This is a genomic window from Streptomyces sp. NPDC001889, from assembly GCF_053594535.1.
This window is the reverse complement of the sequence record NZ_JBSFER010000026.1, coordinates 57672-114901: the sequence shown is the minus strand read 5'-3', so window position 1 is coordinate 114901 and position 57230 is coordinate 57672. Positions and strand designations below refer to the sequence as shown.

The 57230-nt window shown below is 72.7% G+C and carries 44 protein-coding genes and 2 pseudogenes (1 of these 46 only partly in view); 15 read left to right on the top strand and 31 right to left on the bottom strand.

Going from position 1 to position 57230, the window contains the following annotated elements:
• From ACWCRA_RS28305 to ACWCRA_RS28260, 10 genes and pseudogenes are all read right to left on the bottom strand, one after another.
• Nucleotides 1–35, bottom strand: the 5' portion of a protein-coding gene (locus ACWCRA_RS28305; protein WP_451068949.1) for a methyltransferase. It extends 1015 nt beyond the left edge of the window; 35 of the gene's 1050 nt are visible here — the first part of the coding sequence; the start codon lies at nt 33–35; its stop codon lies beyond the left edge, outside the window.
• Between the two features lie 12 nt (nt 36–47).
• Nucleotides 48–518: pseudogene (locus ACWCRA_RS28300) on the bottom strand (SRPBCC family protein); the annotation flags it as partial.
• Nucleotide 519: 1 nt separating this feature from the next.
• Nucleotides 520–777 carry an acyl carrier protein gene (locus tag ACWCRA_RS28295; RefSeq protein WP_451068930.1) on the bottom strand — a complete coding sequence of 86 codons (258 nt, stop codon included), beginning with the start codon at nt 775–777 and terminating at the stop codon, nt 520–522.
• A 151-nt stretch (nt 778–928) separates the two neighbouring features.
• Nucleotides 929–2203, bottom strand: a complete 1275-nt coding sequence (locus tag ACWCRA_RS28290; protein WP_451068929.1) for a ketosynthase chain-length factor — start codon at nt 2201–2203, stop codon at nt 929–931.
• Nucleotides 2200–3546 (bottom strand): beta-ketoacyl-[acyl-carrier-protein] synthase family protein, encoded by a 1347-nt coding sequence (locus ACWCRA_RS28285; protein WP_451068928.1) that lies wholly within the window; start codon nt 3544–3546, stop codon nt 2200–2202. The genes ACWCRA_RS28290 and ACWCRA_RS28285 overlap by 4 nt, the downstream gene beginning before the upstream one ends.
• Entirely contained in the window at nt 3543–3935 is a 393-nt protein-coding gene (locus ACWCRA_RS28280) for a cupin domain-containing protein (RefSeq protein WP_451068948.1), read from the bottom strand. Before ACWCRA_RS28280 ends, ACWCRA_RS28285 begins: the two co-directional genes overlap by 4 nt.
• A 176-nt stretch (nt 3936–4111) precedes the next feature.
• Nucleotides 4112–4468, bottom strand: a complete 357-nt coding sequence (locus ACWCRA_RS28275; RefSeq protein WP_451068927.1) for a TcmI family type II polyketide cyclase — start codon at nt 4466–4468, stop codon at nt 4112–4114.
• Complete coding sequence (locus ACWCRA_RS28270; RefSeq protein ID WP_451068926.1) at nt 4465–5616, bottom strand: amidohydrolase family protein; 1152 nt, start codon at nt 5614–5616, stop codon at nt 4465–4467. The genes ACWCRA_RS28275 and ACWCRA_RS28270 overlap by 4 nt, the downstream gene beginning before the upstream one ends.
• The gene (locus ACWCRA_RS28265) at nt 5613–7028 is read right to left on the bottom strand and encodes an NAD(P)-dependent oxidoreductase (protein WP_451068925.1); all 1416 of its coding nucleotides are present in this window, start codon (nt 7026–7028) and stop codon (nt 5613–5615) included. The genes ACWCRA_RS28270 and ACWCRA_RS28265 overlap by 4 nt, the downstream gene beginning before the upstream one ends.
• Nucleotides 7021–7389, bottom strand: a complete 369-nt coding sequence (locus ACWCRA_RS28260) for a SchA/CurD-like domain-containing protein (RefSeq protein WP_451068947.1) — start codon at nt 7387–7389, stop codon at nt 7021–7023. Before ACWCRA_RS28260 ends, ACWCRA_RS28265 begins: the two co-directional genes overlap by 8 nt.
• Before the next feature lie 436 nt (nt 7390–7825).
• Here ACWCRA_RS28260 and ACWCRA_RS28255 point away from each other — a divergent pair, with 436 nt between their 5' ends.
• The 5 genes from ACWCRA_RS28255 (at nt 7826) to ACWCRA_RS28235 (ending at nt 14760) form a co-directional block, all read left to right on the top strand.
• Nucleotides 7826–9091, top strand: a complete 1266-nt coding sequence (locus tag ACWCRA_RS28255; protein WP_451068924.1) for a cytochrome P450 family protein — start codon at nt 7826–7828, stop codon at nt 9089–9091.
• Nucleotides 9092–9147: 56 nt separating this feature from the next.
• Nucleotides 9148–10431, top strand: coding sequence for a serine hydrolase domain-containing protein (locus ACWCRA_RS28250; RefSeq protein ID WP_451068923.1), 1284 nt, complete (start codon nt 9148–9150; stop codon nt 10429–10431).
• Nucleotides 10432–10622: 191 nt separating this feature from the next.
• On the top strand, nt 10623–12884 hold the full coding sequence (locus ACWCRA_RS28245) for an MMPL family transporter (RefSeq protein WP_451068922.1): 2262 nt from the start codon (nt 10623–10625) through the stop codon (nt 12882–12884).
• On the top strand, nt 12881–13915 hold the full coding sequence (locus ACWCRA_RS28240) for an ATP-binding cassette domain-containing protein (RefSeq protein ID WP_451068921.1): 1035 nt from the start codon (nt 12881–12883) through the stop codon (nt 13913–13915). Before ACWCRA_RS28245 ends, ACWCRA_RS28240 begins: the two co-directional genes overlap by 4 nt.
• Nucleotides 13912–14760: an ABC transporter permease gene (locus ACWCRA_RS28235; protein ID WP_451068920.1), complete on the top strand. Its 849-nt coding sequence runs from the start codon at nt 13912–13914 to the stop codon at nt 14758–14760. Before ACWCRA_RS28240 ends, ACWCRA_RS28235 begins: the two co-directional genes overlap by 4 nt.
• A gap of 92 nt (nt 14761–14852) precedes the next feature.
• On the opposite strand, the gene ACWCRA_RS28230 is transcribed toward ACWCRA_RS28235, so the two are convergent.
• The 9 genes from ACWCRA_RS28230 to ACWCRA_RS28190 form a co-directional block, all read right to left on the bottom strand.
• Nucleotides 14853–15743 carry an NmrA/HSCARG family protein gene (locus ACWCRA_RS28230; protein WP_451068919.1) on the bottom strand — a complete coding sequence of 297 codons (891 nt, stop codon included), beginning with the start codon at nt 15741–15743 and terminating at the stop codon, nt 14853–14855.
• Nucleotides 15744–15866: 123 nt separating this feature from the next.
• Nucleotides 15867–16352: a MarR family winged helix-turn-helix transcriptional regulator gene (locus ACWCRA_RS28225; protein ID WP_451068918.1), complete on the bottom strand. Its 486-nt coding sequence runs from the start codon at nt 16350–16352 to the stop codon at nt 15867–15869.
• Complete coding sequence (locus ACWCRA_RS28220; protein WP_451068917.1) at nt 16342–20460, bottom strand: Eco57I restriction-modification methylase domain-containing protein; 4119 nt, start codon at nt 20458–20460, stop codon at nt 16342–16344. The genes ACWCRA_RS28225 and ACWCRA_RS28220 overlap by 11 nt, the downstream gene beginning before the upstream one ends.
• The gene (locus tag ACWCRA_RS28215; RefSeq protein WP_451068916.1) at nt 20460–23399 is read right to left on the bottom strand and encodes a helicase-related protein; all 2940 of its coding nucleotides are present in this window, start codon (nt 23397–23399) and stop codon (nt 20460–20462) included. The genes ACWCRA_RS28220 and ACWCRA_RS28215 overlap by 1 nt, the downstream gene beginning before the upstream one ends.
• 98 nt (nt 23400–23497) lie before the next feature.
• Nucleotides 23498–28450: a DEAD/DEAH box helicase gene (locus ACWCRA_RS28210; protein WP_451068946.1), complete on the bottom strand. Its 4953-nt coding sequence runs from the start codon at nt 28448–28450 to the stop codon at nt 23498–23500.
• A gap of 10 nt (nt 28451–28460) precedes the next feature.
• Nucleotides 28461–29744: a serine/threonine-protein kinase gene (locus ACWCRA_RS28205; RefSeq protein WP_451068915.1), complete on the bottom strand. Its 1284-nt coding sequence runs from the start codon at nt 29742–29744 to the stop codon at nt 28461–28463.
• 154 nt (nt 29745–29898) lie between these two features.
• A complete protein-coding gene (locus ACWCRA_RS28200; RefSeq protein WP_451068945.1) occupies nt 29899–30492 on the bottom strand; it encodes a GNAT family N-acetyltransferase in 594 nt (197 codons plus the stop codon).
• A gap of 259 nt (nt 30493–30751) precedes the next feature.
• Nucleotides 30752–31138, bottom strand: a complete 387-nt coding sequence (locus ACWCRA_RS28195) for a hypothetical protein (RefSeq protein WP_351556048.1) — start codon at nt 31136–31138, stop codon at nt 30752–30754.
• A 116-nt stretch (nt 31139–31254) separates the two neighbouring features.
• On the bottom strand, nt 31255–31770 hold the full coding sequence (locus ACWCRA_RS28190) for an SET domain-containing protein-lysine N-methyltransferase (RefSeq protein WP_351556046.1): 516 nt from the start codon (nt 31768–31770) through the stop codon (nt 31255–31257).
• A gap of 446 nt (nt 31771–32216) precedes the next feature.
• On the opposite strand from ACWCRA_RS28190, the gene ACWCRA_RS28185 reads away from it, so the two are divergent.
• From ACWCRA_RS28185 to ACWCRA_RS28175, 3 genes are read left to right on the top strand one after another with little or no spacing between them, the layout of a single operon-like run.
• Nucleotides 32217–33017 carry an ABC transporter ATP-binding protein gene (locus ACWCRA_RS28185; protein WP_451068914.1) on the top strand — a complete coding sequence of 267 codons (801 nt, stop codon included), beginning with the start codon at nt 32217–32219 and terminating at the stop codon, nt 33015–33017.
• The gene (locus ACWCRA_RS28180) at nt 33014–33886 is read left to right on the top strand and encodes an ABC transporter permease (RefSeq protein ID WP_451068913.1); all 873 of its coding nucleotides are present in this window, start codon (nt 33014–33016) and stop codon (nt 33884–33886) included. Before ACWCRA_RS28185 ends, ACWCRA_RS28180 begins: the two co-directional genes overlap by 4 nt.
• Before the next feature lie 47 nt (nt 33887–33933).
• Complete coding sequence (locus tag ACWCRA_RS28175) at nt 33934–35046, top strand: ABC transporter substrate-binding protein (protein WP_351556037.1); 1113 nt, start codon at nt 33934–33936, stop codon at nt 35044–35046.
• Nucleotides 35047–35074: 28 nt separating this feature from the next.
• Here ACWCRA_RS28175 and ACWCRA_RS28170 read toward each other — a convergent pair whose 3' ends face one another.
• On the bottom strand, nt 35075–36448 hold the full coding sequence (locus ACWCRA_RS28170) for a cryptochrome/photolyase family protein (RefSeq protein ID WP_451068912.1): 1374 nt from the start codon (nt 36446–36448) through the stop codon (nt 35075–35077).
• Between the two features lie 386 nt (nt 36449–36834).
• Here ACWCRA_RS28170 and ACWCRA_RS28165 point away from each other — a divergent pair, with 386 nt between their 5' ends.
• Together ACWCRA_RS28165 and ACWCRA_RS28160 are read left to right on the top strand one after the other, a co-directional pair.
• Nucleotides 36835–37320: an Lrp/AsnC family transcriptional regulator gene (locus ACWCRA_RS28165; RefSeq protein ID WP_351556057.1), complete on the top strand. Its 486-nt coding sequence runs from the start codon at nt 36835–36837 to the stop codon at nt 37318–37320.
• A 61-nt stretch (nt 37321–37381) separates the two neighbouring features.
• Nucleotides 37382–38068, top strand: a complete 687-nt coding sequence (locus ACWCRA_RS28160) for an HAD family hydrolase (RefSeq protein WP_351556031.1) — start codon at nt 37382–37384, stop codon at nt 38066–38068.
• 237 nt (nt 38069–38305) lie between these two features.
• Here ACWCRA_RS28160 and ACWCRA_RS28155 read toward each other — a convergent pair whose 3' ends face one another.
• Together ACWCRA_RS28155 and ACWCRA_RS28150 are read right to left on the bottom strand one after the other, a co-directional pair.
• Entirely contained in the window at nt 38306–39214 is a 909-nt protein-coding gene (locus tag ACWCRA_RS28155) for a M56 family metallopeptidase (protein ID WP_451068911.1), read from the bottom strand.
• A complete protein-coding gene (locus ACWCRA_RS28150) occupies nt 39211–39579 on the bottom strand; it encodes a BlaI/MecI/CopY family transcriptional regulator (RefSeq protein ID WP_351556026.1) in 369 nt (122 codons plus the stop codon). Before ACWCRA_RS28150 ends, ACWCRA_RS28155 begins: the two co-directional genes overlap by 4 nt.
• A gap of 166 nt (nt 39580–39745) precedes the next feature.
• On the opposite strand from ACWCRA_RS28150, the gene ACWCRA_RS28145 reads away from it, so the two are divergent.
• The 3 genes from ACWCRA_RS28145 to ACWCRA_RS28135 all read left to right on the top strand — a co-directional run bounded on the left by ACWCRA_RS28145 (nt 39746) and on the right by ACWCRA_RS28135 (nt 42042).
• The gene (locus tag ACWCRA_RS28145) at nt 39746–40240 is read left to right on the top strand and encodes a hypothetical protein (RefSeq protein ID WP_451068910.1); all 495 of its coding nucleotides are present in this window, start codon (nt 39746–39748) and stop codon (nt 40238–40240) included.
• A 91-nt stretch (nt 40241–40331) separates the two neighbouring features.
• Entirely contained in the window at nt 40332–41069 is a 738-nt protein-coding gene (locus tag ACWCRA_RS28140; RefSeq protein WP_451068909.1) for a DUF305 domain-containing protein, read from the top strand.
• A 100-nt stretch (nt 41070–41169) separates the two neighbouring features.
• The gene (locus ACWCRA_RS28135; protein WP_451068908.1) at nt 41170–42042 is read left to right on the top strand and encodes a F510_1955 family glycosylhydrolase; all 873 of its coding nucleotides are present in this window, start codon (nt 41170–41172) and stop codon (nt 42040–42042) included.
• Nucleotides 42043–42106: 64 nt separating this feature from the next.
• Here ACWCRA_RS28135 and ACWCRA_RS28130 read toward each other — a convergent pair whose 3' ends face one another.
• A complete protein-coding gene (locus tag ACWCRA_RS28130) occupies nt 42107–43135 on the bottom strand; it encodes an SDR family oxidoreductase (protein ID WP_451068907.1) in 1029 nt (342 codons plus the stop codon).
• 341 nt (nt 43136–43476) lie between these two features.
• Between ACWCRA_RS28130 and ACWCRA_RS28125 the strand changes: the two genes are divergently transcribed.
• Nucleotides 43477–44544 (top strand): chitinase, encoded by a 1068-nt coding sequence (locus tag ACWCRA_RS28125; RefSeq protein WP_351556011.1) that lies wholly within the window; start codon nt 43477–43479, stop codon nt 44542–44544.
• A 41-nt stretch (nt 44545–44585) separates the two neighbouring features.
• Here the strand turns inward: ACWCRA_RS28125 and ACWCRA_RS28120 are convergent, their stop codons facing one another.
• From ACWCRA_RS28120 to ACWCRA_RS28105, 4 genes are all read right to left on the bottom strand, one after another.
• Complete coding sequence (locus ACWCRA_RS28120; RefSeq protein ID WP_451068906.1) at nt 44586–46412, bottom strand: alkyl/aryl-sulfatase; 1827 nt, start codon at nt 46410–46412, stop codon at nt 44586–44588.
• Between the two features lie 158 nt (nt 46413–46570).
• Nucleotides 46571–49783: an amidohydrolase family protein gene (locus ACWCRA_RS28115; protein ID WP_351556005.1), complete on the bottom strand. Its 3213-nt coding sequence runs from the start codon at nt 49781–49783 to the stop codon at nt 46571–46573.
• A 145-nt stretch (nt 49784–49928) separates the two neighbouring features.
• A complete protein-coding gene (locus tag ACWCRA_RS28110; protein WP_451068905.1) occupies nt 49929–51521 on the bottom strand; it encodes a DEAD/DEAH box helicase in 1593 nt (530 codons plus the stop codon).
• Nucleotides 51522–51655: 134 nt separating this feature from the next.
• Nucleotides 51656–51859, bottom strand: coding sequence for a cold-shock protein (locus ACWCRA_RS28105; protein ID WP_018536328.1), 204 nt, complete (start codon nt 51857–51859; stop codon nt 51656–51658).
• A 1193-nt stretch (nt 51860–53052) separates the two neighbouring features.
• Between ACWCRA_RS28105 and ACWCRA_RS28100 the strand changes: the two genes are divergently transcribed.
• Nucleotides 53053–53586 (top strand): DoxX family protein, encoded by a 534-nt coding sequence (locus tag ACWCRA_RS28100; protein WP_451068904.1) that lies wholly within the window; start codon nt 53053–53055, stop codon nt 53584–53586.
• A gap of 95 nt (nt 53587–53681) precedes the next feature.
• Here the strand turns inward: ACWCRA_RS28100 and ACWCRA_RS28095 are convergent, their stop codons facing one another.
• From ACWCRA_RS28095 to ACWCRA_RS28080, 4 genes and pseudogenes are all read right to left on the bottom strand, one after another.
• Nucleotides 53682–54749: a serine hydrolase domain-containing protein gene (locus tag ACWCRA_RS28095; protein WP_351555999.1), complete on the bottom strand. Its 1068-nt coding sequence runs from the start codon at nt 54747–54749 to the stop codon at nt 53682–53684.
• Nucleotides 54746–55123: a hypothetical protein gene (locus tag ACWCRA_RS28090; RefSeq protein WP_451068950.1), complete on the bottom strand. Its 378-nt coding sequence runs from the start codon at nt 55121–55123 to the stop codon at nt 54746–54748. The genes ACWCRA_RS28095 and ACWCRA_RS28090 overlap by 4 nt, the downstream gene beginning before the upstream one ends.
• Before the next feature lie 253 nt (nt 55124–55376).
• Nucleotides 55377–55811: pseudogene (locus ACWCRA_RS28085) on the bottom strand (DUF5819 family protein); the annotation flags it as partial.
• Nucleotides 55812–56019: 208 nt separating this feature from the next.
• Nucleotides 56020–57222 (bottom strand): cytochrome P450, encoded by a 1203-nt coding sequence (locus tag ACWCRA_RS28080; RefSeq protein WP_351555994.1) that lies wholly within the window; start codon nt 57220–57222, stop codon nt 56020–56022.
• Between the last annotated feature and the right edge of the window lie 8 nt (nt 57223–57230).

The following is a 57230-nucleotide window of genomic DNA, read 5'->3' as shown; positions in this document are numbered from 1 at the left end:
TCGGGTGGCGGTGGGGTGCCGTCGCCGGCCGCCACGGGCCGGTCGGCGGCGGTGGCGGTGGCCGGTGCGGTGCGGGCCGCCTGCTCGGCCAGCGCCTGGATGCGGGCCAGTTGCACGGCGGAGTTGGCGTTGATCCGCCGGGTCATCGCCTCGTCGTCCAGGGGGGCGGTGGGCCTCATCGCGAACTCCTGGCGCCAGCGCATCCGGGTGCCGCTCCCCACCTCCTCGTACGCCCAGTGGATGTCCATGTGCGCGAAGGGCCCCGGCTCCACCCGGCGGGCGCGGACGGTGCGGGTCACGGGGTCGGTGGTGCGCTCGGAGACCCAGGACCAGACCGTGCCGTCCTCGTCGGGGCGCATGGTCAGCCGGAAGCGGACGGTGTTCCCCTCGCGGTGGAGGATCTCGGCCGCCGCGTACTCGGTGAAGAGCCAGGGCCAGGACCCGATGTCGTTGGTCATCTCCCACACCAGGGCCAGCGGGGCGCGGATGACGACGGCGTTGTCGGTGCTCCCCGCCATGTCAGGCCGCCTCCGCCCGGAGCAGGGAGTCCACGGACCCGACGAGTTCGTGCGGGGTCCGGGCCAGGGTCATGTCCTCGGGGAGGTCCACGCCGTAGTGGTGCTGGATGCGGGAGACGATCTCGATGAGCGCCAGCGAGTCGTAGCCGAGGGAGGAGAAGGGGGTCAGGGCGATGTCGCCGTCGAGGTCGACGTCCTCGTCGACCCCGGCGCACGCGCGCAGGACCGCGCGCAGATCGTTGAGGGTGAAGGTCTTCATGCGGGTGCCTTTCGACTCTCCGGCCGCGGCCGGGGTGTTCCGGTGAACGGGGCGGTACGGGTGGTGTGGGTGGTGATGCCGGTGGTACGGGACGGTCCGGCGCGGGTTTCCGGATCCGGCCGGGGCCTGTGAGGGACGGCGTGCGGGGCGGTCAGGGGGCCACCTCCCGCACCACCAGCGCGGAGGTGAAGCCGCCGTATCCGCGCGCCAGGACGAGGGCCGCGCGCACCGGGTCGGGCCGGGGCGCGCCGACGACGAGGTCGATCCCGTGGGCGCGCGCGGGCAGCACCCCGGTGGTGGGCGGGATCACCCGGTCGCGGATGGCGAGCAGCGCGGTGGCGACGTCCAGCGGTGCGCCGCCCGCGTAGAGCCGGCCGGTCATGGTCTTGGGCGCGGTGACGGCCACGCCGCCCGGCTGGAAGACCTCGGCGAGCGCCGCGCACTCGTCGGCGTCGGCGTCCGGGGTGCCCGCCGCGTCCGCGAAGACCACGTCGATCTCCTCGGGCGCGAGGTCCGCATCCATCAGCGCCGCCATGACGACCCGGCGCAGCGCGGACGGGCGGCCCGAGCCCGGCGGCGGGTCGAAGCCGGTGGCGTACCCCGCGATCTCCCCGTACAGCCGGGGCGCACCCCGCTCCCGGGCCCGGTCCAGGGGCTCCACGGTGAGTATCGCGCCGCCCTCGCCCGGGACATGGCCCGTCGCGTCCTCGGCGAAGGGCCGGTACGCGGTCGCCGGGTCGGACACCCCGCTGAGGAGGCCGCCGGCGATCTGGCAGGTGAGCGCGTAGGGGCCGATGGGGGCCTCCGTACCCCCGGTGAGGACCAGCCGGGAACCGTCGCGCAGGGCACGCCGGGCCTCTTCGATGGCGTCCAGGCCACCGGCCTGCTCGGCGACCACCACACCGCAGGAGCCCTTCATGCCGTGCCGGATGGAGAGCTGGCCCGTGGTGGCCGCGTAGAACCAGGCGATGGACTGATAGGCGGTCACATGGCCGGGGCCGCGCGCCCACAGGCTCTCGATCTCCCGCTGGCCGAAGGCGTTGCCGCCCGAGGAGCTGGCCGTGATGACGGAGAGTTCGTACGGGGGCATCCCGGCCGGGTCGACGGCGGCGTCGGCGAGGGCCAGTTCGCCGGCGGTGAGCGCGAAGTGGGTCCACAGGTCGGTCTGGACCCGCAGCCGGCTCGGCACCCGGGCCGAGGAGTACGCCCGGACCTCCCCGGCGACCCGTACCGGGAACCCGGTGGTGTCGAACCGGGTGATCCGGCGGATGCCGCCGCGGCCCGCGAGGACCGAGCGCCAGTACTCCTCCAGACCGATGCCGTTGGGCGCGACGACACCGACGCCGGTGACCACGGCGCGGCGGCCGTCCGCACGGGAGACGCGCGAGGTCCTGGTGGTCCGGGCAGTCCGGGCGGGGGCGGTCATGCGCGCGCCCCGTGGCCGACGGCCCCGTTCGCTCCGTCCGCGCGCCGCCGGGCGCGGCCCGCCCCGCTGCCCCGGCGGTGCGGGCCGGCGAGCACCACCGCCGTCTGGAAGCCGCCGAAGCCGCTGCCGACGGAGAGCACGGCGTCCATCCGGTGCTCACGGGCGGTCCGTGGCACATAGTCGAGGTCGCACTCGGGGTCGGGGGTGTCGAGATTCGCGGTCGGCGGTACGACTCCGTGGTGCATCGCCAGGGCCGAGGCGGCGAGTTCGATGGAGCCGATCGCGCCGAGCGAGTGGCCGACCATCGACTTGATGGAGCTGACCGGCACCCGGCGAGCGTGCTCCCGGAGGCTCTCCTTGAAGGCCGCCGTCTCGTGGCGGTCGTTCTGGCGGGTGCCCGAGCCGTGGGCGTTGATGTAGTCGATGCGGTCGGGCGCCATGCGGGCGCGGTCCAGGGCGGCCCGGATGGCCTCGGCCATGTCCAGCCCATCCGGTTTGAGCCCGGTCATGTGGTAGGCGTTGCTGCGGGAGGCGTACCCCGCGATCTCGCAGTACACCCGGGCGCCCCGGGCGCGGGCGCGCTCGCGCTCCTCCAGGATCAGCACCGCCGCGCCCTCGCCGAGCACAAAGCCGTCGCGCCCGAGGTCGAAGGGGCGGGAGGCGTGGGCCGGGTCGTCGTTGTTGGCGGATGTGGCGCGGATGGCGTCGAAGCAGGCGGAGGTGATGGGGCTGATGGGCGCGTCGGACGCGCCGGCGAGCACCACGTCCGCGAGGCCGTCGGCGATCCGCCGGGCGCCCTGGGTGACAGCGTCGAGCCCCGAGGTGCAGCCCGTGGAGACCAGCGACACCGGGCCCTGCGCGCCCGCCGTCCACGCCACCTCGGCCGCGATCGAGCTGGGCACGAGGCTGCTGTAGAGGTGACGGGCGGCGTAGCCTGGGTCGACCTCCCAGCGCCGGCCGCCGTCGCTGACGACGACGTACTCCCGCTCCAGGCTCATGGTGCAGCCGGTCGCGCTGCCGATGGTGACGCCGAGCCGGTGCGGCGGTGTCCCGGCCAGGGCGTCCCCGGCGTCGGCGAGCGCCTCCCGGGCGCAGACCACGGCGAACTGGGCGCAGCGGTCCATGCGCCGGATCTCCTGGGGCGACAGACCGGCCGCCGCCGGGTCGAAGTCGCACTCGGCGGCGATTCTGGAGCGGAAGCCGGTGGCGTCGAAGAGGGTGATGGCGCGGGTCGCGGTGCGGCCCTCGGTGAGCATCCGCCAGAACGCGGCGGTGCCGTTGCCGCCGGGGGCGACGACCCCGATGCCGGTCACCACGGCCGTCCTGCCTGTCTCCGCGGTCACGGCCGGTTCCCGGGGGTCGCCGGCGCGGCGCCGCCGTGGGGCGCGTCGGGGTGGGGCAGTTCCTCGGTGTCGACATGGCCGAGGTCGGGGCGGGGGGCCAGCGGGCCGAGGTGGAAGATGATGAGCGCCTGGTCGCCGCCGGGGTTCTCCAGCCGGTGGCGGACTCCTACGGGGATGAACAGGGCCTCGCCCGGGTCCAGGCGGAGGCTCTCGCCGTCGAGGCGGACGCGGAGGGTGCCGCGCACCAGATGGACGAACTCCTCGGAGTAGGGGTGGTAGTGCTCGGAGATGTACGCGCCGGGCTCGATGGTGGCGGTGCCCATGAAGCCCGATGTGGCGCCGACGGAGCGCGGGGTCAGCAGGGTGCGGACGTCACCGCCGCGCCGGATGTTGGGGACGGTGTCGGCAACGGCGACCTTGGCGGCGCGGGGCGGCCGGGGCTCGGTGCCGGGGGGCCCGGCGTTGGCCGGCGCGGGCTCGGTGCGCGGTGCGGGCTCGGGTTCCGGATGGTTCGTGTGCACTGGTTTCTCTCCCCCGTTGGTGTGCGTGGTCGGTGGTACGTGGTTCAGGCGCCCTCGGGCGGCCACTGGTAGAAGCGGCGCGCCATGGCGTCCCCGGGGCCGCGCCAGGTCTTCGGGTCGTACGGCCGGATGTACCGGGCCAGTCCGGTGTTGAGCCCCGCGTAGTCGGGCCGGTCGCGGACGCTTTCGAGCCGGGCGGGCAGACCGGGCGCGGACTCGATCAGATGCAGATAGAGGCCGTGGAAGGTGAAGAGGGAGCGGGACACGACGCCGAGGTCGACGGGGAGCGGTCCCTCGTCGGAGCGGGCGAAGAGCCGGGCCGCGTCGGCGGTGTGCCGGGGGTCCATCCGCGCCACGATGAGCGTGCGGTGCGGGGCTCCGCCGGTGTCGGGGGCGTTCACGAGGTGCCTCCGGTGGGCTGGGAGGTCCGGGGGCGGGGTTCACGGGGGCCGGTGGACGGCTCGCGGGGCTCTCCTGCGCCCGGATCGGCCGGCTCACCCCGACCGGCCGGACCGGCGCTGTGGCCGTGGGGCCGGGTGCTCCGCGCTCCGGGTCCGGTGAACGGGCCGCCCGGCTCGTGGAGACCGAACAGCTCGGCCGCCGTGCGGTGGAGCACGGCCGCGCGCTGCTCCGGCGTGAGCGGCAGCGCCTCGACGGCCGCGACCTTCTCCCGGTGGTCGACGGGCACGGGCGGCGCGTCCGTGCCGAAGACGATCCGTTCGGGCCCGAACGTCTCCAGGTTGAACGCCAGCGGGAACGGGCCCTCGGCGGTGGTGTCCACATAGACACGGCGCAGCAGTTCACTGGGGGGCGCCTGGGTGCGCGGCGCCCGGTGGAGCCCTGGTGGCGGTGGCTTCGCGCCCGCCGGGCCCCCGGCGGCGTCCCAGTGGCGGGGCCGCCAGGCGAGATCGAGCCGGCCGGGCAGCAGCCCGAGCGCGCCGCCGCTGCTCGCGGCGATCAGCTTCAGTCCGGGGTGCTGTTCGAGCCGGCCGGAGAGCACGATCGCGGCGAGGCCCATGGTGACATCGCAGTGGCGGCCGACCATCTCGACGAGTCCGTAGTCCTGGACTCCGTGGGCGGCGGCCGGGCCGCTGCCCGGATGGAGCAGCACCGGCACCCCCTGCTCGGCCGCCATGGCGAAGAAGCCATCGGCCTTCGGGGAGTCGAGGTACTCGCCCCGGACGCTGGTGTTGGCGATCAGCCCCACGAAGGCGTCGTCCCGGAGGGCCTCGGCTGCGGCGGTGAGTTCGGCGTCGTCGCCGAAGGCGTTGCACCACACATAGGCGCGCAGATGCGAGCGGTGCTCCCGCACGGTCGCGGCGAGCCATGCGTGAAAGGCCCGTAACTCCCCGGGCTCCTGGGCGAAGGTGTCCAGGCCGGGTACGGGGGCCATGGCGGCGGCTCCGGTGGGGCTGCCCACGATGGTCGTGGTGATGCCCGCCGCGGCCTTGACCTCGATCAGCCGCACGATGTCCCCGAGGCTGGGCGGCATGGGGTACTTCGCCAGGAGGCGGGGGTGGGCGACATGGCTGTGGATGTCGATGATCACGACCCGGCCCTCCTCTCCCCGGCACCGGCGGTGGTGTCCGCGCGGGGCGGGGGCGGGCCGGCGGCTGCGGCGCCCCCGGCCCGTGCGGCCAGGCGGGTGGCAGCGGCATCCGGGCCGGACGGGGTGACGCCGGCTCCTCCGGTGACACTCCGGCCGGACGCAGCCCCACCAGCACCGGCCGTGGTCGTCCGGCCGGGCACGGCCCCACCAGCGCCGGCCGTGCCGGTCCGGTCGAGCGCGGGCCCGCCGGCGCCGGCCGTGCTGTCAGCTCCTCCCGTGACACCGGCATCGACAAAGGTGGAGCCCTCGCCGGGCACGACCGCCCCGACAGCGGCTCCTCCGGCGGCACCCGCGCCGGGCACGGCCCCACCAGCGCCGGCCGTGCCGGTCCGGTCGAGCGCGGGCCCGCCGGCATCCGCCGGATGCCGCGCTCCTGTCGGACCCGGGCGCTCCTCCGTCGGGCCGACAGCCTCCGCCCGTGGTGACTCCCCCTCCTGGAAGGCGAGAACGGCCGCCGCGTCGAGATCGCCGAACCCGGCCCCGACCGCCCCGGAGAAACGTTCCAGCGTCTGTGCGGTGACGGGCAGCTCCAGCCCCAGCGCCTGCGCCTCCCCCAGGCTGAGCCGCAGATCCTTGGCCATCAGGCGCAGCCGGAACGAGGGCGGGGCGTACCGGCGGTCGCGCATCGCGGGGCAGCGGAAGGACATCACGGGCGAGCTGAATCCGCTCCCGCCGATGAGGTCGATCAGCGCCTCCCGGTCGATACCGGCGGCGGTGCCGAGCGAGACGGCCTCGGCGAGTGCCGCGAGCTGACTGCCGAGCAGCAGATTGAGCGCGAGCTTGAGGGTGGCCGCGGCTCCCGGTTCTCCGACGTGGACGACCTGGCGGCCGAGCGCGTCCAGCACCGGGCGCACCGTGTCGACGTCCTCGGGCGGGCCGGCCGCGAACACCCTCAGCTCCCCCTTGCGGGCGTGCGCCGGGTTGCCGACCACACAGGCCTCCACCCGACGCAGCCCCAGGTCGCCGAGCCGCTGAGCGGCGCGGCGGGCATAGGCCGGGGAGACGGTGGAGGTGTCGATCACGGTCGCACCGGTGGCCAGCGCGCCGGCCACCCCGCCCGCGCCGAACACCACCTCCTCCACGGCGTTCTCGTCGGCGAGGCTGAGCAGTACCGTCCGCGCGCCGGTGACGGCGGCGGCGGGCGAGGCGGCCGCCCGGGCTCCGCCGGCCGTGAGCGGCTCCGCCCTCGACGGCCTGCGGTTCCAGACGGTGAGGGCGTACCGCCGCTCCAGCAGCCGGGCCGCCATCGCGGCACCCATTCCGCCCAGTCCAAGGAAGGCCATACTCCGGTCGTGCATGGTGTCCTCGTTCCCTTCCCGGCCGCCGGCCGGATTCAGCAGCGGATCACTCATCGCTCCACCGGGCGACCAGGCATCGCATGCTGTTGGCGATGAAGAAGTCACGGAATCCCGTCGGTGATGAGGTGTCACGAGGGTGTTCGACGAACTCCGCGAGCTTTTGCTCCAGTTCACGGACGGTCGGCTGACCCGCCATGTGACGCATCACGTCCGGCAGCGCACCCTCGTACTCGATGACCCGGACAACACGGTTCTCCTTCAGGAAGACCGCGGTCGCCAGGAGCTTTCCTGTCGTGTTCCCCCCGGTATCGGTGATGGCAAAGGATTCGGGGCGCCGGTAGCCGGCGAACAGCTCGGCCACCCGCTCCTCCGTCCCCGGTCTCACGGTCCATGTGACCGCTGCGAATTCAGGCACTGTCGCGACCCCCGTCGCTGGTGGGGCACCCGGGGCACGGTGATTGAGGGCCACCGTCGGGCGCTGTTTCGACCATGGTCGATGCACTGCTGGGCCCCGGAGACCAGAGCTGGTCCGGAGCGGGATGCGCCGGCCGGACGGGACTTCGGTCCGCGTGTCCGAGCCGGGGACGGGGAATGTCCCCGTCGGTCCTGCGGGCCCTGTCCCCAGAGGATTCGATCGGGCCGATGCACATCGTGCAATCACCCGGCGAGAGGTGTCAAGCAAAATAATAATGGGCTCACCAGGTAACAATTATCAGTGCTTCCTATATCGCTGCCCCTCTCTTTCCTTTTACCCGGACCGGGTTGGGCAAAGAAATTAAAGAACACTTGACGAATACGCAGGAAGCACCGGCAGAATCCGGGTGACCGCGTTTCCGGCAGTGGGGGATGCCATGACGGCAGAAGATGTCAGTGAAACATTCGATCTCTACAGTCCGGCTTTCGCCGCCGACCCTCACGCGATGTACACGGCGATGCGCGAGCGGGCCCCGGCCCATCTCGCCCACTACCCCGGCGGCCTGGACCTCTGGCTGGTCACCCGGTACGAGGATGTGCGCACGGTCCTGTCCGACCACCGCTTCAGCATGAGCTCGGAGAACTCCGCCTCACCGCTCTTCGCGGACGACCCCGAGGAGCACGGCACCCGGGGCCTGGAGCACAATCTCACCAATCTCGATCCGCCGGACCACACCCGGCTGCGCCGACTGGTGACACGGGAGTTCTCGGCGGCCCGGGTGGAGGCGCTCCGCTCTCGGGTGGCCGCCCATGTCGACGCGCTGATCGACGCGTTCGCCGGGGACGGCACCGCGGATCTCGTCGCCCAGTTCGCCGTGCCCCTGCCGACCGGTGTGGCGGCCCAGCTGCTCGGGGTGGAGCCGGAGGACTGGGAGCGGTTCCGGGTGTTCTCCCGCCGGCTGGTCATGCCCGACTACGACATGACACCCGAGGACTTCACCCGTAACAAACAGCACATCCGGGCATTCATCGGCGAACTGATCGACCGCAAGCGGGCCCGGCCGGGGAACGACCTCGCCGGCTCTCTCACCCGGGCGTGCGACGCGGAGGGGGCCATCACCGAGGACGAACTCGTCGGAACTCTCTTCACCCTGCTGGTCGGCAGCCATGAGACGACCACCAACTTCATCGGGAACGCGGTCCTGGCGCTGCTGCGCCACCCCGATCAGCTGGAGCTGCTGCGCACTTCCCCCGAACTGCTGCCGGCGGCGGTGGAGGAACTGCTGCGCTACGACGGGCCCTTCGAGGCGTCGTCGCTGCGGTTCGCCGTCGAGGACGTGGAGATGGGCGGGGTGACCGTACCCGCGGGCTCGACCGTGGTCGCCGTGCTGGCCTCGGCCAACCGCGACCCGGAGCGCTTCTTCGACCCCGACCGGCTGGAGATCCGCCGGCCGGACAACGCCCATGTCGCCTTCGGCCACGGCATCCACTTCTGCCCCGGCCGCTCGCTCTCGCTGCTGGAGGCGGAGGTCGCGCTGGAGCGTCTGATCAGCCGGCTGCCGGGGCTCCGGCACGCGGGCGGCGCGCCGCTCCGCTGGCACGAGGGGCTGTTCTTCCGGGGGCTGCACGAACTCCCGGTGGCCTTCGAGCCCGAGCCCGCGCCCCGCACCCCGCCATCCTCCCCGGCACCGGCCGGCCGGTGAACACCCCGGAGCGCCGCACCCCGCGACGCCCTCCCCGATCCCACGAAGGGACACCCGTGCGGAACTCGAACCAGGTCACCAGAATCCCGGCCCGCGCCACCGCGCTCGCCCTCCTCACCGCGGTCTGCGCCGCCCTCGCCCCGCCGACCGCCGGCGCGCATACCGGTGTGCCCGCCGGAGTGAGCGCCGGCGCGGGCACCGTGGCGAACGAGCCCGCGCCGCCGGCGCTGGACAAGGGCGTGGTCGAGCGCACCGTCGACGAGATGGTGAGCTGGACCGGAACCCCGGGCGCCATGGCGCAGGTCTGGGACCGTCCCACCGGCGTCCACCCGATGGCCGCCGGAGTGGCGGACCGCAGAACCGGCCGCCCGGCCCGCGCCGATCTGGCGGGCCGGGCCGGCGGCTCCAGCATGACCTTCGTCACCGCCGTGGTACTCCAGTTGGCGGAGGAGGGCAGGCTCGGCCTGGACGACGGCATCGAGACCTACGTCCCCGGTCTCCTCCCCTGGGGCGAGAAGGTCACCGTGCGCATGCTGCTCAACCACACAAGCGGCCTCCACGACCACCTCCAACTGCCCCTGTTCGCGGACGAGGAGCGGTATCTGACGGTCCGCTGGAAGACCTATCAGCCCCGTGAACTGGTACGGATGGCGGTGGACCAGGGCAAGGCCGCCGAGCCGGGCGAGTGGTACTTCTCGTACACCAATTTCACCGTGATAGGCATGATCATCGAGAAGGTCACGGGCAGATCCCCGCAGGAGCAGGTGACGCGCCGGGTGATCGAGCCGCTGAAGCTGCGCGGCACCTCCTTCCCGACGTACTTCCCCTTCCTGTCGAAGCCCCACGCCCGGGGCTACTTCCGGCTGGACGACGGGAGCTGGAAGGACGTCACCGAGCTGAACCCGACCGCCGCCGGGGCCGCGCGCGGGGTGGTCTCCACCGCCCCCGACCTGATCGCCTTCTGGCGGGCGCTGCTCACCACGGACAAGCTCATCGGCGCGAAGTCGCGCGAGGAGCTGCTGACGTTCAAGCCGGTTCACGACCCCGGACCGGGGCCGGCTCCGATTCCCACGATCCGCCGTGTCCATCAGGGGCTGGGCATCATCAGGATCGACTGGGCCTGCGGGGTGTCGTCCTACGGCAGCCACGGCGCGGCCATGCACGGCTTCGACACCACCGTCCATGTCTCCTCGGACGGCGGCCGGGCGGCGTCGGCGATGACCAACGAGTACACCAACGACGAGACCCAGGGGCCGGTGCTGGTGCCCTTCCTCGCCGCCGCGATGTGCGGTGAGCACTCGTACCCGATCCCGCCGGGGAGCACGGCGGACCGGAGCTGAGGACCGGTTCCGGGCGGCCGGAACCGGTGTGCGGTCCGGGCCGGGGACCGCCCGGACCGCACCGGGGCCGTCGGGGCCAGCGCGCGACCGGCGGACCCGGCGGGCCCATTGACAGCGGCCAACTCCCGTACCCATACTGCGACTCAGAGTTACTTAGACGGCTAAGTGAATTAGGAACAGGGGAACTCCTCATGGCCGAAGCAGTGTTCCGCTGGTGCTACCGGCATCGCTGGAAGGCGGTCGTGGCCTGGACCCTGATCGTCGTCGGACTCTCCACCGCGGTCTCCACCGCCTCGTACAGCCGGGAGTTCGAGACCCCGGGCGAGTCCCAGCGGGCCCTGGACCTGCTCGACAGCCGCTTTCCCCGAGGGGAGTCCACCGAGGGCATCGACCTCGTCCTGCGCGCCGCGAACGGGGTGCGCGAACCCGCCGTGCGGAACAAGGTCACCGCGCTGCTGAAGCGGGCCGAACGGCTCCCCCATGTCGCGGGGACCGTCAGCCCCTACGGCGCCGACGGAGCCGACCGGATATCCGACGACGGCAGGACGGCCTTCGCCACCCTCCGTCTGGACGTCGGCGGCTTCGACGTGCCCGACTCGCTCGTCGACGACGTCAAAGAACTGGCGGCCGGGGCCGGTTCGGAGGGGCTGCGGATCGAGGCGGGCGGCCAGGCCGTCCGCAACGCGGAGTCCAACAGCGGCGGACAGGCCGAACTGATCGGGTTCGCCGCGGCCGCCCTCATCCTGCTCATCGTCTTCGGCTCCGTGGTCGCCGCCGGGCTGCCGCTGCTCACCGCGGTCGTGGCCCTGGGCGCGGGCATGGGCGGGATCGCCCTGCTGACCGCGGTGACCGACATCCCCGAGTTCGCGCCCCAGCTCGCCGCCATGGTCGGGATCGGCGTCGGAATCGACTACGCGCTCTTCATCATCACCCGCTACCGCGAGGCGCGGACCCGGGGCCTGGCCGGCGAGGAGGCGGTGCTGGACGCGATGAACACGGCCGGCCGCGCCGTCCTGGTGGCGGGCACCACCGTGGTGCTCTCCCTCCTCGGCGTGCTCATCATCGGCGACCGGGCGCTGCGCGGGCTCGGCATCGCCGCCTCCGTCGCCGTGCTCTTCACGATGCTCGCCTCCGTGACCCTGCTGCCCGCGCTGCTCGCCCTGCTCGGCCCCCGGATCGACGCCCTTCCGCTGCTGCGGGGGCGCCGCGCCCGGGCCGCCGAGGCCGCGGCCCGCGGTCAGGGCTGGACCTTCCGCTGGGTGCGCGGGGTGCAGCGGCGCCCAGTGCTCTGGGGCATCGTCTCGACGGCCGCTCTGGTGGTGCTGGCCATGCCCGCGTTCTCGCTGCGGCTCGGCAGCGCCGACGCCGGGAACATGCCGGAGAGCACCTCCAGCCGCCAGGCCCACGAACTGCTCGCCGAGGGCTTCGGGCCCGGTTTCAACGGGCCGCTGCTGATTGTCGCCGACCTCCGCGGCCTGCCCGCGGCCGAGCGCGCCCCGGTGCTCGGCGCCCTGCGCGAGAGGGTGGCAGGCGACGGGGGCGTCGCGGGGGTGAGCGCTCCGCGCCTCAACGAGGCGGGGGACACCGCCGTCCTCACCGTCCGCGCCACCACCGGCCCACAGGAGCGGGCCACCGAGTCCCTGGTGGAACGCATCCGCGAGGAGGCCGTCCCGGCGGCCGGGGACGGCGTGCGGGCCCATGTCGGCGGCCGGGTGGCCGGCGAGATGGACAGCGCCCGCCAGATCGGCGACCGGCTCGCGCTGCTGATCGCCCTGGTCATCGCCCTGGCCCTGGTCCTGCTGCTGCTCGCGTTCCGCAGCCTGCTGCTGCCGGTCAAGGCGGCGCTGATGAATCTGCTCGTCATCGCCGCCTCGTACGGGACAGTGGTCGCCGTCTTCCAGTGGGGCTGGGGCGCGGGTCTGATCGGGCTCCCGGGCGGTGCTCCCGTCGAATCGGTCATGCCCCTGCTGATGTTCGCCATCGCCTTCGGCCTCTCCATGGACTACGAGGTGTTTCTGCTCTCCCGGGTGCGCGAGCACTGGCTGCGGACCGGCGACAACAGCGAGGCGGTCGCCCAGGGGGTCGGTGCGACGGCCCGGGTGGTCACCGCGGCGGGCGTCATCATGCTGGCGGTCTTCGGCTCGTTCATGCTCGGTGAGGACCGGCTGATCAAGCTGTTCGGCTTCGCGCTGGCGGTGCCGATCCTGCTGGACATCCTGGTCGTCCGGCTGGTGCTGGTGCCCGCCACGATGGAGCTGCTGGGGCGGGCGAACTGGTATCTGCCTCCGGTACTCGACCGGGTGCTCCCCCGCTTCGATGTGGAGGCACCCGGAGTGCCCGGCGGCCCACCCGGCGCGGCCGGCGCACCCGGAACAGCGGTTCACACCGGTGGCGAGCGGGCCGGTGACCCGGTCCGGCCCGCGCCCGCCGCCGCTTCCGAGGAGGGGCGATGAGCCCCCGCACGGCGGCCGCCCCCGCCGTCCGGGTCACCGGACTGCGCAAGCGGTACGGGCGGACCGAGGCGCTCCGGGGCATCGATCTGGTGGTGGAGCGCGGCTCGGTGGCCGGTGTCCTGGGACCCAACGGCGCCGGGAAGACCACCCTGGTCCGCGTCCTCGCCACCCTGGTGCGCCCCGACGCGGGCACCGCCGAGGTCTTCGGCCACGATGTGGTGCGCAGACCGCACGAGGTGCGCCGGCGGATCGGTCTCACCGGCCAGTTCGCCGCCGTGGACGAACTGCTCACCGGGGCGGAGAACCTGACGCTGATCGGCCGTCTCGCCGGGATGGGGCACCAGCGGGCCCGGCGGCGGGCGGACGACCTGCTGGACCGTTTCGACCTGAGCGGGGCCGGGGGCCGTACCGCACAGGGGTACTCCGGCGGGATGCGCCGGAGGCTGGACCTGGCGGCGTGCCTGATGACCGCGCCGCCGCTGGTCGTCCTGGACGAGCCCACCACGGGTCTGGACCCGCGCAGCCGGCTGGGCCTGTGGGAAGTGATCGAGGAACTGGCGGCACGAGGGTCCACGGTGCTGCTGACAACGCAGTATCTGGAGGAGGTGGACCGCTTGGCGCGGCAGGTCGTCCTGGTGGACGCGGGCGAGGTGGCCGCGAGCGGCAGCCCGGAGCAGCTCAAGGACCGCCTCGGCGCGCCCCGGCTCGTCCTGACGCTGGGCCCGCCGGGAGCGGCCGGGCTCGGCGGCCGGCTGCGGATCGCGGCGCGGGTGCTGGCCCGGTACGGCGACGGCGACGGCGGGGTCCGTGTGGACGAGACGCTCGGCGAGGTCTCCGGGCGGGTGCCGGCCGGGGCGCGGGTGATGCCCGCCGTCGTGCGCGAACTCGACGAGGCCGGGGTCGTACCGGACGACATGGTGATCAGGCGCGCCACGCTGGACGATGTCTTTCTGGCGCTCACCGGCCAGGGGCCGGCCACCCCGGGGCCGGAGCCCGCCCGGGCCCCGGCGGTCCGGGGCGGTGGCCGATGAGCGCCGTCGCGGCGGTCACCGAGGCGCAGCCGCTGCCCGGTTCGGAGAACGGTGCGCGGCGGCTGGTACGGGACGGGCTGCTGGTCGCCCAGCGCAATCTGCGCCATGTGCTCAGAGTCCCGGAGTTGCTGATCCAGGCCACCGTCCAGCCCGTCATGTTCGTCCTGCTCTTCGCCATCGTCTTCGGCGGCTCGATCCAGCTGCCGGGCGGGGGGAGCTACCGCGCCTATCTGCTGGCCGGGATCTTCACCCAGATCGTGGCGTTCGGCTCCGCGAACACCGCGATGGGCATCGCCGAGGATCTGAGCCGGGGCATTGTGGACCGCTTCCGCTCGCTGCCGATGGCCCGCTCGGCACTGCTGCTGGGACGGGCGGTCAGCCATCTGGCGATGAACGCCTTGGCGCTGCTGGTTCTCGCGCTCTCCGGTCTGGTCGTGGGGTGGAGGGCCGAGCAGGGGGTGGGGCGCACCCTCGCGGCCTTCGGGGTGCTGCTCTTCTTCGGGTTCGCGATGAGCTGGGTGGGCGCGCTGACCGGCATCTGGCTGCGGCGGCCGGAGGTGGTGCAGTCGGTGACGATGACCTGGCTCTTTCCGCTCACCTTTCTCTCCAACGCCTTCGTGCCCACGCAGGGGATGCCGTCGTGGCTGCGCCCGGTGGCCGAGTGGAACCCGGTGAGCGCCACCGCGGCGGCCTGCCGGGAGCTGTTCGGGAACCCCAACCCGTTCGCGCGGGAGGGGGTGTTCCCCGCCGAGCATCCGGTGCTGACCTCGCTGCTCTGGTCCGCGCTGGTGGTGTCGGTGGCCGCGCCGCTGGCGGTGCGCCGCTACCGCCGCACGGCCGGGTAGCGGGGTGTGACGGCCGGACCGGACGGCGGCGGGCCGGAGCCCGTGCGAGGCGCTCCGGCCCGCCGCCGCTCCCGTGGGGGTCGCCACCGGGCTCAGGAGCGCTGCCCGGCGAGTGCCTCGCGGGTCCTGAGCCACTCCTCGAAGGTGAGCAGGCCGGGGTGGATTCCGCGCAGCGCGGTGATATCGGCGAGATACCCCTCCTCGTCGCACCAGCGGAACATCCTGCCCTCGGCGCCCATCATCCTCAGCATCAGCGCCGGCATCGGCAGGACGCGGGGCCGGCGGCCCTCGCTGGACTCCACGGCCGCGATGATCCGCTCCACGGTCAGTTCGTCACCGGCGAGTTCCAGTTCGGTGCCGAGGAATCGGTCCGGGTCGGCGAGGACGCGGGCGGCGAACTCACCGATGTCAGAGACCGCGATCAACTGGAGCGGGCGCCCGGAGCGCAGCGCCGTCGCCCATACCCCGAGCGTCACCGCCCGCATGCGCGGCAGGCCGAACATGTCCATGAAGGCGGTGGGCCGCAGCACGGTGAACGGCAGCGGAAGTTCCCGGACGCGCTGTTCGATCCGCCATTTGGTGTCGACGTGCGGGATGCCGCGGGCCCGTTCCGCGCCGCCGACCGAGGAGTACACGAAGTGCCGCACACCGGCCGCCGCGGCGGCCTCCGCCAGAGTGATGCCCTGGGTGACCTCACCCTCGGCCCTGGCCGTACGGAAGTTCTGGACGCTGAAGACTCCGTACGCCCCCCGGACCGCGCGGTCCATGGCGCCCCGGTCGGCCAGGTCTCCGCCGACGATCTCCGCCCCGCGCGCCGCGAGCCGGCGCGCCGCCGCCCCGTCGGGGCTCCGGGTCAGGGCCCGCACCCGCCAGGCCGCGGGCTCCCGGAGCAACGCGTCGACGACCGCGCCGCCCTGGTTGCCGGTCGCTCCCGCGACCAGGACCACCTGAGGGCCGGTGCCCTGCTGCTGTGGACCGGTCATGACCCCACCCTTCTATGTAGACGTCTAAGTATTTTGAGATTAGCACGCCCTCCCATGAACAGCCTTGGTTTGGAAGGGGGTTGGGCCGCCGGTTCGGCCACCGGCCGAGCCGCCCCCGCGCGGTCAGCCCTGCGGCCGGTCCGCCGCCTTCAGATTGGCCCGCATCCGCTCCACGACCCGGTGCAGCCCCTCACGTTCCGCCGCGCTCGTCCCCGCACCCATCAGGGCGTCCAGCTCTCGCCAGTACCCCTCGACGGCCTCCTGCGCGGCCCGCCCCCGATCGGTGAGATACACCCGCGACACCCGCCCGTCGCGGTCGTCCCTGCGCCGCTGGAGCAGCCCCGAGCGCTCCATCCGGTTGAGCATCTTGGAGACGGTGGGCGGCTCCACCTGGAGCCGGTCGGTGAGCTGGGACTGTGTCAGACCGTCCTCCTCCCAGAGCTTGGAGAGGAAGACGTCCTGCCCGGCGTAGAGCCCCAGCGAGGCGAGCTTGGCCGACATCAACCCGCGGTGCTCCTTGAGAAGCAGCGCGAACAGCCAGGCGCTGGTGGTCTGGATACCGGCGCTTCCCCCGGCGGGCGCCCCGGGGGGCTCGGTCTCAGTGCTCATGGGAGCCCAATGTAGCCGCCGCCGGCCGGGACCTCCTCTCCCGGGAGGGAAGGTGCCGCGGCCCCTCCCCCGGGGCCGGCGAGAGCGGGGACACCCACACCCCGGGGTCGCCCGGCGGCCCGTGGAGACCGATACCGGCCGGGGCCATCCGGTCGTACTCGGCGAGGACCAGATCCCTGGTGCGGTACGTCCCGTGGCGAGCGATCTCGTTGTTCCTGAGGCCGCCCGTCCCGGTCCTGAAGGTCTCCAGGATGTACTCCACGTCGGGTCGGCCGATCCCGTACAGATGAAAGAAGTACGCGTCCAGCTCGGCCCGTATCCGCGCACGGCGCTCGTCGTCCCACCGGAAGGGCGCGCCGGAGTCGCCGAGATCGCGGGCGAGTGGGGTCATGTCGTATGCGGTGTGGACGAGTTCGAGGACACGGGGGACGAGGAAGGGGAGGTGGGGGGTGAGGGACTCGGGGGCGGGGACGGGGAGCTGCTTCCAGATGAAGAGCTTCATATGGGCGTCACTGATCTTCTGGCGGCTCACGAAGTCGAAGACCATCGAACTCTGTGCGGCGATCAGCGCCGCCGTGAGGGCGGGTGAGACGCGGGGCAGCATCAGAGGGAAGGTGTGGCCGACGGCCGCGAGCGGGAGGAAGGCGGGGATGGCGGTGCGCTCATCCGTCGTACGGCACACATCGCGCCAGCCGCAGAGCCACTCCCGCTCCCAGCGCAGGGCCGCCAGCCGCTGGGCGACGCCCGGTGCATGGCCCTCCTTGCCTTTCCTCTCCACGGGAACAGCCCCGCGCTCAGCGATCCAGTAGCGCGGTACGGCCGTCGCCGAGGGGGACTGCCTCTCCGCCGGGGTCAGGCTGCGCCGGTCCTCGTTCCCGGTGCCGTGGTAGGCGTTCCAGCGATGGTCGAAGAGGTGGGCCATCTTGCCCTCGTACAGCGGGAGCATGCGCTCCTCGCCCCGGGTGAAGATGTTGCCGCGCAGCTCCCAGCCATCGGCCTCAAGATCTTCCCTACGGCGGAAAACATCGGAATCATCCGTCATGTCGAACAGCCGCTTGAAGGAGATTGACCATCGGTTTCCCCTCCGTTCGCGCTCGTCCCACAGCACCGGAACCAGCATATAGATCGAGGCTGTGAGATTCGCGTCACGGCGAGTCCGGAAGACCGGCAGAGTTCCGGTGTTGGGATTGATAAGAGAAATCTCCTGCGGCCCCAGAGAGAATACCTTATCCACCTCCTCAAGATCCGCTGGAGCCGAGAGGAAGAACGAATAACTCGCAGCGTCCTGCCTCACATTCCGGCCAGTAAGAGAAAGCAGGCAGAATTTGTAGCTGGAGTGCACTCCCGGGAAGAGAGGCTTACGGTTCTCGAAGTCGTACAGCAGCGAAATCCCGCCGCGCCCACTGAGCGAGCCGAACAGGTGCTGCGCCCCCGCACCCGTGGCGATCGCCGTCGGGATGATGCACCCCACCCTCCCCTCGGGCGCCACCATGGACACAAACCGCTCCGTGAAGAGCTGATCGGTCTGGAGCGCATTCACCCCTTTGACGGTCAGCCCCTTCGCACACAGCGGAAACACCCCCGACCCGCTCACGAACAGAAACGTCGACTTCACCCGCCGGCGCTCCGCGCGATACCGCTCCCCCGCCTCCGGATTGTCCGCCGCCCACTCGGCGATCCGTTTGCGCCGAGCCGTGCCCGGGATCGCGGCGATCGAGGGTTCGACGACGCTGAAGTACTTCTTGTCCTCGAAATCGACCTTGTCCCAGGGCGGATTGCCGACCACGCAGGAGAAACCACCCGCCCACCCGGTCTCCGGGTCGACGTCATCGGGGGTGTCCGCGCTGTCGGGCACCCGGAAAATCTCGGGGAACTCCAGGTGCCAGTGGAAGAAGCGGTACTCCCGGCTCAGCCTTCTGATCTCGTCATGGGTGGCCCCGGGGACATCCGGACTCCCGAGGGACCGGAGGACATCGTGGGTGACCGGCGGCGGCGCGTCCCTCCTCTTGTGCCAGACGAAGGACGCGCACCAGGCGTCCGCGAGGTGCAGGGCGTCCTCGCAGACGGGGGACTTCCGCCAGGCCCGGTACTCCTCGGCCTGGCGGCGGACCTGGTGGAGCTGGTCGGAGGGGGCCGCCAGGATGCGGCGCGGGACCTCGGCGAGGGCGGTGTTGGAGACCCTCACCTCCGTGAGCGGCATCCGGATGGCGGTCTGGCCCTTGCGCTCCTTGTCGTTCCGGTCCGCCCAGGAGGCCGCGCAGGCGGCATCGTCCCCCTCCACCGCCTTGAAGGCCCTGTTGGGGATGGAGTCCCGTAATCGCGCCGGTGTCGCGCCGATGAGCCCGTTCCCCACCTTGATGTGCGCGTCCAGAAAACCCATCGGCTTGCCCGGTTCCAGGGCCTCCAGCCACAGCGCGAACTTGGCGACGTCCACGGCCATGGGATTGAGGTCGACTCCGTAGACACAGCGGGCGATGACCTCGTGCAGGGCGTGTTCGACCGCGACAGGGGTCGGTTCGGGGTTCCCCTCGCGGACGGCGGCGACCTGTTTGGCGATGCGGCGGGCCGCGGCCACCAGGAAGTGGCCGGAGCCGCAGGCCGGGTCGCAGACGGTGAGGGAGAGCAGCGCGGCGTCGGGCGGCCCGTCGGTCCGGTCGCGCGCGGCGGCGATGACCGGTTCCAGGGTGGAGTCGAGCAGGGTGTCGATGAGGGAGCGGGGCGTGTAGAAGGAGCCGGTCCGCTTGCGGTCGTTGCCGAGACGGTTGACCAGTTCGAAGGTGCCGTCCACCGCGCTGTGCTGGGGGACCAGCTCCAGCAGCGACTCATAGATGGAGCCGAGTTCCTCGGAACCCATGTTGCGGTAGTCGACCACGCGCCAGCGGCCGGCGGCGGTGTCCCGCACCCGGGAGAGGCTGCGCACGGCGCCGAGCAGATACTCGTTCGCGAGGGCGAGGCCGTGCAGGGGCCGGTCGGCCGGGGTGTCGTCGAAGATGCCGCCGATCCCCGGCAGGCCCAGTTCGGGGCGGCCGTCGACATCGGCGAGGGCGTCGAGCACGATCCGCAGGGCCTGGTAGAGGTCGGAGTCCGCGGTTCCCCGGTGGCGGGTGGCGTGGCGCCGCAGCCGGTCGGTGGAGAAGTAGCGGGCGTACCGCCGCCGGAACCTGCCGGGAGTCCCCGGTGGGTGGAGGGCGCCGCGGTCCTCGGTGACGAAGAGGAAGATCAGGCGGTAGACAAGACGCAGCAGTGCGTCGTGGAAGGCGTGGGTGTCCAGGTCCTGGCGGAGAGCGTGGTTGTCGGGGTGGCGGAGGAACCCGGTGCCGAGGGTGGTGATGGCCTGCTGGACTCCGTCGCGGTAGTGCTCCAGTGCGCGGGTGCCGGTCTCGATGGCTTCGGCGCGCCATTTCTCCAGCCAGCAGGACGACAGCGCGGAGGGGTCCCGGACATCGAGGCGGGAGACGTGCAGCAGTCGGTAGAGGAGGACGAATTCGCTGAACAGCTCGCCGTCGAAGATGGCTTCGAGATCGAATTCGATGAAGGAGGCGGTGGCCAGCGCGCTGGAGTCGCGCAGGAGCCGCAGTCGGCGGCCATTGGTGAGGAGGGCCCACAGATGGTTTCCGGTGCGGTTGAGGCACTCCTGCACGAGCGAGTGCGGCGGGACCGTTCCGGCGCCGCCGGGCCGCTTGTCGAGATGGGTGTTCCACGGTGTCATATGGACGGGGACGTGGTTCCAGTGGTGACTGACGGGAAAGTGTTTGAGGCCGTCGTCCGACGGAATTCCCGGTGTGGCGACGGCGGGCAGCCGGCCGTAGCCGAGTTCCGCGAAGAGCGGGTCGAGCCATTTCGCGAGGGCGACCCCGGTGGGGTCGGGCGGAGTGGCTGTTTCCGGAGCGGCGGGCAGGTTGTTGCGCAGTTCGCCCCAGACGGACTTCAGATACTCCCAGTGGCGCTCCGCCTCCGCACGGACCGAGCCCACGACGACCTGGTAGTCGGCGGGCGCCGAGCCGCTGACTCCCTTCTCCTCGGAGATCCGGACCAGCATGTCGTGGGGGATGAGACCGCCTGTCGCGTGGACGGCGGTGAGGACCCGGGTGCGCGGGGCCGCCGGCATCAGGCCGCCTCCTCGGTGGTCATCGGCAGATAGACATAGGCCCCGAGGATGTCGGCGGGTTTCTGGGCCTGTACGCGCAGTCCGCGGACGATGTCCTCGGTGGCGAACCGGACACGGCGGTGGGAGGCGGCGAGTTCGTCGGTGAGCTGTGCTCCATGGCGCTCCAGGTGCGGGTGGAGGCCGGGCAGCCCGGCGAGCAGCCGGGTCATGGTGCGTTCGGCGAAGTGGGGGTGGGTGTTCTCGGTCGCCCGGGCGTCGAGGAGGGACACGGCGGTCTCCTGGGGCAGCCAGCGCGCCTTCTGCGGCGCGCCCTCGAAGGCGAGGAGCCGGACGTCCTCGGCGACCAGTTGTTTCCGGCCGGTGCGGGACGGCAGGGTGAGGTGGAAGCGGTAGCGCACCAGCAGCAGGGTGGTACGGGTGGTCACGGCTGTCGTGGTGACGACCCCGCAGCGGCGGGCCGGCCGGGGGCCCACCGCCCTGGGGTCGAGTGCGGCGTTGAGAACGTACCCCGCGAGGGCGCCGACGACGGGGTCGGTACGGACCAGGGCCGCTTCCCCGCGCGCGACGGCGGAGGTCGCCCGGAAGGAGATCCGGCCGCCCGGCTCGACGGAGTCCCCGCCGGCGACGGAGGCGAGGGCGTCCCGGAGTCCCGGCGGGGAACCGCTGATGTCGGCGGTGAAGTCGCCGTCGCCGGAGTGGGCACCGGGGCCGCGGAGCACCGCGCCGAGGGCGGCGAGCGCGTTGCGGGTGAACCCGTGGATCTCCCCCGCGCGGCCGAGGGCGGACCGGATCGCGGCGACCTCGCGGGCCACGTCCTCGGGGTGGATGGAGCGCTGGGCGAACCGGGAGCGGGAGGTCTGCTCACGCTGGGCGGCGGAGTTCCAGTCCGCTTCGAGCCGGGCGGCGCGGGTGGTGACGGTGTCGAGGGCGTCGGTGTCGAACAGCCCCTCCTGCTGCCCGTGCCGGCCGCGGATGAGCAGCCATTCGACGATGGCGTCGGTGACCCCGGAGGACTTCTCGTCCGGTACGGAGACGGAAATGCCGAGGTCCTTGCGGATCTGCCGGTGCTTCTTGATGAGGACTTCGAGGACCTTGCCGTCGATGCCGTTGTCACTGCCGTAGAGGGTGACGACCCGGACCTGGTCGCGTTTCTGTCCGTAGCGGTCGACCCGTCCCTCGCGCTGGTCGTGGCGGGTGGGGTTCCAAGCGAGGTCGTAGTGGATCACCGCGTCGAAATGATGCTGGAGATTGACCCCTTCGGAGAGACAGTCGGTGGCCACGAGCACTCTTCGGGCCGCGGGGCCGTCGCCCGCCTCGTGCGCGATGTCCTCGACGCGGGCGAGGCGCTGCTGGGGGGAGAGTGTGCCGGTGACGGCCTTGACGACGGTGTGCTTGCCGAGGCGGCTCGCCAGGGCCTCCGCCACGTACTCGGCCGTGGGGATGTACCGGCAGAAGACGATGGGGTGGTAGCCGTCGGCGAGGAGGGCGCGTACGTGGGTGATGAGCGCGGCGAGTTTCCGGTCGGTCGCCGGGCCTTCGAGTTCGGTCGCGCGCCGGGCGAGTTCGGTGAGGGTCTCGGACGGACCGTCCCCGAGAGTCTCCTCCCCGGTCAGTGCGCCGGGGGCGACATCGAGCCCTTCGAGAGTGTCGCTCTCGCTGGAGTCCCGGATCAGCGGCGCCCCGAATCGGTCGGCTTCCTCGGCCGTGGCGGCGGCGGCCGTGGCGGAGCGGGTACGGAGGGTCTGGGCGGCGGCGCGGGGTGAGGAGACCAGGGTGCGCAGCAGGGCGATCGCGGACCACCAAGCGACCCGGGACCGCTGTCCGCCCTGGCGGCCCGCTTCGGTGACCCGTTCGCTCGCGTAGGCGATGGCGTCCTCCAGGAGGGTGCGGTACGCCGGGGAGAGGGCGTAGGTCTCGTCCTTGAACCGGCGGTCGGAGGGGAAGGCGGTCGTCTCGGCGAGCCGGTCGTCGGCGAAGCCGTCCCCCTGGGTCAGGTACTCGCGCACATCGGCGCGTTTGCGCTGGACGAAGTGGTGGGCCAGCAGCTCCCGGCCGCGCGGTGAGGTCAGGTCGACATCGGCGAGGTCGGGCCGGATCAGGGCGAGCAGCCCGCGGAAGGCGGATTCCTGGCCACTGTGCGGGGTCGCGGTGACCAGCAGCAGATGCCGTTCGCTGTCGCGCGCGAGCCGTGTGAGCAGTTCATGGCGGAGTTGATACTGCTTGGACGCGGTTTCGCCGGCCGAGACGCAGGTGTGGGCCTCGTCGACGATCACCAGGTCGGGGCAGTGACGGACGAAGTCGTCGCGGTGGCGGGTGGACTTGATGAAGTCGGTGGAGACCACGACATGGGGGTGGGTGTCGAAGAGCGACTGGCCGAGGTCGAGTCCGCGCTCCAGCCGGGAGACCGTGGAGGAGAGGACCAGTTCGGCGTCGATGCCGAACTTGGTGCGCAGTTCGCTCTGCCACTGCTCGGCGAGGGCGGGTGAGCAGAGGACCGCCAGCCGGGTGGCCTCGCCCTGGGCCAGCAGTTCGCTCGCGATCAGACCGGCCTCGATGGTCTTGCCGATGCCGACGTCGTCGGATATCAGCATCCGTACGGTCTGCTGCCGCAGCGCCATCAGCAGGGGCACGAGCTGGTAGGCGCGCGGCTCGACGGCGATGCCGGCCAGCGAGCGGAAGGGGCCCGCGCCGGAGCGGAACCCGATGCGGAGTGCGGTGCGGAGCGTTCCGGCGGCCTGCGCGTCACCGAGGTCGGCGGCGGAGGGCGGGGCGAATTCGGCGCCTCGTACCGTCTCGAAGGCGGGGAAGACGGCGGCGATGTCGTCGTCGGACCCGCCGAGGGGGCGCAGGACCAGCATGTCGTCCTCGCTCTCGGGCAGGACGATCCACTCCCGGCCGCGCGCGGTGACCAGGGAGCCGGTGGTGTGGGTGTGCGTCATCGGATGGTTCCTCGGGTGTCGGTGCGAGGCGGGGACGGAGATCCGGGGTCGGGGAGGCGTCGGGCCGGTCGGGGTGGCGGCCGGCCCGGGGAGGGCGGTCAGCCGGCCTTGCCGGGGCCGAAGTACCGGGGGTGGCGGGCGGCTGTTCCGTCCCAGTCGCCGTCCGCCGGGAAGCGGATGATGTCCCATCCCGCGTCCTGGAGGCGTTCCTCGGCGTCCTCGTCCCGGAGCGTGCTCTCGGAGTGGTCGTGACCGGGACCGTCGACAAAGACCGCGAGTTGCACACCCGGCATCCGGTAGACGTAGTCGGGGCGGGCGTTGGCCTCGCGGATGAGGGTCCGGGTCTCGTCGGGCGGGCGGTGGCCGCGCTCGCGGAGGAAGCCCAGGAAGCCGGAGGGGTCGGGGGAGTCCGGCGAACCGTTGGTGCCGTGTCCCGTCGGGCGGGCCTCGGCGAGCGCGAGGCGCAGCAGCAGGTCACGGACACCGTGGCGGTCGACGGCGCCGTGGTTGAGCTGATTGCCGTAGGTGAGCAGGCAGTCGTAGCAGCCGCGGGCGCAGGGCCGGTCGGGGCCGCCCTCGACGGCGAGGTCGTTGCCCCGCTCGTCGAAGTGGCAGATGCGCAGGGCGGCGCGAGCGGCTCTGGCGACGGCCCCGGGCTCGGACTGGAGACGGCGGAGAACTCCCGCGCCGCCCTCGGCGGCCTCGGTGAGCAGGAAGCGGTCCCTGGGGCCGTCGTCCGGGGGCAGCAGTTCGCTGGTGAGTTCGGAGTCCTCCAGCTCGAAGGCGGTCTCGATGCCCCGTTCCAGCGCGTACATCAGGGAGAGTGCGACGGGCTCGGCCAGCGGCCGGTCGAGGGTGACGGCGAGAATGTTGCGGCTGTCCTCCACAAAGGGGATGACGCGCTTCTTGTGGCGCTTCTCGTTGCCGTCGGCGTCCACCGCGGGCATGTCACTGAGGTCACCCGACGCCTCCGACGCGTCCCGTTCGGTGAGCCAGCTGCCGTCTCCCGGATCGAGCCAGAAGCCGTCCTGCTCACTGGTCTTTGCGTGCAGCCGTCCGAGGTTGGTGATCCGCACGGTCGCCGAGTCGCCGTAGGAGAAGGTGGCGAGAGGGCCGGCCGGGTCGAAGACCCGGGCGTCCTGGCGGCCGGGGCGCTGACCGGGGCCGTAATCACGGAAGCGGTAGGAGGTGACGAGCCGGTATCCGGCCCTGCGCCGCTCCTCCTCGTCGGAGGAGATGCGCTCACGGCGCCGGGTGTAGACGGTGTGCAGTTGCAGCAGGTTGTAGGTGGTGGTCAGCGGCTGGTCGCAGATGTCGCAGAGATCGGCCCGTTCCTCGGCCTTGTGGTGGTATCCGCAGTGGGCGCAGCGCCGGGCCTCGCTCGTGGTGAGCGAGCCGTCCGTCTCGGGGGGCAGCTGGACCCGGGTCACCTCGTACCGGGCGCCCTCGTGGTAGATGAGGGCCTTGGGCCCGAACTCGCGGATGGCGAGGAAGCGAGGGCGCTGGAGGTAGTCACCGCCGTCCCCGGAGCGACGGCCCGTGGTGGGGATGTAGGCGGCGAGCGGAAGGCGGGGGAAGGAGTAGCCCGGGAGGAATCCCTCCGAGGCAAGGTACCGATAAGGGTTGAAGTCGGACAGTACGGATCTGCTGTCCGGGGTCTCGTTCTTCAGCAGCTTGAGCTGGGTCTCGGCCTCTTTCCGGCGGGCGACGGCGAAGGCACGGTCCCGTTCGGTGAGCTGATGATCGAGCACCCGCCTGTTCTGGACGTACTGATCGGTGAGGGCGACCCGGAAGAGCCCGCGCCAGCGGTCGAACGCCTCGTCGAAGCGCCGGGCCGCCGTGCGGACCGTGCGCTCGATCCAGGAATCGTCCCACCAGGTGGTGTCGGCGAACTCGGGGAAGAGCCGGCCGAGCACCTGGTGCGCGGCGGCCACGGTGCGGCTCTCCACGGCGGTGTCGCGCAGGGCGGCGGCGATGTTGTCGTGCAGTTCCAGGGCCGGCTGGGGCCGGCCCGTCCGCTCGTCGTAGCCGATGTCGACAACATCCGGAATCGAGCGCCCCAGAGCGAGTCCGGCCTCGGCGAGCCAGATGGCCTGGAGGTGGGAGACGACGAGATCCTCATTGGCGAGATCGAGACGCGGTGGTGCCACACTGCCCGCGACCATGGCGGCGGAGCTGCGGAAGTAGTACCGGTCGTGGCTGTTGCCGGTGGCGCAGTACGTGGTGACCAGAGCGGGCTGCCCGGATCGCCCGGCGCGCCCGCTGCGCTGCGCGTAATTGGCCGGGGTGGGCGGGACATTGCGCATCGCCACCGCGTTGAGTGAGGATATGTCAACGCCCAGTTCCATGGTCGGCGAACAGTAGAGCAGTCTCAGCTTCGCCTCGCTGAACTCGTCCTCCCGCCGCTCCCGTTCGAGGGGGTCGACCTGGGCCGTGTGCTCACGGGCGAAGAGACCGGCGAGCGCCGAGGCGTTCTCCCGGTAGAGATCGCGGAAGAAGGTGTTGACGCGGGGGCCGTCGCCGCTCGCGTAGGTGCGGGTCAGGGGATCGTGGGCGGCCTTGCGGCCGGAGCCGACATGCCAGGTGAGACAGGCGGCTGAGACCTGGTAGCCGGTGACGGCGGGGACTGCCCTGCGGTGGCGGTGGCCGCCGCGCTGCACCGCTCCGGACACCTTGGTGACCAGTCCGGCGGAGGCGAGGACCTCCAGCAACTGCTCGATGATCAGTTGGATGTCGTCGACATCGAGCGCGCCGAAACGGTCGCGGTCGGTCCGCCGGATGTACTTGCCGAATTTGCCGCGCGCGGAGAGGAAGAGTCCACTGCGGTCCATGCCCGGCCTGGAGGGCTGTGGGTAGGCGATGCCGACCTTGGGGCTGTCGCCCCTGGTGAGCAGCCAGGGGTCGATGAGCCGCTCCTCGCTGGCCCGCTGGAGGCTGTCGAAGTCGTCGCGGAAGCACTGCACGTCGATGGCGAGCGCACGCCGCATCTCGTCGAGGAGAACCTGTGTGATCTCCGTGCGCAGCGCGGCGTCGGCGGAGCGGAGCGCGGGGTGGGTGGCCGCCCACTGCGGTTCCTGCTCGGAGAGCCAGTTCACTCCCTCGTACCGGATCTGGAGCAGCCCGGTCTGCTCCAGATTCGGCATGGTGACGCGCCAGCCGCGCTCCAGGTCGAGATAGAGCCGGAAGGCGACGACATCGCGCAGGGTGCGGGCGGCGTTGCGCAGCAAATGCGGCGGCAGATCGTCGTGGCCGGTGTACTCCACTGGGCGGAGACCGAGGGAGCCCGTGACCTGCGAGGCCAACTCCTCGTGGGTGAGTCCCTCTTCGCCCGCTGCCGCCAGGGCCCGGTAGAGGGCTCCGCGCAATTGGGTGATCTGGACGAAGTCGTTGAAGTGGCCGGCCTGGAGGGAGGCGTCCTGCCGGTTGTCGACGAAGGTCAGGAGCTTGCGGGCCTTCTCGTTCAGCCTCTCCTCCGGCACCGCCTTGAGGGAGCGGACGATGGAGGCCGAGATGAGGGAGGTCGCCGATGACCGGCCCTCCTGATCGAGCGCGGCGAGCTTGCCGAAGTCCCTGCCCCGGGTCTGCTCATAGCTGACATTGCAGTGGGGGCAGAACAGAAAGGGGGACGGGATGTACGCGGCCCGCAGCTCGCCGCGCCCCTCGACACCGTAGGGGTCCACGGTGACGGAGCGCGGGAGCCGGTGGCGGTAGGACTTCTTGACGGTCTCCTGTCCGGTTTCGTCGGTCTCCAGCCATGAGTCGGGCAGCCGGTGCCCCTCAATGGCCTCCTCGACCGTGCCGGGCCAGGGGCGGTCGTGGTCGATGTAGAGATAGCCGTCACCGTCGCGCCCGCTGGTGGTGACGGAGCTCCGGCGGGGCTCGTAACGGCCGGCGCCCTCGTGCTCCGTGCGCCACACGGTGAGGAACTCCTGTCCGCACTCGCGGCAGAAGACCAGCGGCACCAGGATCTTGCCTCCCGACCCGGGCTGTTCGCGCTGGTAGTCGCGGGTGAGATGGCGGACCGCCTTGGCCTCGACGGTGGTGTGGACGGTGTCACCCTTGGAGAGGAACTGATGCAGACGGAAGGCGAAGAGCGGCCGGCCGGTCCGCGGGTGTCTGGCCTGGGCACCTGCTTCGAGGGTGGTCCGGATCGCCTGGGCGCAGTCGTCCTCGCGCGCTCCGCTGTGCGCGGCCAGCTCCTGTGCGGCGTCCTCGATCTTCCCGGGCTTCACTCGGACGAGCCGGCCGTTCTCGTTGGTCAGGCCGAAGCGGGACTCGATCCACCGGGCCAGCGGATCTTCGACGAGGGCGTGGTAGTCGCGCGGGGCCGGGCTCAGCAGCCGCTGGGCCGATACGGTGTCCGGACCCTGCTCGGTGGCGCGGACCAGGGTCTCCCCGATGACGTGCTCGGGGTGGATCGCGGTGCCGAAGAGTTTGGTGGCCACCCCGGCGACGACCCGCTTCTGATCGTCGGTGGTGCCTTCGGTGGACATGGTGGCCGAGGTGCCGACGCAGAGCAGGCTCTCGGCCCGGCACGCCTCACGGACCCGGCGGATCAGCAGGGCGACATCGGCGCCCTGCCTGCCCCGGTAGGTGTGCAGTTCGTCGAAGACCAGGAATTCGAGGCCCTCGGCCATGCGGATGAGGGACCGGCGGTCGTCGGGCCGGGTGAGCATCAGCTCCAGCATGACGTAGTTGGTCAGCAGGATGTCCGGCGGATCGCGGCGGATGGCCTGGCGCTGGGTCTCGTCCTCCTGGCCGGTGTAGCGGGCGAAGGTGACGGGTTCACGACCCTCTGGGTAGCCGTGTTCGAGATAGGTCTTCAGCGCTTTGAGCTGGCTGTTGGCGAGGGCGTTCATCGGATAGACGATGATCGCGCGCACCCGTTTGCGGGGCTGTGGCCCCTCGGTGTCCCGGGCGCGGAGCACCCGGTCGACGATCGGCACGATGTAGGCGAGGGACTTGCCGGAGCCGGTGCCGGTGGTGAGGACGTAGGAGTGCCGTCCGCGTGCGGCGTCGACGGCGTCGCGCTGGTGCTGATAAAGCGTCAGCGGGCGGCGATTACCCCCCCCCCCCCGCAGGGGTGGACTCGCTCGTCTGGAAGATCCTCGCGCACTCGCTGTGGAGCACTCCCCGCGCGACCAGTTCCTCCACCGATCCGGCGGCGGCGAAGGAGGCGTTCAGAGCGAGCCAGGGGTCGGGCCACTGCGCCTTGCTGTCCAGGTCCTGCTGGACATAGTCGGCGATCGCCTCGTCCCGGATGACGGTGCCGCCCTCGGTGAACGCCCGGTAGTCCGCGATGAGCTGGCGGTGGATGCCGAAGACATCCATGCCCGCGGACACCTGCTCCCCTGCCGGGCCCTTGGCCGGCACCCGGTCAGGCTTCGACGCCTGGACCGGCGCGGGGTGCCCGGCGTGGATGGGAGCCATGTCGTCCCACCTCGCCAAGGGAGTCAGGGGACCGCGCTCGGCGGCGAGTGCGTTCAGCAGATCCCGGACATCGGAGGCTTCGGCGGGACGGTCCTCGGGCCTCTTGGCGAGCAGCCGACCCAGCAGGCGGCTCAGCTCGGGGGGAATGTCCGGGCGTACCGCATCAATGGGCGCGGGGATCGTGCCCATGTGGTGGTTGGCGAGTTGGACGATGTCGTCGCTGGCCTCAATGTAGAACGGAGGGTCCCCCGACAGCATCTCGTACAGCACACAGCCCAGCGCGTAGAGGTCGACCGCGGCAGTGACCTCGCCGACCCTGAACTGTTCAGGGGCCATGTAGTGGTACGTCCCCTGCGGAAATCTGCTGGTGGAGATCGGGTCGTTGGCGGTGTCGTCGAGGAATCGTCCCAGGCCGAAGTCGAGTACCTTGACCGTGCCCTGCCGGGTGAGCATCACATTGCCCGGCTTCAGATCTCGGTGGATCACCCCCTCGGCATGGGCTTCGGCCAGCCCTGCCGCGATCTGCGCGCCGATCTCGGTCACCCAGTCGATCGGCAGCGGTTCCACGTCGAGGACGAGATCCGTGAGGGTGCATCCGTCCAGTAACTCCATGACGAGATAGGGGTGACCGCCACCCGCCTCGTCAATACCGCCCTCGATGATTCGGGGAAGATTCCGGTGGTCGAGGCGGCGCATCATCGCCGCCTCCCGGCGGAAGCGCCTCACCAGACTCGGGAAACCCATCGCGTCGACCGAGGAGCCCGCCCGGTTCTTCAGGATCGTCTTGAAGGCGACCAGGCGCGCGGGCGAGTCGACAGGCGCATGGAGATCCTCGGCCTGGCGCACCTCGCCCATCCCGCCCCGGCCGAGTGAGACCCCCAGACGGAACCGTCCTCCGATGGACTCCTGGACCACGCGCACTCCCTCCGGCAATGACGGGGCGCGGCGCCGCCGGAACCACGGCCGCCCCCGTCCGAGAGACGGCATCGTATACGCGGCCCCGGCGGCTTTCAGGGAAGTCGCGGAAGCTGGCCGAAGACGGCCGGGAGGCCGTACGGACCGGGCCCGTTCAGCCGGTTCGCGGGTCCCGCCACATCGGCCACACCGGGGGGCCGTCCGGGAGGACGAGTGGGGGCTCGTCGGTGGAGAAGCCGAGGCGGCTGTAGAGCCGGCGGCTCGATGGGCTGCTGGCCTCCAGGTAGGCGGGGCGCGAGGTGCGGTCGCAGCGGTCGAGGGCCGGGCGGAGGAGGGCGGTTCCGAGGCCTCGGCCCTGGTGGGCGGGGTCCACGGCGATCAGCCAGAGGTAGTCGTGGGCGCGCTTGGGGTGGACGCGGGCCGTCAGCCGGGCCATGGTCTCGATGCGCTCGTTTCCGGGGTCGATCGCGGCGCGCAGCTCCGCCGGACCGGTGTCGTCCTCGCTCATGCCGCCGTCCGGCACGGGCAGCCAGAGCGCCACGGCCGAGCCGTCGTCCAGGAGATCGATGCGGCCGGCGGCGAGGACGATGTCGAAGAAGGCCGCCATCAGACGGTGATGGGTCGAGCGCCGGTGCTCCTCCCCCGGGAAGATCCAGCCGCTCACCGGGTCCTGGTCGAAGCCCGCGGCCAGCAGGCCCGCGACGGCCTCCCGGTCGCCCGCCCCCGCGCTGCGGATCTCGGCAGTCATCTCCGTCACCCCTCGGTCTCCCCCGGTACGACACCCGGACGAGGCCAGCGTAGACGAGGCGTACGACAGCCCGCCGCAATCACCGCGACGGCGGCACAGGGCGCGGGTCACCGGGGTTCACGCGGTGGTCAGTCACCCCTCCGGTGTCCCCGGCGTCCGGGGGCGGCGGGGGCCGGAGGCGCCCTGGGGCGGTCCGCTCACGCCGTACGGGCCGGACCGGCCCCGACCGGGTGTCGTGACGCGCGGGACGGCCCCGGGGTCACATGGAGCCGGCGATGCTGGGCGGCGCGAAGAGATGGCGCGCGCGGTGCTCCAGCCCCAGCGCGCCGGAGCCCTCCCGGGTCCGCTGCGACAGGGACTCGTTGGTGACCCGGGACTCGTAGAACATGCAGGTGGTGCAGGCGTGGTCGTATGCCGGGAGATCTCCCGGGTGCCCGGTCGCTATGTGCTGGGCGAGACGGATCTGCGAGGCGACCGCGCTGTCCATGAAGTCGTAGTCCGCGTCCGGCTTGCCCCGGCGGTGTGCCTCGTCCAGCACTTCGAGAACGTGCTTCATCGCCTTGTACAGATCGGTGCACTTCTGACAGCCCCACATCCAGGGGGGCGGCAGCGGCCACTCGTCGGCGGAATGAGCGTCGTCATCCATGCGGTCACGGTAGCGGCTGCCACCGTCACCGATAGCTGATCCACCGCACAGTATGCGCCAACTCGGCGGCGGCGGGGGCGCCGGCCGGCCGGGGTGGCCGGCGGCGCGGGGCGGGTTCACGGGGCGGCCGGGCCGTCGAGGAGATAGGGGGCGACGGAGTCCCGGTAGGCGTCCCGGCGCGCGGCGGGGAGATCCTTCCAGCCGGTGACCCGGCCCCGGCAGAGCGGTGAGCCGCATCCGCACAGGGCGGGGAAGTGCTCGATGGAGAAGTTGCGCATCGCGTAGTCGAAGGTGATCTCGCGGCCGGCCGCGATGGCGCGGCGGGCGAAGAGATCGTGGGCGCCGGAGGCGTTGAGCCGCACCCCGCACTCGGGGTCGCAGGAGTGGTTCACCTTGGGCATCAGACCGCCGTGCCGGACAAATCGATTCCAGCCGATCTGAGAGGCATGGGAGTCGTTGCGGTCGAGCTCCGCCTCGATGACCCCGTCCAGCACCAGCTCTCCCGTGCGGAAAGTGCGGGTGGCGAACACCCCGCCTCCCTTGCCCCGCGCCTCCCGGAGTTCGGCACCCGGGCCCCGGACCGCCGCCCCCGGCACAGTGGTCACGGCGGTGTCGGAGTTCTCACGAGTCACGGGGGAGCCCTTCGATAGAACGGGCGGAGCAGGAGTGCGCGCGCAGCGGGAATCGGGGCACCGGGTGTCACCGGAGCTCTCCGCCGGACCGCGGACACCACCCACACAACAGCACTGGCCCCCCGGGCGCCAGGCCCCTGCCCTCCCGGGTATTTCCGTGCCGGGCCCGGGGGCGTCCCGCGCCGCCGCCGCGCCGGGAGGCACCCAGTGCCCGTACCCGGGCCTTCCTCCGGAGCGCACCGGGCTCCAGCGCCGGGCCCCGCACCGGGAGCGCCGGGCCCCCGCACCGGGAGCGCACCGGGCTCCCGCGCCCCGGCGTCGCGGGCGCCCCTCGGCACCCGGGGCCGGCGCGGCCCCTTCCGCCTCCCCCGCCCCCTTCCCGTATCTGACGGTTCGTCATATCGTCGTCGGGGCCCTTCATCAGAACTCCGCGCCGAGGAGCCGCCGTGGGAGAGCCCGATCCGACACCGCCGCCACCGCCGAACAAGCTCCGCGCCACCGCCCTGACCCGGGACTTCGGCCGGGGCCCGCGTGCCGTGCACGCGCTCGGCCCGCTGGATCTCTCCGTCGCGCCCGGCGAGTTCGTCTGTGTCGTCGGCCCCTCCGGCTGCGGGAAGTCCACCCTGCTGCGGATCGCGGCCGGGCTGCTGCGCCCCTCCGCGGGTGAGCTGGAGATCAGGACCGGGTCCCCGAGACCCGCCGCGATGATCTTCCAGGACTACGGCATCCACGACTGGAAGACGGTCCTCGCCAACGTCCGCTTCGGGCTGGACATCCAGCGGACGCCCCGCCGGGAGGGCGACGCCCGGGCGGCGCGGTGGCTGGCCCGGATGGGGCTCTCCGATGTCGCGGACGCCTATCCGTCCGCCCTCTCCGGCGGGATGCGCCAGCGGGTCGCCATCGCCCGCGCCCTCGCCGTGGAGCCGGAGATCCTGCTGATGGACGAGCCGTTCGGCGCCCTCGACGCCCAGTTGCGCACCATCCTCCAGGACGAGCTGCTGGAACTCACCCAGTCCACCCGCACCACCACCCTCTTCATCACCCACAGCCTGGAGGAGGCCATCGTCCTCGGGGACCGGGTGCTGGTGATGTCCGCGCGACCGGGCCGGATCATCGCCGAGCGCCGGCCGCCGTTCGACCGTCCGCGCTCGGCCGGTGTGCGCTCGGCGCCGGAGTTCACCGCGCTCAGAAGCGAGCTGTGGGAGCTGCTCCGCGGTGAGGTGCGCGCCGGGGCGGTCCCGGTATGAGTACGGCGAGCGGGAGCCCCGAGGGCACCGACGGGCATGTGCTGGTGCGGCGTCCGGGCCCGCGCGAGCTGCACCCCGTGCGCACCCACCGCAGGCGCCGGGCCCTGGAGGTGTCGCTGGCCGTCGCCGTCCCTCTCGTCCTGCTGCTGCTCTGGCAGCTCGCCGCCGGGAACGGCTGGATCGATCCCCGGGTCTATCCCGCGCCGGGCACCATCGCCGCGGACGGCTGGGAGCGCGCGGCCGAGGGCGCGCTCTGGCCGGATGCCCGGGCGACCCTGGGGCGCGTGCTCGCGGGGTACGCCGCCGGCAGCGCCGCCGGATATCTCCTCGGGCTGCTCATGGGATCGTTCTCCCTGGTCAGAGCCGCGCTCGAACCCATGCTCGACGCGCTGTACGTGGTGCCCAAGCTCGCTCTGCTGCCGGTCTTCCTCAATATGTTCGGGCTCGGCGAGGGTCCGCAGATCGCACTCGTGGCGACCACCGTCTTCTTCTTCGTCTGGATCTCCACCATGGCCGCGGTGATCGCCGTGCCCCCCGGGCACCGTGACGCAGGCCGGGTCTTCGGCGCCTCTCCCTGGCAGATGTTCCGCCATGTGCTGCTCCCCGCGTCGCTGCCGGCCGTGCTGGTCGGTGCGCGGATCGCGGCGGGGGTCGCGGTGCTGGTGATCGTCGCGTCCGAACAGATCGCGGCCACCGAGGGGCTGGGGCATCTGATCTTCGACTCCCGGGCGCTCTTCCGGAACGATGTGATGTTCGTCGGGATCGTCTGTGTCGCCCTGCTCGGTGTGGTCCTCTCCGAACTGGTGCGGCTCACCGGCCGGCTGCTCACCCCCTGGGCCCCGCGCGACCGCGGACCGGGCCGGTCGTGAACCGTCGGACTCGCGGAGGGGCGACGCGCGCGCGGACGAGGGCGGCCGTGCTGCTGGCCGCGGGGGCGCTGCTCGTCTCGGCGGGGTGCGGCGGACCGGGCGCGGGTCCGGCGGACGGTCGGGCCGCGCCGCGCACGGTGGTGCCGGTCGCCGGGTGCGGCGGGGGTGCCTGGACCGACCCGGCCGATCTCTCGGCGGACCGGGCCCCCGCGCGCTGCGAGCGGGGCGCGCCCGCGCCGCGGCCGCTCGCGAAGAAGCGCCGGCTCACCCTGGTGAGCTCCACTCTGAGCGCCGAGTACGCCGCACCCCTCGTGGTGGCGGCCCGCAAGGGCGAGTTCGCCCGGGAGAACCTCGATGTCACCCTGCGGGTGCTGCCGACACCGGACGCGCTGCCGCTGCTGGCCAGGGGCGAGATCGACGCCCAGTGGGCCGCGCCCGAGGCCGCCGTGGTGAACGGGGTGGCCGCCGGGTTCGACATCAAGTGGGTCGCCGGGAACTTCTCACCCGGGCGGGGGTCGAAGAGCGGTCTGTGGGTGCGGCTCAGGGACGGCGAGAGCGCGGCGCGCGTCCCGATGGCGGGCCGCACCCTGGGGACGATGATCGGCAAGGGTTCCGTCATCGCCTACCCCCTGGCCCGGGCGCTGCGGCGGCACGGCGGCGGCCTCGACCGGATCGGGTTCCAGCAGCTCGGCTCCGCCGATGTCCTCACCGCGCTGCGCAACGGCGCGGTGGACTCCGCCTGGCTGCTCGACCCCGTGTGGCGGATGGTGGACGGAGATCCGTCGTACGCCTTCCTCGGCGGCCAGCCCGCCGGTGAGCCGCTGGGCGGGCTGCTCCTCGGCCCCGGGCTGCTGCGGGCCGACCCGGACGCGGGCGTGGCCCTGGTGCGGGCGTACATCCGCACCGTGAACACCTGGTTCGCGGGCGACTACAAGCGCGACGCGGCGTTCGCGGGCGAGCTGGCGGGGCTGCTGAAGACGGAGCGGCCGGTGCTGACGTCCACTCCCTCGCTGCGGATGGACTGGGAGATCCGCGCCGGTACGACCGACCGCGTCCAGGGGGCGTACCGGGACGCGGGGGTCGTGGACGGCGAGCCGGTGCCGGAGGAGCGGGCCGTGGACCGCTCGCTCTACGAGGAGGCCGTGGGGCACCGTCGCTGAGGGAGTGCCAGGGCGCCGCCGGACCGTGTCAGCCGATGCCCCGCGCGTGCTGGAACCGGGCCAGGGCCTCCGGCAGGCCGACCAGTGGCGCGGGGTAGTCGTACCGGGCGCGCTCCTCGTCCGGGAGCCGCCAGGGCTCGTGGACGGCGGACCCGGCGAGCCCCGCCAGCTCCGGGACCCAGCGGCGGACGTAGTCGCCGTCGGGGTCGAAGCGCCGGCCCTGGCGGACCGGGTTGAGGACCCGGTTGGGGCGGGTGTCGGTGCCGGTGCCCGCCGCCCACTGCCAGTTGAGCTGGTTGTTGGCGATGTCGCCGTCCACCAGGTGCGCCAGGAAGTGGCGGGCGCCGACGCGCCAGTCGGCGTACAGCGTCTTGGTAAGGAAGGAGGCGGCGAGCAGCCGGCCCCGGTTGTGCATCCACCCCTCGTGGAGGAGTTGGCGCATCGCGGCGTCGACGACCGGATAGCCGGTGCGGCCCTCCTGCCAGGCGGTGATCTCGTCGGCGGCGGCGCTCCCGGAGCGCCAGTCGTCGTGGCGGGTGCGGTAGTCCTCGGCGGCGGCGGCCGGGCGGGCGGCCAGTACCTGGTGGTGGAAGTCGCGCCAGGCGAGCTGCCGGACGAACGCCTCGGCGCCGGGGCCGCCCCGGGCACGGGCCCGGTGGACGAGTTCGACCGGGGAGAGGGTGCCGAAGTGGAGATGGGGCGAGAGCCGGGAGGTGGCGTCGCCGGGGAGGTCGTCGTGCCGGTCCTCGTAGGCGTCGAGGCCGCTCCGGGTCCAGGCGAGCAGCCGCCGCCTGCCCTCGCGCTCGCCGCCCGCGGCGAGCCCCGGCGCCACCCCGGCGAGGCCGCGGCGCCCGGGGAGCGGATCGGACGCGAGGTCCTCGGGGACGCTCACCCGGCGGGGGGCGCCGTGCGGGGTCCGCAGCCGTTCCTGGGACCAGCGCCGGAAGTACGGGGTGAAGACGGCGAAGTGGTCGGAGCCGGCGGGCACCACCGCTCCGGGCGGAACGGCGGTGATCACGGAGTCGTGGACATGGAGCCGGCAGCCGAGGCGCTCGGTCTCCCTCCGGAGCGCCTCCTCCCGGCGGCCGGCGTAGCGGGAGACCCCGGCCGCGAGATGGAGATCGCCGGCGCCGGTCTCCGCGATGACCTTCGCGGTCTCCTCGGCGGTCCGTCCCGAGCGGACGACCAGCCGCCCGCCGCGCTCGCGCAGCGCGCCGTCCAGATCGCCGAGGCAGTCGGCGAGGAAGGCGCGGCGGTTGGGCGCGTCGAAGCCGGCGCCGTGGATGCCGCTGTCGAGGACGAAGAGCGGCACCACGGCGTCGGAGGTGTCGAGGGCGGCCCGCAGCGGCGGATGGTCGCGCAGCCGCAGATCCGAGGTGAACAGGACGACGGAGACCGTCATGGCGCCACTCCTGGGGAGGGTTCGGGGGGTGGGGTGTGTCGGCAGGGGGTTCCCTGCGGGAGGCGGGGGCGGATGCACCGGTGGGCGGTGAACGGGGCGGCCCGGTGCATGTTGGGCCCGGTGCCCGGGGGGCGGTGCCGGGGGACGGTGACCGGAGCGGCCCCAGTGCCGGGGTGCGCTGACCGGAGCGGCCCGGTGCCGGGGGGCGGTGACCCGGGCAGCCGGGTGCCGGGGTGCGGCGACCGAGGAGGCCCCGGTGCCGGGCCCGCCGTCGCGGGGGCGGATATGCGCGCCGGTGTGGCGGGGCGGCGCGGGTGGGGGCGGTGAAGGCCGTTGGTACGGTCGGGACCGGACTGAGCGACCAGGGAAAGGGCCGGTGGAGCACCATGGCGGTGGACGCGCTCGACACCCGCATTCTGCGGCTGATGATCGAGCAGCCGCGCACCAGCGTGCGGGAGTACGCCCGGCTGCTGGGCGTCGCGCGCGGCACGCTCCAGGCGCGGATCGACCGGCTGGAGCGGGAGGGTGTGATCACCGCGACGGGCCCCTGGCTCTCCCCCGCCGCGCTCGGCCACCCGGTGCTGGCCTTTGTGCACATCGAGGTCACCCAGGGACATCTGGAGGAGGTCGGGGAGGCACTCGCGGCGGTGCCGGAGATCATCGAGGCGTTCTCGATCACGGGCGGCGGCGACCTCCTGACCCGGGTCGTCGCCCGGGACAACGGGCATCTGGAGGACGTCATCCAGCAGCTGATCCGGCTGCCGGGGGTCGTGCGCACCCGGACGGAGATGGCGTTGCGGGAGCGGGTCCCGCACCGGCTGCTGCCGCTGGTGGAGTCCCTGGGGCGGGCGGCGGGCGGCGCGCCGAGATGAGTACGGGTGAGCCCGGCACCGGATGTCACCGGGCCGGGGGCGGCTTGGCATGCTGGAGCACATGAGCAACCTCCGTACCACCTCAGTCATCTTCGATCTCGACGGCACGCTGGTGGACAGCGAACCGAACTACTACGAAGCGGGACGCCGGCTGCTCGCCGACTACGGGGTGACCGACTTCGGCTGGGAGCGCCACACCGACTTCATCGGCATCAGCACCCGCGAGACCCTGACGGCGCTGCGCGCGGAGCACGGCATCGACGCGCCGGTCGCGGAACTGCTCGCCGGTAAGAACCGGCACTATCTGGAACTGGTCCGGGCGGGCACCGAGGTGTATCCGCAGATGCGGGCGTTCGTGGAACTGCTGCACACCGAAGGGGTGCCGATGGCCGTGGCCTCCGGCTCGTCCCGGGCGGCGATCGAGGCGGTCCTCGCGGTCACGGGCCTGGACGCCTTCATCACCACGACCGTCTCCGCCGAGGAGGTCCCCCGGGGCAAGCCCGAGCCGGATGTCTTCCTGGAGGCGGCCCGCCGGCTGGGCGCCGAGCCCGCCCGGTGCGTGGTGCTGGAGGACGCCCCGCCCGGCGCCGCCGCGGCGCGGGCGGCGGGGATGCGCTGCATCGCCATCCCCTATGTCCCGGCGACCGTCGCGGACCCGGCGTTCCGCTCGGCCGAGCTGCTCTTCCCCGGGGGCCAGGACGAGTTCACCGCTCGGGCGGCGCACGACTGGCTGTCGGCCGCGTCCTGAACCGCGGTCCTGAACCGCGGTCCTGAACCGCGGTCCTGAGCCGCGCACCCCCGCACCACGGCCGCCGCACCACCCCGCCGCACCACCGCGAGACCAGCTATACCACTAAGCTGATTAGCGGTACCGTGAACCACGGCACCACGCCGGCCGGTGGCTCTCCTGGACCATGCGCACCGCGCACAGCCGCCAAGGAAGCAGGAGGGCCACCGTCCGCGCCCACCCGGAGCGGGACGACGGTCAGAGCGGGCCGCACCCCAGCAGCAGCGGCAGGACCGGCGCGGTGAACGACGCGGCGACGATCCCCAGCCTGGCCGCCCGGGACGGCCCCGCCTGCGGGTCGAGAATGCGGTGCAGCCGTACGAGGGCGTCCGGGCCGCCCGCGCCGAGTCCGGCACGCGGCGCGCGGCCGGCCGCCACCTCGCACAGGGCCGTGGCCAGGGCGTCCCGCGAGTGGCTCCGCAGGGCGCGGTCGTCGGCGGCCATCTCCAGCAGCAGCGCGGTCTGCCCGCGCACCCGCCGGGCCAGCGGCAGCCCCGGGAAGGCGGCGGCGAACGCCCCGGCCGCCAGCAGCGGGAGATGGTGACGGCCCCGCAGATGCGCCCGCTCGTGCGCCAGGACCGCCCGCACCTGCTCCCCCGTCAGTACGTCGAGGGCACCCCGGGTCACCACGACGCGGCGGTCCCGGCCGGGCAGGCAGTACACCGCCGGAACGGCGTGTTCCACGACCGTGGCGCCGTACCCGGGGGCCTCGGTGCCGATCATCAGGAGCAGATCGGCGTGGCGGCGCCGCTCCCGGCGGGCCCGCCAGGCCGTGCCGGCCAGCAGCCCGAGCGGCAGCAGCACCACCCCGGCGGGCACCAGCAGCAGACTCGCGCCCGCCGGTGACAGCGAGCCCCCGGCCGCCGCGCCCACCGCCTCCCCGCAGGCGCTCAGCAGCCCGGTGAGCCACTGGTGGGCGGAGCGCCCGGCGAGCAGCAGATGGCAGACGGCGAGGGCGGTGGCCACGACGAAACTCAGGGCCAGCGCCTGCCAGGCGAGCACGGCGGCGGCCGGGGCGCGGTGGGTCCACCCGGCCCGCACCAGGGCGTACGGCGCCACGGCGCCCGCCAGCAGCGCGTACCCGGCCGAGGCCAGGACGGTGCTCACTGATCGCTCCGGCGCTTGGCGGCCCGCAGCGCGGCGCGCAGCGCCTGGATCTCGTCGGCGGAGATCTGCTCCACGAAGCTCAGCAGCACCCCGGCCGGGTCGGGGTTGTCCTCCAGCGCGTCCTGCATCCGGGCGGCGGTGTACTGCTGGCGGGTGCAGGTGGCCGTGTAGAGCCAGGCCCGGCCTTCCTTCTCCCGGCTGAGCAGGCCCTTGGTGAAGAGGATGTCGGCGACCGTCTTCACGGTGCTGTAGGCGATCGGGCGCTTCCTGTTGAGGTCGTCGCGGACCTCACGGGCGGTGGCGGAACGGCCCCACGCCCAGAGCCGGTCCATGATCTCCGCCTCCAGCTCACCCAGCTGTCGCACGCCCGCTCATCTCTGTCGCCCCCGGTGTCCCCGGTCACCCATCGTAGCCGCCGGTACCGTCCCGTATGCGCGGTGCGAGTGCCATGCCGCTTAGCGGAACCGGGAGGGGGTGGGGAGCGATCGCGGCCCGGCACCTGGGTTAGGGTCGGGCACGGAGGTGGGAGTCATGGACGCGCGCCGGAGCATGCGGGCGGCAGGTGCCTGGGGGCATCTGCTGCTGGTGGCCGTGCTCGCGCTGGGTGTCTTCGCGATGCACACCACCGGACACCCCGACAGCGGCTCCGGAATGACTCACTCCGCAGCCGCCCCGGCACCGGAACCGGCCCCGGCTTCCGAAGCCGCCGGCCCCGCCGGCGTCACGCATCCGGCTGACACCGCCACCGGAAGCGGAACCGGAACCGCAAACACCACGGCGGCCACCACCGGAACCGGCACGACCGACGGCGGCGGCACCGCCCATGACCAGGGCATGGCAATGGACATGTCCACGCTCTGTGTGGCGGTGCTCGCCGGCTGGGTCCTCGCGGTGCTGCTGCGCGCGGCGCTCAGCCGCCGGACGGAGTGGCTGCCGGCGCTCCGCGCCCTGGTCATCGCGTCCCTGCGGCCCCATCCCCCACCGTCCGGACCCGACCTCGCGCGACTGTCGATTCTGCGGATCTAGGCCGAACGCCACCGCGGGCGCACCACGCTGCCCGCGCCCCGAGCGTCTCCGCCACCGATCCGACAGAACAGAACAGCACGAGGTGTCATCCATGACCATCAGGTCCTCCCTCAGCACTGCCCCGCGCGGCCCGCGCGCCCGCCGCCGTACCGCCCTGGTCGCCGCCGTCGCCGCGGCCGGACTGCTGCTCACCGCCTGCGGCGGCGACAGCGGCGACAGCGGCGACAGCGGTTCCATGGACGGCATGGACCACGGCGGCTCCCGGCCGAGCACCGGTTCGGCCAGTGCCCCGGCCGGCGGGAAGAACCCCGCGCCGGGCGCCTTCAACGACGCGGACGTGATGTTCGCGCAGATGATGATCCCGCACCACGAGCAGGCCCTGGAGATGTCCGCGCTGGCGGACGGCCGCGCGCGGGACGCGGAGATCAAGAAGCTCTCCGCGCGGATCGCCGGTGCCCAGAAGCCCGAGATCGAGAAGATGAGGTCCTGGCTCGCCGCCTGGGGCAAGCCCGAATCCGCCGGCGGCGGCATGGACCACGGCTCGGAATCGGGCTCGGAATCGGAATCGGGCTCCGACGCGGAATCCGGCTCCGGTATGTCCGGAATGATGACCGCGCAGGACATGGCGGGGCTGAAGGCCTCCCAGGGCAAGGACTTCGACCGGAAGTTCGCCCAGCTGATGATCGACCACCACCGGGGCGCGGTGGAGATGGCCGAGGACGAGCGGAAGAACGGCCGGAACGCCACCGCCAGGAAACTCGCGGACGAGGTGGTCGCCGGCCAGTCCACCGAGATCGACGAGCTGACCGCGATCCTCGGAAGGCTCTGAGCCCCCACCCTCCCGGGCCGGCCGCCACACGGCGGCCGGCCCCCCTCCGCACCACCGGACCACGGGTCCGCCCGGACCCCTCTCACCTGATCAGGACCCCATGAAGATGCGTCGTACCGCGCTGACCGCCTCCGCCGCCGCGCTGGTGCTCACCCTCGCCGCCTGCACCGACTCCGGCTCGTCCGGAGCGAAGGACACCGAGGGCGGGGCCCCCGCCATCAGCCATATCCACGGAGTGGGCATCGGCCCGTCCGACGGCAAGCTCTATGTGGCCACCCATGAAGGCATCCACACCCCGGACGCGAAGGGAGACCCCCGGCTCGTCGGCGACCGCGAGGACGACTTCATGGGCTTCACCATCACCGGGGACGGCAGGTTCCTCGCCAGTGGCCACCCGGCGCCCGGCCGGGACGCCCCCGCCAACCTCGGCCTCATCGAGAGCCGCGACTCCGGGGTCTCCTGGAAGGACAGGTCACTCGTCGGCGAGGTCGACTTCCACTCCCTCGAATACGCCCACGACACGATCTACGGCTACGACAGCACCAACGGTGTGCTGCGGGTGAGCGAGGACGGCACCCGCTGGGAGAAGCGGAGCGAGCTGACCGCGCTCGATCTCGCGGTGAGCCCCGACGACCCCGGGACGGTGCTGGCCACCACCGAGTCCGGGCTCACCCGGAGCACCGACGGAGGCAGGACCTTCGGCCCGGGCGCGAAGCCCGCCCTGGCGTTCGTCTCCTGGCCCGTGAAGGACGCCCTCTACGGCATCGACCCGTCCGGCGGGCTCAGCCGCAGCGCCGACGGCGGAAAGAGCTGGAAGCGGGCCGGGACCGTGCCCGGGGGTGCCCCGCAGGCACTGACCGCGCTCGACGCGCGGCGGCTGATCGCGGCCACCCAGGACGGGGTGTACGAGTCGGAGGACGGCGGCGCCACCTTCGACAAGCGGCTCGACGTCACCTCCGGCGGCGGGCACTGACGGCGGCGCCCCGCCGTGCGCCGGGGGAGCGGGCGCCGCGTCCCGGCGCCCGCTCCCCCGGTCCTCACCGCCGGCGCTCCCCGGCGGGGGGTCCGCCGAAGTCGCCGGCGTGGTCGCGGGCCCATCGGCCGTAGTCACGGGCCGTGCCGCCGGTGACATCGGCGGCGGTGACCCAGGGGACGGAGGGCTCGGCGTACTCCCCCTCGGGGTGCCCGTCCCCGGACCCGGACCCCTGCTCGGACCCGTGCCCGGACCCGGACCCGTGCTCGGACTCGCGCCGGGCCGCCCCCTCCGACCCCTCCGATACCGCCGATACCGCCGACCCCTCCGGCTGCCCGGGCTCCTCCGCGGCGCCGGTGGCGGCGCCCGAGTAGTCCTCCCAGCCGAAGAGGAAGTCCGCGTTGTCGGCCGCCCACCCGCCCTGGCGCCGGTAGAAGTCGCGGGCCTCCTCCGCCGTGACCTCGTCCAGCCGGATCGGCTCGCCGATGGCCTCGGCGATGGCGGCGACCTGCTCCCGGTGGCTCAGGGTCCCGGGTCCGGCCAGGCTGTACGCCCGGCCCGTGTGGCCGTCCCCGGTGAGCGCGGCGGCGGCGACATCCGCGATGTCCTCCTCGTGGACGGGGGTGCCCGACTCGTCGGGATACACATCGACCACCCGGCGCTCCGCCCTGATCGAGGGCCCCCACAGCTGGAGCGAGTTCAGTGCGAACTCCCCCGGCCTGACATGGGTCCACTCCAGACCCGAGCGCTCCACCGCGCGCTCCACCGGGTAGTGGTACTCGGTGTCGTACCCGGCGGTGACGGCCGCCGACGACAGGACGACGATCCGGCGCACCCCGGCCTCCACCGCCAGACCCACCACCTCGTCGACGGCCTCGCCGACCGGGAAGAGCAGCATCGCCGTCACCCCCTTCAGCGCCGGCGGAAGGCTCTCGGGGCGGGCGAGATCGCCCTCGGCCACCGGCAGACGCGCCGGGAGGCGGGCCGTGGCGGGCCGCCGGGTCAGCGCACGGACATCCCGTCCCTCCGCCAGGAGCCGCCGAATCACCCACCGGCCGATATTGCCCGTCGCTCCGGATACCAGAATGGTCATACCGCTGTCGTCCTCCACGCTCGCGACCAGGGGCGCCCGGGCCCGCGCGGGCGTCCGCGCCCGCGCCCGCCGATCGGGTCGACCGGGTCGATCGGGCGGCCCAGCAGCCTATCCCGAGCCCCAACAGCCTTTTGTGTGCGCCCCATTGACGGTTGGTCTGGACCAACCTACCGTTTGGCCGTCGCACCACGTACGTCTCCAGGCCCCCACGTCCAGGAGGTGAGCGTGCCCCCCAGCCCCGTCCCCACGGCTCCGGTCCCGGCCGCGCTCACGGCCGTACCCCCTGGTCCCACCGGCCTGCCCTGCCCCTCACGGCACGAATGGCACAAAGGGAGCTCCGTATGATCCGTCGGACACTGCGCCTGCTGGGCGCCGCCGGACTGGCGATGGCCTTTCTGGCACCCCTGCCCGCCGCCGCGGCCCCGCCGCCCACCGCACCACCGCCGCTCGCCGAGACCTGTGCGGTCAAGTCGAAGCCGGCGGGCAAGGTCCTCCAGGGGTACTGGGAGAACTGGGACGGCGCGGCCAACGGCGTCCACCCGCCCTTCGGCTGGGTCCCGATCACCGACTCCCGTATCCGCGCCCACGGCTACAACGTGCTCAACGCGGCCTTCCCCGTGATCCGCTCGGACGGCACCGTCCTGTGGGAGGACGGGATGGACACCCGGGTGAAGGTCCCGACCCCGGCCGAGATGTGCCAGGCCAAGGCGGACGGTCAGACCATCCTGATGTCCATCGGCGGCGCGGCGGCCGGGATCGACCTCAGCTCCAGCGCGGTGGCCGACCGGTTCATCGCGACGATCGTGCCCATCCTGAAGAAGTTCAACTTCGACGGCATCGACATCGACATCGAGACCGGGCTGGTCGGCAGCGGCAACATCAACCAGCTGTCGGCATCGCAGTCCAACCTCATCCGCATCATCGACGGGGTGCTCGCCCAGATGCCGCCGAACTTCGGTCTGACGATGGCGCCCGAGACGGCCTATGTCACCGGCGGCAGCGTGGTGTACGGCTCGATCTGGGGCTCGTATCTGCCCATCATCAAGAAGTACGCGGACAACGGCCGGCTGTGGTGGCTGAACATGCAGTACTACAACGGCAGCATGTACGGCTGCTCCGGTGACTCCTACTCCGCCGGAACCGTCGCCGGTTTCCGGGCCCAGACCGACTGCCTCAACCGGGGTCTGGTCATCCAGGGCACCACGATCCGCGTGCCCTACGACAAGCAGGCCCCCGGTCTCCCGGCCCAGCCGGGCGCGGGCGGCGGCCATATGTCACCGAGTCTGGTGGCCCAGGCGTGGAACGGCTACGGCGGCCAGCTCAAGGGTCTGATGACCTGGTCGCTCAACTGGGACGGCTCCCGCAACTGGACCTTCGGCGACAATGTGAAGGCGCTCCAGGGCCGCTGACCGCCCGCGCGCCGGGCGGGCCGACGGGCCCGCCCGGCGCTTCAGGGGGTGACGACGGGGAACGCCGGATCGGGCTCGGTCACATGGGAGAAGAGCCGCGCGAGCAGCGCCGGGTCGCCCTCGGTCCGCACCCCTTCGAGCCCCTTGCCCCCCAGGATGCCCAGCAACTGCGGCCGGGTGAGGGTGAGAGTCAGCCCCGCCCCGGTGCGCGGGGTGTGGTAGAGCGGATAGGCCCGGTGGGTGAGGGCCCCGTTGTGGAGGGTGATGCGGTGCCGGCGGCGCTCGTCGGTGAGCACGGCGTCGATGGTCAGGTCCTCGTCCCAGGCTCCCGGCCCGTCGATCCGGATGGCGACCGAGTCGAGCAGCATCGCGGTGGTGAGGGCGCCCGCCATCTCGGGGTTGGCGCTGTCGAGGACGGCCCGGTTCTCGCCGTGGCGCAGCTCCATGGCGGCCGTCAGGAAGAAGTTGCGCCAGGTGCCGTTCTCCGATCCGTGGCCGAGACGGTCGTAGACATGGGCGAGGGTCTCCTTCGCCTCGGTGTGGGAGGGGTCGGCGAAGACGATGTGGTTGAGGAGGGTGGCGGCGAAGCGCAGATCGCCGTCGGCGTCGTAGACCCGCGCCTTGGCGAGGGCCTGTTCGGTGCCGCCCGCGATCTCGACGTACCGCCGGGCCTGCTCGGCGGGCGGGTGCTCCCACAGATGGGCCGCGTTGCCGTCGAACCACCCCATGTAGCGCTGGTAGACCGCCTTGACGTTGTGGCTCAGCGAGCCGTAGTAGCCGCGTGCGTGCCAGACCTCCTCCAGGGCGGGCGGCAGCCGGATCGCCTCGGCGATCTCGTTGCCGGTGAGTCCGTCGTTGAGCAGCCGCAGGGTCTGGTCGTGCAGATAGGCGTACAGATCGCGCTGCTGCCCCAGGAAGCGGATCACCTTCTCGCGGCCCCGGGTGGGCCAGTGGTGGGAGGCGAACGCGACATCGTATCCGTCGCTGAAGAAGTCGATCGCCTCGTCGAGGTAGCGGGCCCAGACCCGGGCGTCGCGGACCTGCGCGCCGCGCGGGGTCAGGATGTTGTGCATGGTGCGGGTGGCGTTCTCGGCGAGGCAGAGGGCGCGGTGGTCGGGAAAGAGGAAGTTCATCTCGGCGGGTGCCTCGGTGCCCGGGGTGAGCTGGAAGACCATCCGTACCCCGTCCACCGTCTCCTCCTGCCCGGTGCGGGCGATGTCCTTGGTGGGCGGGACGAGGGTGAGGGTGCCGGTGGAGGTGGTCATGCCCAGACCGGCGCCGATCTGGCCCTCGGGGCCCTTGGGGAGCCGGTCGCCGTACATGAAGACGGCCCGGCGGGTCATGGCGTTGCCGGCGTAGACGTTCTCGCTGACGGCGTGGTGGAGAAAGCCCTCGGGGGCGAGGACCGGCACCCCGTCCTCCGCGTCCCGGGACAGCACCCCGCGCGCGCCGCCGAAGTGGTCGGCGTGGGAGTGGGTGTAGATCAGTCCGGTGACGGGCCGGTCGCCCCGGTGCTCGCGGTAGAGGGCGAGGGCCGCCGCCGCGGTCTCGGCGGAGATCAGCGGGTCGATGACGATGACGCCGTGGTCGCCCTCGACCAGGGTCATGTTGGAGAGGTCGAGACCGCGCACCTGGTAGATGCCGTTGGTGACCTCGTACAGCCCCTGGCGGGCGCAGAGCTGGGCCTGCCGCCAGAGGCTGGGGTGGGCGGTGGCGGGGCAGTCGGCGTCCAGGAAGGCGTAGGCGCCGTGGTCCCAGACGACCCGGCCCTCCGCGTTCCTGATCACGCCCGGGGCGAGCGCGCCGATGAATCCGTGGTCGGCGTCGGCGAAGTCCGCGGTGTCCTCGAAGGAGGGCAGGGGGCTCATGGGTCGCTCCGTTCGGGCGGGGGCGGGGCCGGCGGCGGCGCGCTTCTCCCCTCTCGGTACGGGTCTCATCTCAGCACCGGTCGGGGCTCCCCGCATGTCGTCGCCCCTTCCGGTCCGTGCCCCGGGCGCCGGGGGCGCGGGCCGGAAGGGGCGGGCGGTCACACCGGTGGTGCGCAGCAGCCGTCGCGGTGCATCAGCCGGGCAGCCTCGGGCCAGTCGGTCGCGGTGGCGCCGGGGTCCGTCCGGCGGGGCGGCGCGGTCACCGAGGCGACCAGGCCGGCGGTCTCGTACGGCACCCCGCCCCGGAGCACGGAGACCGTCCGCACCAGCGTGCCGAAGTCCGTGAACGGGTCGCCGTCCACCACCGTGAGATCGGCGATCCGCCCCTCCCGGACCGTGCCGAGGTGCTCTTCGAGGCCGAAGAGGCGGGCGGGGAGCACGGTCGCGGTGCGCAGGGCGGCGGCCGGGGAGAGCCCGGCGCGGTGGAGGGCGCGCAGCCCGAGGTGGAGGGCGAGGCCGACGGGGGTGAGGGGCGCGTCCGTGCCGAGGGCGACCAGCCCGCCGGCGGCGAGCACCCGCCGATAGACATCGGTCTCCGTGCTCAGGGTGGCCAGCTGCGCGGCGGTCGGCCGGGTGGCCGCCGTCCGCCGCACCGTGTCGACGTCCCAGGGCGGCATCACGGCCGTCACCCGGGGGTCGTCGGCCAGCGCCGGGTCCTCGCCCAGCAGGGGTACGGCGGTGAACATGGTGGCGATCAGTGCGAAGCCGGTGCCGGCGCGGTAGATCTCGGTCACGTCGTCGTGGGCGTGGCCCGCGGCGGTCACCGCCCGTCCGGCCTCGCCCCGCTGGGTGGCCTGGAGGTGGGTGGTCAGATCCTGGCCGAGCTGGATGCCCGGGGAGAGCAGATGGCTGCCGGCCCGTACCCCGAGGCGTTCATGGGCGAAGCGGGCGGCCTCCTCCATCACCCAGGCCGGTGCCCGGACGTAGGTCTTGACCGAGTCCCAGTCGAGCGCCGCGCCGCGCTCCAGGCTCCGCCGCAGGCCGTCGCGGGTGCGGTGGGCGCGGCCCATGCTGTAGGCGACACGGGCGCCGTCGAGGAGTTCGCCGCTGGTGAGCAGCCGGGGTCCGGCGAGCTGTCCGGCGGCGACGGCCTCGCGGACGCGGAGCTGTTCATGGGCGAATCCGCCCAGGGAGACGGAGGTGGTGATGCCGTAGGTCAGCTCGCCGACGGACTGACGGGCGCCGTAGGTGCTCTGCCAGGGGTGGGTGTGGGTGTCCCAGAGCCCGGGGACGACGGTGTGCCGGGAGGCGTCGATCCGCTTCAGGGTGCCGGGGCGGCGGGCGCGGTGCGGCTCGACGGCGCTGACGCGCCCGCCGCGCACCACGATGTCGACGCCGTCCCGGGCGGTCTCGCCGGTGCCGTCCCAGAGCTGCCCGGCGTGGATCACGGTGTCGGCGGGGGTGGGGGTCCGCCGGTCCAGGGGTACGCGGACGGTGCGGGCCGTGCCGGTGCCGTCGGCGGCGACGAGCCGGAGCCGGGCGCCGGAGAGATACAGCAGGGTGCGGGAGTCGCCGGACCAGGAGGGGTGGTCGGCGGGTTCGGTGGTGAGGGTGCGCAGCGGGCCGCGCGGGGTGCCGTCGGGGGCGACGGGCAGCAGGGCGAGCGCGGATTCGGTGATCACCGCCAGCCACCGGCCGTCGGGGGACCAGACGGGCCCGGAGCCGTAGCGGTCGGAGAGCGACGCGTGGGGGGCGATGGCGTGCAGCCGGGAGGCGCCGCTGCCGGCGTCGACGATCCGGATGAGGTTGTACCCCTCCCGGAAGCGCAGATTGAGCCGGTTGCGGTCGCAGAGCGCGATCCACCGGCCGTCGGGCGACCAGCTCGGCCGGCCGGGCAGTCCGCCCCCGCCGAGCGGCGCGGCGAGCACCCGTTCCGTGCCGGCCCCCGGGTCGCGGACGATCAGCCGGCCCGTCATGTCCAGACAGGCGAGCCGCCGGCCGTCGGGCGAGAGCGCGGGGTGGACCCGGCCGCCCGTGGCGAGCGGGCGCTCCCGCCCGGTGGCGAGATCGCGCCGGTACACCCCGAGGAGCCCGTCGCGGTCGTCGGCGTACACCAGGGAGCGCCCGTCGGGGGTCCAGACGGGCCCGAGGAGATAGCGGGTGGCCGGTGCCCGGCGCACCCGGCGGGCCGGCCGGCCGCCGGTGGTGTCGGCCAGCCAGAGGCTGTTGAGCGCGGCGAACGCGATCCGCCGCCCGTCGGGCGAGAGCGCGGGCAGATGGATGCCCCGCACCGGCCGCGCCCGGCCGTCGGGCTCCCCGAGGTCGTACTCCTTGGTCCGGTAGCGGGGCCGCTCGACGGGGAGCACGCCCTCGAAGGGAATCCGCCGCAGGGCCCCGGGCCGGTCGGGGTGTACGCGGGTGAAGTGGCCGTCGACGGTGAGGAGCAGCTCCCCCGGGCCGGTCCAGCGCGGGGGCACCGCCGCGATGTCCCCGGCGACGGGGACCGTCCTGCCGTCGACCACCAGGGTGCAGGAGGCCCGCGGGGCGGCGGTGGTCCGCAGATGGGCCAGCCGGCGGCCGTCGGGCGCGAGGGCCGGGGCCAGGATCTGGCCGCCCTCGGGCGCGGTGTGCTCGGCGGTGACGGGTCCGCCCGTCCCGGCCGCGGGGACGGCGGCGACGGTCCGGGCGTCCAGGGTGGTCCCGGTGGCGGTGGTGACCGCACTGGCCCGGACGAAGAGGACGCGGGTGCCGTCCGGGGACCAGGTGGGGTCGTAGTCCTCCCAGGGACCGTCCTGGAGGGGCCCGCTCTGTCCGGGGAGTCCGGTGAGACGGGTCAGCCGCCCGGTGCTCAGCTCCAGCACATGGATGCGGTAGGGGCTGCCCGCCACCGGGTCGCCGCCCCGTTCGGAGGCGAAGGCGATCCGGGTGCCGTCGGGTGACCACGCGGGCCCCCGGTCGTCCCAGGGCCCCTCGGTGCGCCGGCGCCGGTCCGATCCGTCGGGGCGCATGGTCCACAGGTGGAAGCCGCCGTCCCGGTAGGCGCAGAAGGCGACGAGGGTGCCGTCCGGGGAGTGCGCGGGCCGGTTGGGTTCGAGGTCGGGCGGGGTGAGAGGGGTGGCCCGGCCGCCGGTGCGCGGCAGCGTCCACAGGACGCCCTGGATCTCGGCGATCAGCGGGCCGCCGGTGGGTGAGAGCGTCGCCGCCCCGTTGGTGGACTCGGTGAGAAGCAGCCGGAGGGCGCCGCCGCGGCGGGCGGCCCCGGCGGCGGGAGAGGTGGCGCCGACGGCCGTGGCGGCGCCGGTGAGGCCGGCTGCGGCGAGCAGCCGGCGGCGGGAGAGGGAGAAGACGGTGGTGCTGCGGTCACTGTCCATGACCGCACGCTTCCGTATCCCCCGGCCCGTGGACAACACCGCCGGACGCGCCACGCCGCGGCGGTTTCGGCCGGGCGGGCGGCGGACGGGGAGGACATGCCGGTGCGGGGCCGGTCACCGGGTGACCGGCCCCGCACCGGAGGGGTCAGCGTGCCCGGCGGACCCGGGCGGCCTTGCGGGCCTCGGCGGTCTGGCGGGACTCGGCGCCGCGGCGGGACTCGCCACCGGAGCGGCCGGAGCCGGACCCCGGGGCGGGACGGCCCCTGCGGGTGCCACGGCCGAGGAACGGCGCGTTGGTGCGCTGCTTGGCCGGGCGCTCGGGAGCCGCCGGGGCGGTGACGACGACGGGGACGCCGGAGGGGGCCTGGGCGCCGGTGATACGGCTCAGCTCGGCCTCGCCGGAGCGGACCCGGGTGGTCTCCGGGGTGATCCCGGCGTCCGCCATGAGACGGGTCATCTCGCGGCGCTGCTCGGGCAGCACCAGGGTGACGACCCGGCCGGACTCACCGGCGCGGGCGGTACGGCCGCCCCGGTGCAGATAGTCCTTGTAGTCGCTGGGCGGGTCGACGTTGACGACCAGGTCCAGGTCGTCGATGTGGATGCCGCGCGCGGCGACATTGGTGGCGATCAGCGCGGTGACCTGCCCGGTCTTGAACTGGGACAGGGTGCGGGTGCGCTGCGGCTGGGACTTGCCGCCGTGCAGCGCCGCCGCGCGGACCCCGCTCTTCAGCAGGTGCTTGGTGAGCTTGTCCACGGCGTGCTTGGTGTCCAGGAACATGATCACCCGGCCGTCGCGGGCGGCGATCTCCGTGGTGGTGTCGTACTTGTCCGCGCCCTGGACGTGCAGAACGTGGTGCTCCATCGTGGTGACCGCACCGGCCGAGGGGTCGACCGAGTGGACCACCGGGTCGCTGAGGTAGCGGCGGACCAGCAGGTCGACATTGCGGTCCAGGGTGGCGGAGAAGAGCATCCGCTGACCGTCGGGGCGGACCTGGTCGAGCAGCTCGGTGACCTGGGGCATGAAGCCCATGTCCGCCATCTGGTCGGCCTCGTCCAGGACGGTGATGGACACCCGGTCCAGACGGCAGTCCTTGCGCTCGACGAGGTCCTTGAGCCGGCCGGGGGTCGCGACGACGACCTCGGCACCGGCCCGCAGCGCGCCGGCCTGCCGGCCGATGGACATTCCGCCCACGACGGTGGTCAGACGGACCTCCAGCGCGCGGGCGTAGGGGGTGAGGGCGTCGGTGACCTGCTGGGCCAGCTCCCGGGTGGGGACGAGGACCAGGGCAAGCGGCTGACGGGGTTCCGCGCGCCGGCCGGCGGTGCGGACCAGCATCGCCAGACCGAAGGCGAGGGTCTTGCCCGATCCGGTGCGTCCCCGGCCGAGGACATCGCGTCCGGCGAGGGAGTTGGGCAGCGTGGCCGCCTGGATCGGGAACGGCTCGGTGACGCCGAGACCACTGAGCGTGGTCAGGAGCTGGGACGGCATGTCCAGCTCGGCGAAGGCGGTGACCGCGGGCAGGGCGGGTGTGGTGCTCTCCGGCAGGGCGAAATCCCCCTGCGGCGCGGGCCGGCCGGAGCCGCCGGAACGGCCGCCCTGTCCACCCTTGGGACGGAATCGGGAGCCGCGGCCGGAAGAGCCCCCGGCGGGCGATCCGCCCTTGCGGGGGTTGGGGAAACGGCTATTGGTGCGAGCTGGGCGGTTCAATGGGGAACCTTTCCTCGACAGGGCACGCATCGAGGAATTCCCGGCAGGAAATAAGCCGAATGAATTGCAAGCACGAGCCGGTAGTAAAAAGTCTGGCGTAAAACGTCAACGAGCTGGGGCCCGACCATACGGTGCGGACCCCAGCTGCGTTGAGTGCTTCAGTGTCAGGCGGGAACGATGTTCTCGGCCTGGGGGCCCTTCTGGCCCTGGGTGACGTCGAAGTTCACCTTCTGGCCTTCCTGAAGCTCACGGAAGCCCTGGGTGGCGATGTTCGAGTAGTGGGCGAAGACGTCGGGGCCGCCACCCTCCTGCTCGATGAAGCCGAAGCCCTTTTCCGCGTTGAACCACTTCACGGTGCCAGTAGCCATGTCTAAAACTCCTTCGGGGCATGATCCGGGGGCCACACTGTGCGAACCCCGGTGTCGCCGCGATGATTGCCCCGTCCGGAAACTGCGCCGAAAACAAAAAGTGCCTTTGATGACTCAGAGTCATCAGCGGCACTTGAAGCGTTTGGGAACCACAACTGCAACTTCCAACAACACTAGCACGGCATCGGCCCGGGGCACGACGACCCCCGAATCTTTCTTCCGTGTCGCCATCCGTATTCCTCCGGTACGGCGAATATTCCCGTACGGGACACCGCGCGGGACATCGCACGGGAGACTGCGCGGGGCGGCACGGGGACCGCACGGGACACCGTCCGGGACCGCCACCCGGGACCGCCGTCCGGGGGAAGGCGCCCGCACCGGCGCATCACCGCGTGCTCGGGCCGGCCGCCCCGGTGGCCGCGTCCCGGCCGGCGCGCGGCGGGGGACGCGGCCACCGGGACCCGTGTACGCGGCACGCTGACGGCGGCCGGTATCCAGCCCGCCGCCTGCGCGAACACCGCACCAGTATTGGTCCAGACCTTTACGCGGGGAGCGGGAACTTATAGCGTGTCGGCAGATGCGAACGTATGCCGCCGTTTCATCAACCCCCCACAAGGAGTTCCGCGTTGACAGGACATCTGTCGGCGTCCACCGCGCCGCACATCAGGGCACCCCACCGCCCGATCAGGCACTCAATGTCATGCACACCTCACGCTCGGCTCACCTTCGACGGCCGTTCCGGGAAACATGACAGACCTGCCGATGCCGACGGGGACACCGCGCCGCCAACCGAGGCGCTCGAAGCGCCCTCGCACCGTTGAGGCCACGGCCGCCCGGCTGACCGCCGGCCGTTCGACCCGCTCGACCCGCTCGATCCGCCCGATCCGTCCGCACGACCTTCGCCGTCATCCGGTGACAGCCGATGGCATCTGATGGCGGAAACCGCGAGTGGCGGCGACCGCCACCGCTCGCGCGGAACGGCTCCAAGGCGGCCTCGGCCCGACCAGGCTCCCACTTCACGCATCTCTGACCACACCGTTGACGCCGTGTCGCGTCGCCATGCGTCCGTACTGGCGGGATCAGTACGGACCCCGGCCGGTGCGCTGCGCGCACACGGTCCGGTCAGGCGCGGCAGGGCACGGTTCAGCCACCCCCACACGAGCTGGAACCACGTCATCAGGAAGGACGCATTCATGTCGCGTCATCTGGCCAAACGAGGCAGCGGCACGCTCCAGGACGCTGCCGAGCGACCCGTTCCTCCACTGGACCGGCCCGGCAGGCGCCGGAGGACCGCACCGGCCCTCAGCACCGCCCTGAGCCGGTACCGCCCCCACAGCACCACGATTCTCCGGGTGTCCGTCGGGCTCGTCTTCATCTGGTTCGGCCTGATGAAGTTCATCCCGGAGGCCAGCCCGGCCCAGGATGTCGCCACCAGGACCATGGACGTCCTGTCCTTCGGTCTCGTCCCGGCCGAGGCCACCCGGCCCCTGCTGGCCCTCTTCGAGACCGCGATCGGCGTCGGCCTGGTCACCGGAGTGCTGCTGCGGGTGGCGCTGGCGGCCTTCTTCGTCCATATGGCCGGAGTCTTCTCCGCGCTGCTGATCCTGCCCGGGGAGATGTGGAACGGGCCCATGGCCACCCCCACGCTGGAGGGGCAGTACGTGATCAAGAACGTGGTTCTGATCGCCGCCCTGCTCGCGGTGGCCGCCGACGAGAGGCGCACCTGACCGGACGCGCCGGACACACCCGCAGGGGCCACCCGATCGCACGGCGTCGGGTGGCCCCTGCGGTTCCGGCGCGGGTCGCCGCGGCCCGAGCGGTCTCACTCCCCCGCCGACACCAGGTGCGCGCCGATGCCGTCGACATCATGGCCGGTGTTGGCGAGGACCACGGCCCCGCGCCCGGTGCGCCGGTCGAAGCCGATGAACGAGCGGGAGCCGCCGGTGCCGCCGTTGTGCCAGGTCACCTCCTGGCCGTCCCGGGTCAGGGTGAGCCACCCGAGACCGATGCGGTTCGGGCCGTCCGCCTCGAACCGGGGCCGGGCCGCGTCCGCTCCCGGGGCGGTGGTGCCGATCACCGCGAGCAGCAGCCGGGCGAGGTCCCCGGCCGTGGACCAGACACCGGAGCCCGAGGGGGCGTACCCCTCCGAGATCCAGGGCTGGACCGGCCGGCCGTCGCGGTCGTGCGGCAGCGCGCGCGGGTCCGGCAGCCGCTCCTCCTCCGTGGCGACAACCCGGGTCCGGTCCATTCCGAGCGGTGCGAGCAGCTCCCGCTCCAGCAGCTCCCCGTAGCCGTGGCCCGGGTGCGCCGCGGCGGCCAGGGCGTGGCCGAGCAGGGACATGCCGAGGTTGGAGTAGTCGAAGCCGCCGGCCGGTGCCGGGCCGGTGACGGCGGCGGCGCGCTGGAGGAAGGAGTCCCGGTCGATGCCTCGGTAGGGGTCACGGCCGCGGTGCACCCGGTAGGCGTCCCGCAGCGAGACCGGCAGCGACCGGTGGTGCAGCCGGGGCAGCCCGGACCGGTGGGAGGCCAGCTCGACGAGGGTGGCGCGGCCCGCCGGGCGGCCGGTGAAGCGGCTGGGCAGCAGCTCCGCGACCGTGGTGTCCGGTGCGACCGTGCCCCGTTCGGCGAGGCCGGCGAGGAGCATCCCGGTGAGGACCTTCGTGGCGGAGCCGATCTCGAACGCGGTGTGCTCGGTGGCCGGCTCCCGCGCGTCGCCGTGCTCCGTGCCGAGCGCGGCGAAACGGGCCGTGCCCCCGGAGACCACCGCCACGGAGAGGGTGTGGAAGTTGCCCGGGGCGCCCGCGGCCCGCTTCAGGCGCGCGATCAGCCCGGGGTCCCCAGTGCTCAGCCTCGGTGCCCACAGGGTGCGGTCGGGGGTGGTGTCGGTCATGCGGGTGCGGTCCTCGCCCGGCGGGCGCGGCGGGACAGGGCGTGTGTGCTCCTGTGCAGCCATCCGCCGATCGCAGCGTACTCACGGTCGGTGAAGAGAATCAGATCGGTGGCGATCATGAACAGGGAGAAGAAGGGGATGCCCATGAGGACACCGATCCCGACATGCATCAGGGCGACGAGAACGAAGGCCGTGTGGCGGGTGAGCGGGCGCAGCAGCAGGAGCGGGAAGAACGCCTGGAGGAACACCGTCGTACAGGTGACGGCGTGGACGATGAACGCGTGCTCGTAGAGCAGCCGTGCCAGCTCCGGGAAGATCGAGTACTCGGCGACCCGGAGCACGTGGTAGAGGGCGGTGCCCTCCTGCCGGCGCATCCCCTGCACCTTGAAGAGCCCCGCGACGACACACAGCAGACAGAGCTGGATGACGACGGCCGCGGCGGCGCAGTTGTGGAAGGCCGTGCCGGCGCGGTGGCGGGTGCTCCGGCGGGAGGGCGCGGGCCGGCCCGCGCGGGCCCGGCGCCGCGCGTCCAGGGCCGCGCGCCACCCCGCCCCGGCAGGGCACCGCGTCGAATCTCGGGTACTCGTGGTCGCCTATGCGGATCTGTATCTCCGTGATGTTCCGGCCCCACTGCTGTCCGGCCCTCAGGGCCGCCAGTTCGACGAGCCGGCGGTGGGCCCTGTCGTACTGCCGGCGGGCGGGGGCGGAGACGGCCGCGAGAATGCGCGCGTCGACTTCCTCGACATCCGTTTCCCCGGGGTTCTTCTCCACGTATTCCCGCATGATCAGGTATTCGACGTCCTGATACATGTAGAGCGCTCCCGACTCGACCCGGGGCAGCCGGTCCCGCAGCAGATCGTGGTGTCCACGGATCAGCCCGGGGCTGGTGAGGTCCAGGAATTCGGTCGGTTCCGCCCCGGGGGCCGTTTTCGCCCGTACCAGGAACCCGGCGTCCCGTTCCACGGGATCGGGGGCGAACAACTGCCAGTTCTGGTCGAAGAACGGTTTGATGTATCCGTCGGCGTATCGGCCCGCCGATGTCCTGAACGGTCCGTCCGGCATCAGGAAGACGACCGTGGCCGCCATGTGCACGACGAGGGCCGCCGCTGCGGGAGACAACAGCCCATCCGTGGTCATGGTTCGCACCCGCCGAACCCCGCCCCGGAGAGGCGGGATTCGGGCGGTCAATGGTCGTCGTGAATTCAACTTTATGAACTCGAAGCGCGGTCGCCGTCACCCCCGCCGCACCGGCGCGGGCCCCGCCCTCCGGCTACCAGGTCACCCTGAGCCGCTTCGGACTGCGCGACGTCGTCCCCAGCCGCCACGCGACGCCCCCCATGGGTTCGTCGAGCCGGAGCCCTGGAAAGCGCGCGGCCAGCCGGTGCAGACCGAGGCGGAGTTCCAGCCGGGCGAGCCATGCGCCGAGGCAGTAGTGCGGCCCGGCGCCGAAGGCGAGGCCGGGGCCCTCCAGCGGGGCGAAGAGGTCATCGAAGGGACGGGCGGGGAAGATGTCGGGGTCGCGGTTGGCCAGGGCGCAGTCGGCGAGGACGACCGAGCCCGCCGGGATGAGCACGCCACCGATCTCCACGTCCTCCGCGGTGTGACGGGCGCTCCCCTGGTCGTCGCCGAGGGGGATCAGATGGATCAGACGGTCGGCCATCGCCTCGGCCGCGTCCCCGTCGGCGCCCAGCCGGTGCCAGCACTCGGGGCGCTCACCGAGCAGATACAGCAGGGAGTTGCCGAGCATGGTCATGGTGCTGTCGTGGCCGCCCACCACCAGGCCGCAGACCAGATGCACCAGTTGGACCTCGGGGATACCGCCCTCGGTGTCGGCGGCCCGCACCAGGGAGCTGACCAGGTCGTCCCCGGGGGCGCGGCGGCGGCGGGCGATGAGTTCGGCCCCGAAAGCGGCGAACTCCGCGAGCGCGGAGGCCACATCCGCCTCGTCGTGGGTGCCGTCGGAGAACGCGTGCTCGGACCAGTGGCGCAGCCGGGGGCGCACCGAGTCGTCGAGCCCCATCAGCCGGCTGATCACCATCACCGGCAGCGGGAGGGTGTACTCGGCCACCACGTCCACCGGCGGCTCGCTGCGGGCCAGTCCGTCCAGGCACTGCTCCACGATCGCGGCGATCCAGGGCTGCCAGCGGGCGACGGCCCTCGGGGTGAACGCCCGGCGCAGGGTGCGGCGCAGCCGCAGATGGTCGTCGCCGTCCTGATTGAACATCAGCTCGGGGTTGTTCACGAGGTCGGGCACGGCGGAGAGGGACGGCGCGTCGGGGTCGTAGAGCCGGGAGCGTCTGAAGCGGCTGTCGGAGAGGACCTGCCGGACCTCGGGGTGGCGGCTCACCAGCCAGGCCGGGGAGCCGTCGGGCAGTTCGGTGAGACGGGGCGGTCCCGGCAGTCCGGAGACCAGCCGGTGGAGCGGCGGTGTGGGCCGGTGGGGGCAGCCGAGGGGGTGCTCGGTGGCGGACACGGTTCCTC

What these genes read in the sequence shown, in the direction of transcription:
- ACWCRA_RS28265 (WP_451068925.1), bottom strand. Translation starts at nt 7,028, where the DNA reads ATGAGTGATCCGCTGCTGAATCCGGCCGGCGGCCGGGAAGGGAACGAG.
- ACWCRA_RS28120 (WP_451068906.1), bottom strand. Translation starts at nt 46,412, where the DNA reads ATGAGCCCCCTGCCCTCCTTCGAGGACACCGCGGACTTCGCCGACGCC.
- ACWCRA_RS28090 (WP_451068950.1), bottom strand. Translation starts at nt 55,123, where the DNA reads ATGCGCCGGCAGGAGGGCACCGCCCTCTACCACGTGCTCCGGGTCGCC.
- ACWCRA_RS28295 (WP_451068930.1), bottom strand. Translation starts at nt 777, where the DNA reads ATGAAGACCTTCACCCTCAACGATCTGCGCGCGGTCCTGCGCGCGTGC.
- ACWCRA_RS28235 (WP_451068920.1), top strand. Translation starts at nt 13,912, where the DNA reads ATGAGCGCCGTCGCGGCGGTCACCGAGGCGCAGCCGCTGCCCGGTTCG.
- ACWCRA_RS28165 (WP_351556057.1), top strand. Translation starts at nt 36,835, where the DNA reads ATGGCGGTGGACGCGCTCGACACCCGCATTCTGCGGCTGATGATCGAG.
- ACWCRA_RS28160 (WP_351556031.1), top strand. Translation starts at nt 37,382, where the DNA reads ATGAGCAACCTCCGTACCACCTCAGTCATCTTCGATCTCGACGGCACG.
- ACWCRA_RS28290 (WP_451068929.1), bottom strand. Translation starts at nt 2,203, where the DNA reads ATGACCGCCCCCGCCCGGACTGCCCGGACCACCAGGACCTCGCGCGTC.
- ACWCRA_RS28225 (WP_451068918.1), bottom strand. Translation starts at nt 16,352, where the DNA reads ATGAGCACTGAGACCGAGCCCCCCGGGGCGCCCGCCGGGGGAAGCGCC.
- ACWCRA_RS28170 (WP_451068912.1), bottom strand. Translation starts at nt 36,448, where the DNA reads ATGACGGTCTCCGTCGTCCTGTTCACCTCGGATCTGCGGCTGCGCGAC.
- ACWCRA_RS28255 (WP_451068924.1), top strand. Translation starts at nt 7,826, where the DNA reads ATGACGGCAGAAGATGTCAGTGAAACATTCGATCTCTACAGTCCGGCT.
- ACWCRA_RS28100 (WP_451068904.1), top strand. Translation starts at nt 53,053, where the DNA reads ATGTCGCGTCATCTGGCCAAACGAGGCAGCGGCACGCTCCAGGACGCT.
- ACWCRA_RS28230 (WP_451068919.1), bottom strand. Translation starts at nt 15,743, where the DNA reads ATGACCGGTCCACAGCAGCAGGGCACCGGCCCTCAGGTGGTCCTGGTC.
- ACWCRA_RS28220 (WP_451068917.1), bottom strand. Translation starts at nt 20,460, where the DNA reads ATGCCGGCGGCCCCGCGCACCCGGGTCCTCACCGCCGTCCACGCGACA.
- ACWCRA_RS28115 (WP_351556005.1), bottom strand. Translation starts at nt 49,783, where the DNA reads ATGGACAGTGACCGCAGCACCACCGTCTTCTCCCTCTCCCGCCGCCGG.
- ACWCRA_RS28095 (WP_351555999.1), bottom strand. Translation starts at nt 54,749, where the DNA reads ATGACCGACACCACCCCCGACCGCACCCTGTGGGCACCGAGGCTGAGC.
- ACWCRA_RS28215 (WP_451068916.1), bottom strand. Translation starts at nt 23,399, where the DNA reads ATGACGCACACCCACACCACCGGCTCCCTGGTCACCGCGCGCGGCCGG.
- ACWCRA_RS28140 (WP_451068909.1), top strand. Translation starts at nt 40,332, where the DNA reads ATGACCATCAGGTCCTCCCTCAGCACTGCCCCGCGCGGCCCGCGCGCC.
- ACWCRA_RS28125 (WP_351556011.1), top strand. Translation starts at nt 43,477, where the DNA reads ATGATCCGTCGGACACTGCGCCTGCTGGGCGCCGCCGGACTGGCGATG.
- ACWCRA_RS28195 (WP_351556048.1), bottom strand. Translation starts at nt 31,138, where the DNA reads ATGGATGACGACGCTCATTCCGCCGACGAGTGGCCGCTGCCGCCCCCC.
- ACWCRA_RS28240 (WP_451068921.1), top strand. Translation starts at nt 12,881, where the DNA reads ATGAGCCCCCGCACGGCGGCCGCCCCCGCCGTCCGGGTCACCGGACTG.
- ACWCRA_RS28130 (WP_451068907.1), bottom strand. Translation starts at nt 43,135, where the DNA reads ATGACCATTCTGGTATCCGGAGCGACGGGCAATATCGGCCGGTGGGTG.
- ACWCRA_RS28105 (WP_018536328.1), bottom strand. Translation starts at nt 51,859, where the DNA reads ATGGCTACTGGCACCGTGAAGTGGTTCAACGCGGAAAAGGGCTTCGGC.
- ACWCRA_RS28200 (WP_451068945.1), bottom strand. Translation starts at nt 30,492, where the DNA reads ATGACTGCCGAGATCCGCAGCGCGGGGGCGGGCGACCGGGAGGCCGTC.
- ACWCRA_RS28145 (WP_451068910.1), top strand. Translation starts at nt 39,746, where the DNA reads ATGGACGCGCGCCGGAGCATGCGGGCGGCAGGTGCCTGGGGGCATCTG.
- ACWCRA_RS28135 (WP_451068908.1), top strand. Translation starts at nt 41,170, where the DNA reads ATGAAGATGCGTCGTACCGCGCTGACCGCCTCCGCCGCCGCGCTGGTG.
- ACWCRA_RS28245 (WP_451068922.1), top strand. Translation starts at nt 10,623, where the DNA reads ATGGCCGAAGCAGTGTTCCGCTGGTGCTACCGGCATCGCTGGAAGGCG.
- ACWCRA_RS28180 (WP_451068913.1), top strand. Translation starts at nt 33,014, where the DNA reads ATGAGTACGGCGAGCGGGAGCCCCGAGGGCACCGACGGGCATGTGCTG.
- ACWCRA_RS28110 (WP_451068905.1), bottom strand. Translation starts at nt 51,521, where the DNA reads ATGCGTGCCCTGTCGAGGAAAGGTTCCCCATTGAACCGCCCAGCTCGC.